The organism is Flavobacterium oncorhynchi (assembly GCF_002217355.1).
Taxonomy (GTDB): domain Bacteria; phylum Bacteroidota; class Bacteroidia; order Flavobacteriales; family Flavobacteriaceae; genus Flavobacterium; species Flavobacterium oncorhynchi.
Window position 1 is genome coordinate 57,672 of record NZ_MUHA01000025.1, and the last position, 57,082, is coordinate 114,753.

At 33.3% G+C, this 57,082-nt stretch carries 67 protein-coding genes (2 of these 67 only partly in view); 9 read left to right on the forward strand and 58 right to left on the reverse strand.

Annotated features, from left to right (window positions below; all coding sequences use genetic code 11):
• From rfbG to B0A75_RS16120, 15 genes are all read right to left on the reverse strand, one after another.
• Positions 1-227, reverse strand: partial view of a CDP-glucose 4,6-dehydratase gene (gene rfbG / locus B0A75_RS16050; RefSeq protein WP_089055397.1) — the beginning only. Its footprint begins 865 nt before the window's first position; the window shows 227 of its 1,092 coding nt (coding positions 1-227); it begins with the start codon at positions 225-227; its stop codon lies off the left edge, out of view.
• A complete protein-coding gene (rfbF, locus tag B0A75_RS16055; RefSeq protein ID WP_089055303.1) occupies positions 221-997 on the reverse strand; it encodes a glucose-1-phosphate cytidylyltransferase in 777 nt (258 codons plus the stop codon). The genes rfbG and rfbF overlap by 7 nt, the downstream gene beginning before the upstream one ends.
• A gap of 29 nt (positions 998-1,026) precedes the next feature.
• Positions 1,027-2,055 (reverse strand): ferredoxin--NADP reductase, encoded by a 1,029-nt coding sequence (locus B0A75_RS16060; protein WP_089055304.1) that lies wholly within the window; start codon positions 2,053-2,055, stop codon positions 1,027-1,029.
• 19 nt (positions 2,056-2,074) lie between these two features.
• Positions 2,075-3,145 carry a Wzz/FepE/Etk N-terminal domain-containing protein gene (locus B0A75_RS16065; RefSeq protein WP_089055305.1) on the reverse strand — a complete coding sequence of 357 codons (1,071 nt, stop codon included), beginning with the start codon at positions 3,143-3,145 and terminating at the stop codon, positions 2,075-2,077.
• A gap of 10 nt (positions 3,146-3,155) precedes the next feature.
• Positions 3,156-5,642 (reverse strand): SLBB domain-containing protein, encoded by a 2,487-nt coding sequence (locus B0A75_RS16070; RefSeq protein ID WP_089055306.1) that lies wholly within the window; start codon positions 5,640-5,642, stop codon positions 3,156-3,158.
• Positions 5,643-5,692: 50 nt separating this feature from the next.
• Positions 5,693-6,742, reverse strand: coding sequence for a dTDP-glucose 4,6-dehydratase (rfbB, locus tag B0A75_RS16075; RefSeq protein ID WP_089055307.1), 1,050 nt, complete (start codon positions 6,740-6,742; stop codon positions 5,693-5,695).
• A 6-nt stretch (positions 6,743-6,748) separates the two neighbouring features.
• Positions 6,749-7,759 (reverse strand): mannose-1-phosphate guanylyltransferase, encoded by a 1,011-nt coding sequence (locus B0A75_RS16080; protein WP_089055308.1) that lies wholly within the window; start codon positions 7,757-7,759, stop codon positions 6,749-6,751.
• 27 nt (positions 7,760-7,786) lie between these two features.
• The gene (locus B0A75_RS16085; RefSeq protein WP_165765133.1) at positions 7,787-9,100 is read right to left on the reverse strand and encodes a nucleotide sugar dehydrogenase; all 1,314 of its coding nucleotides are present in this window, start codon (positions 9,098-9,100) and stop codon (positions 7,787-7,789) included.
• Between the two features lie 272 nt (positions 9,101-9,372).
• Positions 9,373-9,837, reverse strand: a complete 465-nt coding sequence (locus tag B0A75_RS16090; RefSeq protein ID WP_089055309.1) for a UpxY family transcription antiterminator — start codon at positions 9,835-9,837, stop codon at positions 9,373-9,375.
• An 85-nt stretch (positions 9,838-9,922) separates the two neighbouring features.
• Positions 9,923-11,314, reverse strand: a complete 1,392-nt coding sequence (locus B0A75_RS16095) for a UDP-glucose 6-dehydrogenase (RefSeq protein ID WP_089055310.1) — start codon at positions 11,312-11,314, stop codon at positions 9,923-9,925.
• A 22-nt stretch (positions 11,315-11,336) separates the two neighbouring features.
• Positions 11,337-12,320: an SDR family oxidoreductase gene (locus tag B0A75_RS16100; RefSeq protein ID WP_089055311.1), complete on the reverse strand. Its 984-nt coding sequence runs from the start codon at positions 12,318-12,320 to the stop codon at positions 11,337-11,339.
• An 8-nt stretch (positions 12,321-12,328) separates the two neighbouring features.
• Complete coding sequence (locus tag B0A75_RS16105) at positions 12,329-14,779, reverse strand: polysaccharide biosynthesis tyrosine autokinase (protein WP_089055312.1); 2,451 nt, start codon at positions 14,777-14,779, stop codon at positions 12,329-12,331.
• Between the two features lie 15 nt (positions 14,780-14,794).
• Positions 14,795-15,586 carry a polysaccharide biosynthesis/export family protein gene (locus tag B0A75_RS16110; RefSeq protein WP_089055313.1) on the reverse strand — a complete coding sequence of 264 codons (792 nt, stop codon included), beginning with the start codon at positions 15,584-15,586 and terminating at the stop codon, positions 14,795-14,797.
• Positions 15,587-15,654: 68 nt separating this feature from the next.
• Positions 15,655-16,275 (reverse strand): recombination mediator RecR, encoded by a 621-nt coding sequence (gene recR / locus B0A75_RS16115; RefSeq protein ID WP_089055314.1) that lies wholly within the window; start codon positions 16,273-16,275, stop codon positions 15,655-15,657.
• A gap of 159 nt (positions 16,276-16,434) precedes the next feature.
• Positions 16,435-16,800 carry a CoA-binding protein gene (locus B0A75_RS16120; protein WP_089055315.1) on the reverse strand — a complete coding sequence of 122 codons (366 nt, stop codon included), beginning with the start codon at positions 16,798-16,800 and terminating at the stop codon, positions 16,435-16,437.
• 153 nt (positions 16,801-16,953) lie between these two features.
• Here B0A75_RS16120 and B0A75_RS16125 point away from each other — a divergent pair, with 153 nt between their 5' ends.
• The gene (locus B0A75_RS16125; RefSeq protein ID WP_089055316.1) at positions 16,954-17,583 is read left to right on the forward strand and encodes a MarC family NAAT transporter; all 630 of its coding nucleotides are present in this window, start codon (positions 16,954-16,956) and stop codon (positions 17,581-17,583) included.
• A gap of 76 nt (positions 17,584-17,659) precedes the next feature.
• Here B0A75_RS16125 and ctlX read toward each other — a convergent pair whose 3' ends face one another.
• The 37 genes from ctlX to rpsL all read right to left on the reverse strand — a co-directional run bounded on the left by ctlX (position 17,660) and on the right by rpsL (position 41,266).
• Positions 17,660-18,595: a citrulline utilization hydrolase CtlX gene (gene ctlX / locus B0A75_RS16130; protein ID WP_089055317.1), complete on the reverse strand. Its 936-nt coding sequence runs from the start codon at positions 18,593-18,595 to the stop codon at positions 17,660-17,662.
• 69 nt (positions 18,596-18,664) lie between these two features.
• Entirely contained in the window at positions 18,665-19,579 is a 915-nt protein-coding gene (locus tag B0A75_RS16135) for a dimethylarginine dimethylaminohydrolase family protein (protein WP_089055318.1), read from the reverse strand.
• Between the two features lie 64 nt (positions 19,580-19,643).
• Complete coding sequence (locus tag B0A75_RS16140) at positions 19,644-20,921, reverse strand: citrate synthase (RefSeq protein WP_089055319.1); 1,278 nt, start codon at positions 20,919-20,921, stop codon at positions 19,644-19,646.
• A gap of 156 nt (positions 20,922-21,077) precedes the next feature.
• Positions 21,078-22,370 carry a phosphopyruvate hydratase gene (gene eno / locus B0A75_RS16145; RefSeq protein WP_089055320.1) on the reverse strand — a complete coding sequence of 431 codons (1,293 nt, stop codon included), beginning with the start codon at positions 22,368-22,370 and terminating at the stop codon, positions 21,078-21,080.
• A gap of 102 nt (positions 22,371-22,472) precedes the next feature.
• Positions 22,473-23,591 (reverse strand): glutamine-hydrolyzing carbamoyl-phosphate synthase small subunit, encoded by a 1,119-nt coding sequence (carA, locus tag B0A75_RS16150; protein WP_089055321.1) that lies wholly within the window; start codon positions 23,589-23,591, stop codon positions 22,473-22,475.
• 243 nt (positions 23,592-23,834) lie between these two features.
• On the reverse strand, positions 23,835-24,326 hold the full coding sequence (rplQ, locus tag B0A75_RS16155) for a 50S ribosomal protein L17 (protein ID WP_031456031.1): 492 nt from the start codon (positions 24,324-24,326) through the stop codon (positions 23,835-23,837).
• 62 nt (positions 24,327-24,388) lie between these two features.
• Positions 24,389-25,381 carry a DNA-directed RNA polymerase subunit alpha gene (locus tag B0A75_RS16160; RefSeq protein ID WP_008464329.1) on the reverse strand — a complete coding sequence of 331 codons (993 nt, stop codon included), beginning with the start codon at positions 25,379-25,381 and terminating at the stop codon, positions 24,389-24,391.
• 21 nt (positions 25,382-25,402) lie between these two features.
• Positions 25,403-26,008, reverse strand: coding sequence for a 30S ribosomal protein S4 (gene rpsD / locus B0A75_RS16165; RefSeq protein WP_029272055.1), 606 nt, complete (start codon positions 26,006-26,008; stop codon positions 25,403-25,405).
• Positions 26,009-26,098: 90 nt separating this feature from the next.
• Positions 26,099-26,482 carry a 30S ribosomal protein S11 gene (rpsK, locus tag B0A75_RS16170; protein ID WP_053470832.1) on the reverse strand — a complete coding sequence of 128 codons (384 nt, stop codon included), beginning with the start codon at positions 26,480-26,482 and terminating at the stop codon, positions 26,099-26,101.
• Positions 26,483-26,490: 8 nt separating this feature from the next.
• Positions 26,491-26,865: a 30S ribosomal protein S13 gene (gene rpsM / locus B0A75_RS16175; protein WP_089055322.1), complete on the reverse strand. Its 375-nt coding sequence runs from the start codon at positions 26,863-26,865 to the stop codon at positions 26,491-26,493.
• 2 nt (positions 26,866-26,867) lie between these two features.
• Positions 26,868-26,984 carry a type B 50S ribosomal protein L36 gene (gene ykgO, locus B0A75_RS16180; RefSeq protein WP_002987490.1) on the reverse strand — a complete coding sequence of 39 codons (117 nt, stop codon included), beginning with the start codon at positions 26,982-26,984 and terminating at the stop codon, positions 26,868-26,870.
• A 12-nt stretch (positions 26,985-26,996) separates the two neighbouring features.
• On the reverse strand, positions 26,997-27,212 hold the full coding sequence (infA, locus tag B0A75_RS16185; protein ID WP_007136545.1) for a translation initiation factor IF-1: 216 nt from the start codon (positions 27,210-27,212) through the stop codon (positions 26,997-26,999).
• Positions 27,213-27,219: 7 nt separating this feature from the next.
• Positions 27,220-28,566 (reverse strand): preprotein translocase subunit SecY, encoded by a 1,347-nt coding sequence (secY, locus tag B0A75_RS16190; protein WP_089055323.1) that lies wholly within the window; start codon positions 28,564-28,566, stop codon positions 27,220-27,222.
• Between the two features lie 13 nt (positions 28,567-28,579).
• A complete protein-coding gene (gene rplO / locus B0A75_RS16195; RefSeq protein ID WP_026982954.1) occupies positions 28,580-29,032 on the reverse strand; it encodes a 50S ribosomal protein L15 in 453 nt (150 codons plus the stop codon).
• A gap of 11 nt (positions 29,033-29,043) precedes the next feature.
• Positions 29,044-29,226: a 50S ribosomal protein L30 gene (gene rpmD / locus B0A75_RS16200; RefSeq protein ID WP_056068811.1), complete on the reverse strand. Its 183-nt coding sequence runs from the start codon at positions 29,224-29,226 to the stop codon at positions 29,044-29,046.
• 11 nt (positions 29,227-29,237) lie between these two features.
• Entirely contained in the window at positions 29,238-29,762 is a 525-nt protein-coding gene (rpsE, locus tag B0A75_RS16205) for a 30S ribosomal protein S5 (RefSeq protein WP_085950926.1), read from the reverse strand.
• Between the two features lie 3 nt (positions 29,763-29,765).
• Complete coding sequence (gene rplR, locus B0A75_RS16210; protein ID WP_089055324.1) at positions 29,766-30,116, reverse strand: 50S ribosomal protein L18; 351 nt, start codon at positions 30,114-30,116, stop codon at positions 29,766-29,768.
• Positions 30,117-30,127: 11 nt separating this feature from the next.
• Complete coding sequence (rplF, locus tag B0A75_RS16215; RefSeq protein ID WP_089055325.1) at positions 30,128-30,670, reverse strand: 50S ribosomal protein L6; 543 nt, start codon at positions 30,668-30,670, stop codon at positions 30,128-30,130.
• Between the two features lie 18 nt (positions 30,671-30,688).
• Positions 30,689-31,087, reverse strand: a complete 399-nt coding sequence (rpsH, locus tag B0A75_RS16220) for a 30S ribosomal protein S8 (protein ID WP_029272051.1) — start codon at positions 31,085-31,087, stop codon at positions 30,689-30,691.
• 104 nt (positions 31,088-31,191) lie between these two features.
• A complete protein-coding gene (gene rpsN / locus B0A75_RS16225; RefSeq protein WP_031456037.1) occupies positions 31,192-31,461 on the reverse strand; it encodes a 30S ribosomal protein S14 in 270 nt (89 codons plus the stop codon).
• A gap of 3 nt (positions 31,462-31,464) precedes the next feature.
• Positions 31,465-32,016 carry a 50S ribosomal protein L5 gene (gene rplE / locus B0A75_RS16230; RefSeq protein ID WP_017495015.1) on the reverse strand — a complete coding sequence of 184 codons (552 nt, stop codon included), beginning with the start codon at positions 32,014-32,016 and terminating at the stop codon, positions 31,465-31,467.
• Positions 32,017-32,018: 2 nt separating this feature from the next.
• Complete coding sequence (gene rplX, locus B0A75_RS16235) at positions 32,019-32,333, reverse strand: 50S ribosomal protein L24 (protein WP_007803650.1); 315 nt, start codon at positions 32,331-32,333, stop codon at positions 32,019-32,021.
• Between the two features lie 11 nt (positions 32,334-32,344).
• Complete coding sequence (gene rplN / locus B0A75_RS16240) at positions 32,345-32,713, reverse strand: 50S ribosomal protein L14 (RefSeq protein WP_007803649.1); 369 nt, start codon at positions 32,711-32,713, stop codon at positions 32,345-32,347.
• A gap of 2 nt (positions 32,714-32,715) precedes the next feature.
• A complete protein-coding gene (gene rpsQ, locus B0A75_RS16245) occupies positions 32,716-32,976 on the reverse strand; it encodes a 30S ribosomal protein S17 (RefSeq protein WP_089055326.1) in 261 nt (86 codons plus the stop codon).
• A gap of 17 nt (positions 32,977-32,993) precedes the next feature.
• On the reverse strand, positions 32,994-33,185 hold the full coding sequence (gene rpmC / locus B0A75_RS16250) for a 50S ribosomal protein L29 (RefSeq protein ID WP_008464297.1): 192 nt from the start codon (positions 33,183-33,185) through the stop codon (positions 32,994-32,996).
• A 12-nt stretch (positions 33,186-33,197) separates the two neighbouring features.
• Positions 33,198-33,623, reverse strand: coding sequence for a 50S ribosomal protein L16 (rplP, locus tag B0A75_RS16255; protein WP_017495016.1), 426 nt, complete (start codon positions 33,621-33,623; stop codon positions 33,198-33,200).
• A 19-nt stretch (positions 33,624-33,642) separates the two neighbouring features.
• Entirely contained in the window at positions 33,643-34,404 is a 762-nt protein-coding gene (gene rpsC / locus B0A75_RS16260) for a 30S ribosomal protein S3 (RefSeq protein WP_007803635.1), read from the reverse strand.
• A gap of 5 nt (positions 34,405-34,409) precedes the next feature.
• Positions 34,410-34,823, reverse strand: coding sequence for a 50S ribosomal protein L22 (gene rplV, locus B0A75_RS16265; protein ID WP_007803631.1), 414 nt, complete (start codon positions 34,821-34,823; stop codon positions 34,410-34,412).
• Positions 34,824-34,829: 6 nt separating this feature from the next.
• Entirely contained in the window at positions 34,830-35,108 is a 279-nt protein-coding gene (gene rpsS / locus B0A75_RS16270) for a 30S ribosomal protein S19 (protein ID WP_008464288.1), read from the reverse strand.
• Between the two features lie 6 nt (positions 35,109-35,114).
• Positions 35,115-35,939 carry a 50S ribosomal protein L2 gene (gene rplB / locus B0A75_RS16275; protein ID WP_035650459.1) on the reverse strand — a complete coding sequence of 275 codons (825 nt, stop codon included), beginning with the start codon at positions 35,937-35,939 and terminating at the stop codon, positions 35,115-35,117.
• A gap of 9 nt (positions 35,940-35,948) precedes the next feature.
• Complete coding sequence (gene rplW / locus B0A75_RS16280) at positions 35,949-36,239, reverse strand: 50S ribosomal protein L23 (RefSeq protein WP_012022489.1); 291 nt, start codon at positions 36,237-36,239, stop codon at positions 35,949-35,951.
• Between the two features lie 7 nt (positions 36,240-36,246).
• Positions 36,247-36,876 (reverse strand): 50S ribosomal protein L4, encoded by a 630-nt coding sequence (gene rplD, locus B0A75_RS16285; protein WP_089055327.1) that lies wholly within the window; start codon positions 36,874-36,876, stop codon positions 36,247-36,249.
• Entirely contained in the window at positions 36,876-37,493 is a 618-nt protein-coding gene (gene rplC, locus B0A75_RS16290; RefSeq protein WP_057124294.1) for a 50S ribosomal protein L3, read from the reverse strand. Before rplC ends, rplD begins: the two co-directional genes overlap by 1 nt.
• Before the next feature lie 405 nt (positions 37,494-37,898).
• The gene (gene rpsJ, locus B0A75_RS16295; protein WP_007803605.1) at positions 37,899-38,204 is read right to left on the reverse strand and encodes a 30S ribosomal protein S10; all 306 of its coding nucleotides are present in this window, start codon (positions 38,202-38,204) and stop codon (positions 37,899-37,901) included.
• Positions 38,205-38,214: 10 nt separating this feature from the next.
• Entirely contained in the window at positions 38,215-40,371 is a 2,157-nt protein-coding gene (gene fusA, locus B0A75_RS16300) for an elongation factor G (RefSeq protein ID WP_089055328.1), read from the reverse strand.
• A 10-nt stretch (positions 40,372-40,381) separates the two neighbouring features.
• A complete protein-coding gene (rpsG, locus tag B0A75_RS16305) occupies positions 40,382-40,858 on the reverse strand; it encodes a 30S ribosomal protein S7 (protein WP_017495022.1) in 477 nt (158 codons plus the stop codon).
• 24 nt (positions 40,859-40,882) lie between these two features.
• Positions 40,883-41,266: a 30S ribosomal protein S12 gene (gene rpsL, locus B0A75_RS16310; protein WP_007136570.1), complete on the reverse strand. Its 384-nt coding sequence runs from the start codon at positions 41,264-41,266 to the stop codon at positions 40,883-40,885.
• Positions 41,267-41,448: 182 nt separating this feature from the next.
• Between rpsL and B0A75_RS16315 the strand changes: the two genes are divergently transcribed.
• The 5 genes from B0A75_RS16315 (at position 41,449) to B0A75_RS16335 (ending at position 49,697) form a co-directional block, all read left to right on the forward strand.
• Positions 41,449-43,146 carry a ShlB/FhaC/HecB family hemolysin secretion/activation protein gene (locus B0A75_RS16315; protein ID WP_165765134.1) on the forward strand — a complete coding sequence of 566 codons (1,698 nt, stop codon included), beginning with the start codon at positions 41,449-41,451 and terminating at the stop codon, positions 43,144-43,146.
• A gap of 440 nt (positions 43,147-43,586) precedes the next feature.
• Positions 43,587-46,652, forward strand: coding sequence for a SusC/RagA family TonB-linked outer membrane protein (locus tag B0A75_RS16320; protein ID WP_089055329.1), 3,066 nt, complete (start codon positions 43,587-43,589; stop codon positions 46,650-46,652).
• Between the two features lie 17 nt (positions 46,653-46,669).
• Positions 46,670-48,037 carry a SusD/RagB family nutrient-binding outer membrane lipoprotein gene (locus B0A75_RS16325; protein ID WP_089055330.1) on the forward strand — a complete coding sequence of 456 codons (1,368 nt, stop codon included), beginning with the start codon at positions 46,670-46,672 and terminating at the stop codon, positions 48,035-48,037.
• An 84-nt stretch (positions 48,038-48,121) separates the two neighbouring features.
• Positions 48,122-48,856 (forward strand): 23S rRNA (guanosine(2251)-2'-O)-methyltransferase RlmB, encoded by a 735-nt coding sequence (gene rlmB, locus B0A75_RS16330; RefSeq protein WP_089055331.1) that lies wholly within the window; start codon positions 48,122-48,124, stop codon positions 48,854-48,856.
• A 40-nt stretch (positions 48,857-48,896) separates the two neighbouring features.
• Complete coding sequence (locus B0A75_RS16335; RefSeq protein WP_089055332.1) at positions 48,897-49,697, forward strand: DUF2490 domain-containing protein; 801 nt, start codon at positions 48,897-48,899, stop codon at positions 49,695-49,697.
• A gap of 2 nt (positions 49,698-49,699) precedes the next feature.
• Here B0A75_RS16335 and B0A75_RS16340 read toward each other — a convergent pair whose 3' ends face one another.
• Positions 49,700-50,203: a hypothetical protein gene (locus tag B0A75_RS16340; protein ID WP_089055333.1), complete on the reverse strand. Its 504-nt coding sequence runs from the start codon at positions 50,201-50,203 to the stop codon at positions 49,700-49,702.
• 51 nt (positions 50,204-50,254) lie between these two features.
• Positions 50,255-51,031 carry a rhomboid family intramembrane serine protease gene (locus tag B0A75_RS16345; protein WP_089055334.1) on the reverse strand — a complete coding sequence of 259 codons (777 nt, stop codon included), beginning with the start codon at positions 51,029-51,031 and terminating at the stop codon, positions 50,255-50,257.
• A gap of 159 nt (positions 51,032-51,190) precedes the next feature.
• Here B0A75_RS16345 and B0A75_RS16350 point away from each other — a divergent pair, with 159 nt between their 5' ends.
• Complete coding sequence (locus B0A75_RS16350) at positions 51,191-52,468, forward strand: replication-associated recombination protein A (protein WP_089055335.1); 1,278 nt, start codon at positions 51,191-51,193, stop codon at positions 52,466-52,468.
• A 13-nt stretch (positions 52,469-52,481) separates the two neighbouring features.
• Here B0A75_RS16350 and B0A75_RS16355 read toward each other — a convergent pair whose 3' ends face one another.
• Genes B0A75_RS16355 through radC form a run of 3 tightly spaced genes read right to left on the reverse strand, consistent with a single transcriptional unit; the run spans position 52,482 to position 54,610 of the window.
• Positions 52,482-53,228, reverse strand: coding sequence for a hypothetical protein (locus B0A75_RS16355; protein ID WP_089055336.1), 747 nt, complete (start codon positions 53,226-53,228; stop codon positions 52,482-52,484).
• 2 nt (positions 53,229-53,230) lie between these two features.
• On the reverse strand, positions 53,231-53,917 hold the full coding sequence (locus B0A75_RS16360; protein WP_089055337.1) for a YjjG family noncanonical pyrimidine nucleotidase: 687 nt from the start codon (positions 53,915-53,917) through the stop codon (positions 53,231-53,233).
• Positions 53,918-53,920: 3 nt separating this feature from the next.
• On the reverse strand, positions 53,921-54,610 hold the full coding sequence (gene radC, locus B0A75_RS16365; protein WP_089055338.1) for a RadC family protein: 690 nt from the start codon (positions 54,608-54,610) through the stop codon (positions 53,921-53,923).
• Between the two features lie 293 nt (positions 54,611-54,903).
• Between radC and B0A75_RS16370 the strand changes: the two genes are divergently transcribed.
• Positions 54,904-55,398 carry a DUF1287 domain-containing protein gene (locus tag B0A75_RS16370; protein ID WP_317044193.1) on the forward strand — a complete coding sequence of 165 codons (495 nt, stop codon included), beginning with the start codon at positions 54,904-54,906 and terminating at the stop codon, positions 55,396-55,398.
• A 104-nt stretch (positions 55,399-55,502) separates the two neighbouring features.
• Here the strand turns inward: B0A75_RS16370 and B0A75_RS16375 are convergent, their stop codons facing one another.
• Positions 55,503-56,858, reverse strand: coding sequence for a UDP-N-acetylmuramate--L-alanine ligase (locus tag B0A75_RS16375; protein WP_089055339.1), 1,356 nt, complete (start codon positions 56,856-56,858; stop codon positions 55,503-55,505).
• Positions 56,859-57,062: 204 nt separating this feature from the next.
• Between B0A75_RS16375 and B0A75_RS16380 the strand changes: the two genes are divergently transcribed.
• Positions 57,063-57,082, forward strand: the start of a protein-coding gene (locus B0A75_RS16380; protein WP_089055340.1) for an alpha-2-macroglobulin family protein. It continues 6,469 nt past the right edge of the window; only the first 20 of its 6,489 coding nucleotides appear in the window; its start codon is at positions 57,063-57,065; its stop codon lies off the right edge, out of view.

Genomic DNA, 57,082 nt, shown 5'->3' on the forward strand with positions numbered 1-57,082 from the left:
TTCTTATCTCTTAAATCAGCAATTACAGAATCACAGATATTATCTCCATCAATAAGATAGAATAAATCATTTTTGGTTTGAGGCTCTAGAGCATATCCTTTTACTTCAGCTCCTAATAAAGATAAAGTTTTTAACATCCAAGCACCTTTGAAACCAGTATGACCGGTTAAAAAGACTTTTTTTCCACTGTAAGATGCCTTTAATTTTTCAAATAATGAAACTACCATGTTTTCCATTTTGCATTTCCAGAATTCCACAATGCTTCCAATTCCACTCTATCCCTAAGAGCATCCATGCATTTCCAAAATCCGTAATGTTTATAAGCTGCCAATTGTTGATCTTTAGCAATAGCTCCCAAAGGTTCCTTTTCCCATTGAATGTCATCAACATCATTTTCAAGATATTTAAAGATCCCTGGTTCTAAAACAAAAAAGCCACCATTGATCCACATTCCATCACCTGCTGGTTTTTCAACAAAACTATCAACTTCGCCTTCAGTTCCAATTTCTAAATTTCCAAAACGTCCAGGAACTTGAACACTCGTTAAAGTTGCTAATCTACCATGTGATTTATGAAATTTAAGCAATTGTGATAAATCCACATCCGCAACGCCATCACCGTATGTAAGCATAAAAGTTTCATCATTAACATATTTTTGAATACGTTTCAGTCTTCCTGCTGTATTTGTATATAAACCAGTATCAATTAAAGTTACTTTGAAAGATTCTGTTTCCGAATAATGAACATTAATATTATTATTGGCTAATTCGATTGTTACATCCGAATTATGCAAATAATAATTATAGAAATATTCCTTAATAAAAGTCGCCTTATATCCTAAACAGATAACAAATTCATTGTGACCATATTGCTCATACATTTTTAATATATGCCACAATATAGGCTTTCCACCAATCTCTACCATTGGCTTTGGCCTAGCTTCGGTTTCTTCCATAAGACGTGTTCCAAAACCACCTGCAAAAATTACTACTTTCATTATTATATTTTATCTATGATTATTGTTATTTATATCTCAACACAAACATTATTTGTCACGGGGTAACTACAACATAATAAATATTCATTTTCATTTAAATCCGTTCTCGGTTTACTTAAACCAATCATTTTAATTTCTCCTGATCTAAGGGTTGCTTTACAAGTACTGCAATTTCCCGTTTGACATGAATAAGGTAATTCTAAACCAATTTCCAATGCATCTTCTAGTATCGAATTTCCTTTCTTTATGGTAATTTTATTTTCTATCCCTTGAAAATTTAATATAATATCCTGATTAAGTATATCTTTAAAATCTTCAGGGTTTTTAACAATTTCGAAATCTTCAGAAAAAAAATTATCCAAATTCCCCGTTAAAGACAATAATGACTCCTTAATTGTGTTTTTCAATCCAATAGGTCCACAAATATAATGTCTTGTAGGTTGATCTATTTTTTTAATTAAGTTACTCACAAAATCGGAATTAATCCTTCCTTTAAAATTATGCGATTCAGCATCAAAAAAATCTTCTTTTGAGTAAAAATAATAGATCTTAAAACGATCCGAATAAGTTAATCTAAGTTTTTCTAATTCCTTATAAAATATAACAGATGATCTAGATTTATTACCGTAAACCAAATAAATATCAATCGATGGTTTAGCAACCAATAGTTCTTTTATCATTGAAAAAAGAGGTGTAATTCCACTTCCAACTCCCCAAAAAACAATAGATTTTATAGATTCTTCTTCTTCAAAAATGAAATCCCCAAGTGGTTCCTGAACTTCAATTACATCCTCGATTTTTATGAAGTCATTTATATAATTAGAAACAATACCACCAGGTACTCTTTTTATTGTGACATTAAGTGTAGAATCAATTATAGGTGTAGAAGAAAATGAATAAGGTCGAATATATCTCCTGTTATTAATTCTAAATTGAAGTGTTAGATACTGACCCGCTAAATATTTAATCTTTTTTAGTCCAGGTTGTTTGAAACATAGAGTAACTGTATCATCAGTTTCTCTTTTTATTTCTTGAACTTTTAAAGTGTAATTTTTCATTGTGTAATTAAACAAGCAATTATTTTAAATAAGTCAATAACCTTTTAAAAATTAAAAAGAAAACAATAAGAAAGCCTGCTAAAAAACCACCTAAAATTAATCCTTTTGCTTTTCCAAAACGTTCTTTAGGTAAAGGCAAGATTGGTCGGTCAATAACTTGAATTAAAGGTGTTTCTTTACGTAGAGTAACTTTGGCCAATTCTGCCTGCTTTACTAATTCTGTAAGTATAGCTGTATTCGCCTGGACATCAACTTGTCGTCTAGCAGAAGGAGCACGACGAACATTAAGAGCCGGATTTAAATTAAAAGTATTATCATTTGCTACAGCTACTCCGGTAATTGCGCCATTAAGTTCTCCTCGAATAGAATCAACTTGTCGTTCTAAAATTGACATATTAATTCTAGCTTTTTTACTTTTTGTTTCTACATAAAATTCTCCAACCTGCTTAGCCAAAGCCTCACAAAAATACTTTGAAAACAATTCATCTATAGAGGAAACATCTATATTTATAATAGAAATTTTTTTATCTTTTTGTCCGACGACTAAACCTGAATTTGATAAATTTTTATACATTATACCCATGATACTATCCTGTACTCTTGTAAAATTTTTACGATTGGAGTTGGGCAAAAATTCAATTTTTGATAATTTAGGATTATCCTCCCACTTATCTCTCCAATTATTATTCTGGATGTAGATCTCAGCTAAAGAAACTTGTTTGCCATCCAAGTATACTGAAGACAATAATGTCTTTTCAACCATTGATCTTGACTTGAACAACTCAGTTAAGTTAGAGCCAGTAAAAATTCCTCCCCCACTTCCTCCTAAATCTAATCCAAATGAGCTAGCTAATCCAAGTGCACCACCTAAACCTCCTCCAGTGCCTTTTTCATCTTCTAATGCAAAAGTTAATGTAGCAGTGTACACAGGTTTTTTAATAAACGAATAAGTTAATCCTAAAGTAGCACCTATAATTACAGCTAAGACAATAATTTTCCATTGCGACAACAAATAACTATACCATTCTTTTAGTTTAATCAGCAATTCTTTTAACGAAATTTCATCGTTTTCTATAGTTTTATTTTCCATTAAAAATGATTTATTTGAAAGCTGTAATAACTAATAATGCTAAGCTAGAAATCACACTACCAATCCCGACCCATTCTCCTGCAGTCATTTTTTTTGTTTCAGGTTTTTCTGGAACTACAATTTGAGAATCAGGTTCTATCTTAGGATATGATCTAAAAAACAAAAAAGAATTAGTTACCGATGCTTTTCCGTTAGGATAAATAATATACGCTTTTTTCTTCCACCCTTTATTATCTACACCCCCAACAGAATTAATATAATATTTGAATCCTTTTCCTTTTCTATAAGGAATTTCAGAAGTCAACAACACATTACCCGTTACTTTTACTCCTTCATTATAAACTGCAACTTCAATTTCGTCACCTGGAAACAACGTCACATTAGAATAATGACTTTTATCTTTTACTATTTTTTCCCAATTTACAGGAATTGTAGCGTATTTTAACTCATCCCTAAGCTTCTTAGATAATTTTGAACTAAGTGTATCTTTATCCTTTGTATTTAATTCTTTCCCATCTTGCATAACTTGTTTCTTATCCAAATTAAGATTAATACTTTCTAACTGTTCAATTTGCGCCTCTTTAATAGGTCTTTTAATCTTCATTCCATCTAAATTTGCAATAGAGGTTAGACCACCTGCTCTCATTACTACATTATAAACAGTTTCTTTTTTATTGGCTAAAACATACTTTCCTGGATATGTAACTGCACCACTCACTTTTACCATTTCTGGTTTTTCATACACTGCCATTTTACGTATATTAATCACGTCAAAAGGCTTTAAAACAAAATTTTTAACCTGCTCATTATTCTCAGCTGTAATTTCAAGTTCTACTAATTCAATCTTTTTCGGATCGGCATCATCAATTACATCAGATTTTACCATTCTAGCAATTTCTACTCTCTTAGAGGCAGAGCCAGTTAAACCACCAACTTGAACCACTAAATCATTTAATGTTAAATTATCAAAGTAGTCATACTCTCCAGGATTCTTGACCTCTCCATCAATTGTAACCTTATACTCTTCTCTAAAGTCTAAGATAGAATAGACCGTAACAATATCTTCTCTTTTTAATTCAATATCTGCATTTAAATCTCCTGATAAAGCTGCACTTAAATCTACATTTACAATTTCTGTCGTTAAATTTGTTTTGAGACGAATGATTCTGGCTCTTTTGGAATAAGCATCTTCCTTAAGACCTTCTGCTCTTGTAACAAGATCCGAGATTCTCATTCCTTCATTATAAGAATAATAATCAGGTCTAAAAACGGCTCCTTCAATTTTAATACGATTTTCAAATCGGTTTAAGATTTTGGTCACTCTAAAAACATCTCCAGATTGCGGAACATAAAAACTATATTCACTTTCATTGATATCATGAACCTTAAATTCTTTACCCGTTTTTTGCAATACATTTACTGAAGCCGTGTAAGCAAATTCATTAAATCCAGAAGCAAAATTCAATAAATCAGAAAATTTTTCTCCTTTCTTCATCTCAAAAACCCCAGGTCTCTTCACTTCTCCTTCAACAGTTACTCTTTGTGTATAAGCTGGAATTCTAATAACATCATTATCCTTTAAATTTACATTATCCGACTGATCTCCTTTTACTAAAAACTTATAGATGTCTATGTTTCGATATACTTTGTTATTTCGAATTAACTCTATATTTCTATAACTCCCATTTTTTCCTGGTCCTCCGGCCAAGTGCAATGCATTATAAACAGAAGCAAGAGAAGAAATAGAATAATTCCCTGGCTGCTTCCCTCCAACAATGGTGATTTTAATCGTTCTTATATCACTCAAGCTAACACTTACCTGAGATTGTCCAGACTTAACCGTAGTGTAGACTCTTGCAATGGCTGTCTTAATTTTTTGAGTAGCTGCTTCAATTGACATTCCTCCAACCGCAATTTGTCCCACATTTTGAATGTTTACCTTACCTTCAAAATTTACTGAAACGGTATCATCAAATTGTTGAATACCATAAATACTTACTTCTAATTTATCACCAGAACCTAGTATGTAATTTACAGGCGTTGCCATTTTTAAATCGGGTTCAAAATTCAGAGTTGGGTTATCAAATAGTTCGGATCCAAAAATTAATGCATTTAAAGAATCTTTTATTTTTTCATTTTTAATTTTTTCCTGTTTCCTACCAAACTCCGTATCCTTTTCTGCTTTTTTTGATTGAGCCTCTTGATCCTTATTTTTATTTTTATCTGAACTATTCTTTTTTTCGTAAGCTGTAATACGAGTTCTCAACTTATCAAACTCCGCTTGGCTCATCCCTTTCGATATTGCCATCGATTCAACATCGTTAATAGTGGCGTTATTACTTTTTAGCTGCGAAATAATTTTAGCAATCTCATCATCTGATAAATAATCTACCTTAACGGTACTCAAATCTTTAGACTTAATAATGTCCTGAGCATTAACATCAACTGTTAGCAACAAAGCAAAAAATAATGTAAGGACGTATAGTATCTTTTTCATATTTAGAATAAAATTTAACCCTTGATTGGTTTGAAAAAACATTTTAAAGTTTACGAATATTGCTTTTGATAATACTCTTTGTAAGAACCTGAGGTAACATTTTGCAACCATTCTTCATTAGCCAAATACCAATTAATGGTTTTCTCTAATCCTTCTTCAAAAGTTACAGTTGGTTTCCATCCTAATTCTTTATTAATTTTGGAAGCATCAATTGCATAACGTAAATCATGACCAGGCCTATCTTTTACATAAGTAATTAACTCCTGAGAAGTTCCTTCTTTTCTTTCTAACTTTTTATCCATTATTTGGCATAATAATTTTACCAGATCAATGTTCTTCCACTCATTAAAACCTCCAATATTATAAGTTTCATGATTTTTCCCTTTGTGAAAAACCAAATCGATAGCAGTAGCATGATCTTCTACAAATAACCAATCACGAGTATAATTACCATCTCCATACACTGGCAATGACTTATTATTTATGATATTATTTATAAAAAGAGGAATCAATTTTTCGGGAAAATGGTATGATCCATAATTATTTGAACAGTTTGTTAGAACATAAGGCAAACCATATGTTTCACCATACGCTCTAACAAAGTGATCTGAGCTAGCTTTTGACGCAGAATAAGGAGAATTTGGATCATAAGAAGTTGTCTCAGTGAATAACCCTTCAGCCCCTAATGAACCATATACTTCATCAGTACTTATATGATAAAAACGTTTTCCTTCAAAATTATCTTTCCATTGTTTTTTTGCTGCGTTGAGTAAATTCATTGTACCAATCACATTTGTCTTAACAAATGCCAACGGATCTTCTATTGATCGATCAACATGAGATTCTGCAGCTAAATGTAAAACACCATCAAAATTATGTAATGAAAAAAGCTCATTTATAAAACTCTCGTCTACAATATCTCCTTTCACAAAAGTGTAGTTTTGCTGACCTTCAATATCTTTTATATTCTCTAAATTTCCTGCATACGTCAGAGCGTCCAGATTAAAAATTTGATATTCTGGATATTTAGTTACAAAACGTCTTACCACATGAGAACCAATAAAACCGGCACCGCCAGTTATTAGAATTTTTTTTGTCATTTAATTTTAGTTTAATAAATCTGAATTTTGTCTTTCTAATTCATTGTAAACATCCTTAACATCCTGCGAATTTTCCTTTTGTAAAATTAAATTTGCTGTATCTGTATGTACAAAAATTGTATTTTTTAAACCTAAAAAAGTGGTATAAATATTACATCCAATAGTCATATTTCCATTAGAATCGATTGGATGTCCTTTTAACACAAGATATTCATAAACAGATTCAAATGACCCCAAATCTGACCATGAAAAAGAAGCTGGAACTACTTTAATTTTTTTACTTCGTTCCATTACTGCATAATCAATACTTATAGATGGAATTTGCATTGATAGATCTAAATCTAAAAAACCTTCTTTGTTGGAATCCCAAGCAGCTTTAGATCTTTCATACACCTCAGGCTGAAATTGCTTCAATTCATCCAAAAGAACTCCTGCTTTAAAGCAGAACATACCGCTATTCCATAAGAAATTACCTCGTGCAATAAATTCTTTCGCAGTTCTTTCATTTGGTTTTTCACGAAAAGAAATTACTTTATCTCCTTTTGATTCTATGTAACCGTATCCTGTTTCTGGTTTTGTTGGAATGATCCCAAACGTAACAATAAAACCCTCTTGCGCTTTTAAAATTGCTTCATTAATCGCTTTATTATAATTCTCATTTTGATCGATAATGTGATCTGAAGGGGTTACAATTAAAATATCTTCTGCTTTTGATGCGAATGCAGCAAAAGCAATGGCTGCAGCAGTATTTCGAGGAGTTGCTTCCACAATATTTGTATACATTGTATTAGTTTTATCCATTACTTTACCGCTCAAATGATGATTATCAACATTTCCAACGACCATAACTTTATCTGCTAAATGACTATTACGATTGACAGTCATTTCAAACAAAGATTTATTTTCAAATATTTCCAAATATTGCTTAGGCTGACTTTTTCGAGAAAGAGGCCATAATCTACTTCCCACTCCTCCAGTCAAAATCACATGTATAATCGAATTATTATTTGCTTCCATTTTTCTCTAAATAAAAAAGAATCTTTACTATAACCTATTATCAGCTAAAGTACCTAAGATCCCTTTTACATCATATATTAAACTATTATCCTTTTGCAATTCTGAGAAATTTAATTCTAAAAATGCAGCATGTGCGACACCTAAAACAATAGCATCAAATTTCTCTGTCGGCAAAGAATCTATAGTTTCTAATTTATATTCTTTCTCGACCTCTTCAACATTTGCTAAAGGATCGTAAATTGTAACTACTATTCCGTATTCTTTTAATGCTTTTACAACATCGACGATCTTAGTATTTCTTACATCTGGACAATTTTCTTTAAATGTAATTCCAAGCATTAAGAGACTTGCTCCGTTAACAGAAATACCTTTTTTTATCATTAACTTCACAATTTGTGAAGCAACATATTCTCCCATACTGTCATTTAAACGTCGTCCTGCCAAAATTATTTCAGGATGATATCCAAATTCTTGTGCTCTTTGCGCTAAATAATAAGGATCAACACCAATACAATGCCCTCCAACAAGTCCAGGCTTAAATGGTAAAAAATTCCATTTTGTTGCTGCTGCAGCTAATACATCTTGTGTATCAATATTCATTAAATTGAATATTTTGGCTAATTCATTAACAAATGCAATATTTATATCTCTTTGGGAATTTTCGATAACCTTAGCAGCTTCTGCAACTTTTATTGTTGGAGCTAAGTGAGTACCTGCCGTAATTACAGATTTATATAACGCATCAACTTTTAAACCAATTTCAGGAGTTGAGCCAGAAGTAACTTTTAAAATTTTTTCAACAGTATGTTCTTTATCGCCTGGATTAATTCTTTCTGGTGAATATCCTGCGAAAAAATCTACATTAAATTTCAATCCAGAAATTTTTTCTAAAACCGGAACACATTGTTCTTCTGTAACACCTGGATAAACTGTCGATTCGTAGATTACAATATCTCCTTTTTTTAACACTTTACCAACCGACTCGCTTGACTTATATAATGGTGTTAAATCTGGACGATTGTTTTTATCGACTGGCGTAGGAACAGTTACGATGAAGTAATTACAATTTGAAATATCCTCGAGTGCGTCTGTACAGAATAGACCAATTTCATCAGTAGGCGCATCTAACAATACTTTTTTTAAAATATCAACGTCAACTTCTAAAGTTGAATCAATTCCAGAGTTTAAACTTTTGACCCTTGATTTGTTTATATCAAACCCAACAACCGAGTATTTTGTAGCAAATAGTCTCGCCAGTGGCAAGCCAACATAACCTAAACCGATAACAGCTATTTTTATGTTTTCTTCCAATTCTACTCCTTTTTTATAAGTTTCATTCATCACAAATCACGGCTTCGCCACTCTGAACCACATAGTTTTGGCACAGATACTCTAATTTCATTTTCGGCAAATATAAGATAATAAGTCAATTTATTCAATACGGTTTCCCGTAATACTAATAAATCTGACAAATAAAAAACCATACCACTTTTCAAACAGCTACAAATCAACCTGTAAGAAATTCTATTTCAAAAAAAGCAGAAGATAAAACTTCATTTTTGAAGTTTCAACTCCCGCTTTTCAGTATTTGATTATTTAACTTACAACCTATTCTACTTGTACTTAATCTTCAATACACAACCTAAAGATTCAAGAACCAAAATATAATGGGTATTCGATACTTCTTGTACTATTGCACTTTGATTGCTAAAAGCCCCAGATTCCAACTTTATACGGTCTCCAACTTGAATTGAACTCACAGAAACTTCAGCAATGTTAGAAACTTTAAGACTATCTTTAATACTTTTAATTTCCTCATCCCTAACAATAGCAGGCTTACCCAGCCAAAACAAATACCTGACTACTCCTGCAATTTGAAAAACAGAATTACGATCACCTTCCTGTAATTGCACAAAAACGTACGAATTAAAAAGCGGTACTTCAATTTTCTTCTTTCTGTCTGACCATTGTTTTACTTGAGTAATTATAGGGCAATAGCACTCAATTCCAATTTGAGTGAGCTTTTCTGCTACCTTTTTTTCCCACTTAGGTTTTGTATATACTACGTACCAATTCATAATTTTTCTTTAAACTGAAACAAAATATTCAAAACCAACATTTATATTCATTATCTTCTATTCTTACCGCGGTTCCAATACTCAATTAAGAACCAATTCCTCTATAAATAAATCCAATTGCTTCTAATTCTTTTGCGTTTAATATATTTCTTCCATCAAAAACAAAAGCCGGTTTATGCATAGAGTCATAAATTCTCTTCCAATCGTAAGCTGTAAATTCATCCCATTCGGTTAAAACCGCAATGGCATGTGCTCCATTACAAGCGTCGTAAGCATCGTCAAATACAGTTAAAGCAGTATTGTTTTCTTCTGCAGTTCTTGTTTCAAGATAATTTAAATCACTCAACATTTTACTTTCTGAAACTTTAGGGTCAAAAACTGAAATTTTGGCTTGCTCATTAATTAAGTCATCTGCCACATAAATAGCCGCAGATTCTCTAGTATCATTGGTGTCTTTCTTAAATGCCCAGCCTAAAAATGCAATTTTCTTATCTGCAACTGTATTGTATAGTGTTTGAACAATTTTATTTGAAAATCTTCTTTTTTGATGATCATTCATAATAATAACCTGTTCCCAGTAATCTGCCACTTCATTTAGACCATATGACTTTGCGATATACACTAGGTTCAAAATATCTTTTTGAAAACAAGAACCTCCAAAACCAACTGATGCTTTAAGAAATTTTGATCCAATTCGGCTGTCCATGCCAATTGCTCTTGCAACTTCATTAACATCTGCGCCTGTTTTTTCACATAACTCTGACATTGCATTTATTGACGAAATACGTTGTGCCAAAAATGCATTTGCTGTTAACTTAGATAATTCTGATGACCAAACATTAGTTGTCAAAATTTTATCTTTACTTACCCAATTTGCGTAAACATCAACAAGAGCAGTAATAGCTGCTTGTCCTTCTGCAGTCGTATCTCCTCCGATTAAAATTCGATCTGGATTCAATAAATCTGTAACAGCTGTTCCCTCCGCTAAAAACTCAGGATTTGACAATATTTGAAACTGAACCCCATTTCCTGTATTATCTAAAATACTTTTTATTGCTTCAGCTGTTCGAACTGGTAAAGTCGACTTTTCTACAACTATTTTATTTTGTTTAGCCACTTTTGCAATTTGTCTGGCGCATAATTCAATATATTTTAAATCTGCCGCCATTCCTTTACCTTTACCATAGGTTTTAGTTGGCGTATTTACAGATATAAAAATAACCTGAGCTTCATCAATTGCTTTTTCAACTTCTGTTGAGAAGAAAAGATTTCTTCCTCTGGCTTCAGCAACAATTGCCGAAAGTCCAGGTTCATAAATTGGAATGTTATCTGTATTTGGATCATTCCAATCTTTAATTCTTTGTTCGTTCAAATCAACAACTGTAACTTGAATATGTGGACATTTTTGAGCAATTACAGCCATTGTAGGTCCTCCTACGTATCCGGCACCAATGCAGCAAATTTTCGTAACTTCCATTTACTATTTTATTTTCTATATTTTATTTTAAATTATTCCAATACCAGCTTACAGCTTCTTTTAATCCTTGCTGCAAAGAGAATTTCGGATTATATCCTAATATGGTTTTTGCTTTTTCTATACTGGCTAATGAATGAGGTATATCACCCGCTCTATTTACTCCATATATAATTTCAACATCAGCAATCTTGGCATCAAATTCAGACAAATATTCTTTTAAATATTTAACTAAATCATTCAGCGTATTACGATCTCCAAAAGCAGTATTATAAACCGTATTTAAAGCCTTTTCATCCTGAATCGTCATCGCCAATTCATTCATCTGAATTACATTATCAATATAAGTAAAATCTCGTGAATAATTACCATCACCATTAATTACTGGACTTTCATAATTCATTAACTGGGTCACAAATTTAGGTATAACAGCCGCATAAGCACCATTTGGATCTTGTTTTCTTCCAAAAACATTAAAATAACGCAATCCTATAGTTTCTAAACCATATGTTTTACTAAAAATTTCTGCATATAACTCGTTTACATATTTAGTAATTGCATATGGAGATAATGGTTTCCCAATAACATCTTCAACTTTTGGAAGACCTTCAGAGTCTCCATATGTAGAAGAGCTTGCCGCATAAATAAAACGTTTTACTTTTGCATCTCGAGAAGCAACTAACATATTTAAGAAACCTGAAACATTTACATCATTTGTTGTAATTGGATCATTTATTGACCTTGGCACAGATCCCAGTGCTGCTTGATGTAAAACATAATCAACCGCAGTAACCGCTAAGTTACAATCTTCAATATTTCTAATATCTCCTTCGATTAATCTGAAGTTTGGATTCTCTAAAAAATCTTTTAGATTATGACGATGCCCTGTTGAAAAATTATCCAAACAAACCACCTTGTGTCCCAATCCTAAAAAATACTCAGCCAAATTTGAGCCAATAAAACCCGCTCCACCAGTTATTAAAATTGTATTCTGACTTGAAGTTTTCATACGTATAATTATTTTTTCTTAATTTTATTAGAGATTGCACTCAAAACTCCATTCTGCTTATCTTCATCATGATATCCATTGGCATAAGCGCCATAGCCGTAACCATATCCATATGTTGAACCATATTTAGCCTTATTTTCATAGCTGTTCAAAATAATACTGGCGTTACTTATCTCACCTCTTTCGATTCTATTATTCAGCAACGTAATCATATCTTTTTTAGTATAATTCTGCCTAACAATATACAAGGTAACATCTGCATATTGAACTAATTCTAGAGCATCTGATACTAAACCAACAGGAGGCGTGTCTAGAATAATGTAATCATACTTTTTCTTTAATTCCTCAATCAATTCCCTCATTGAATCACTTAAAATCAACTCAGAAGGATTTGGAGGAACAGGCCCTGAAAGAATTACATCTAAATTTGCGATTTGCGTTTTATTTACAATTTCATCTAGTGTATTTTGCTTTATTAAATAGCTTACTACACCCAACTGATTATTGCCTAAATTAAATTCATCAGCCAATTTTGGCTTTCTTAAATCCAAACCAACAATAACTGTTTTCTTTTCGCTTAATGCAAATACTGTGGCAATATTTATCGAGCAAAATGTTTTTCCTTCACCGCTTATCGACGAAGTAACCATGAGTGTTTTCGAACCACTTACTTGTTGTCTTTTATACAAAAACTGTAATGAGGAACGAATTCCTCTGAAAGCTTCTGATAGAGCAGATTTTGGTTTATCAAAAACCGCTAGATTTACAGCATCTTTATTAACTCCTATAATCCCGATTATCGGAATAGTTGTCAATTTAGTAATATCTTCAATGTTTTGAATAGAATTATTCACAAAAAAAATCCCTAACAAAAATAATAAAGGAATCAATATACCTAAAAACAATGCTAATATATAATTTACAGAAGTTTTTGGACCAATTAATCCTTCGCCAATATCTTTTGCTGGGTCAATAAAATGAATATCTGATAAATTTGATGCTTTTACAATTTCCGCCTCATTTCTTTTTTGAAGAAATTCAGTATAAATATTATCATTTAAATCGTATTTCCTTTTAATTTTTAAAAGCTCCTGTTGCTCTTCAGGAAGTCGTTTCACAGTACTTTCAGCCTGACTTATTTTACTATTTACTAACGACAAATCATTTAACAATAAAGCATTTGCAGATGATACATTTTCAAGTAAAACACTTTTTACGGCCTGCATTTGATTATCAAAATCTTTAAAAATCTTATCACTTTTTACCGCATACGCCATTTCTGAACGTTGTGTCGAAAGCATAATAAGTTTTGATATATTAGTAACAATATTCAGGTCTTCAATTCCTGCAACAGATGGAGCTGGAAGCTTGGAATAATCTGTACTATTGTTCAAATATGTTTTTAAAGAATTATAATAGGAGATTTTTCTGGTGATTTGATCTTTTTCAACATCAAAATCCATCATTTTATTTGAGACTTTTACCCCGCCATCTTCAATATTATAGATATTTTTATCTTTTCTGAAAGATTTTAGTTCATTACCCGTTTCTTTCAATTGAAGCTCCATTGCAACAAGTGTACTATCAATAAAAGCTATTGTATTGTTCGCAAATTGATTTTTACCATCGAGCTGCATTTTAATCAGCATTTTCACTGTCGAGTTTAAATACTCAACCATTCTTGCTTTATTTGTACCCTGCATCCCTAAGGTCAATATAGAGCCGCCGCCTTTATCACTATCAATACTTATTCTTTTATAATTTGATACTGTACCATCAAAGTCATTAAACTTTACAAAATATTCTTTCTCTTTGTAAAAACCTGGGTTATCATTAATTTGTAATTTCCAATTTAAAAAAGGCAAAGCTACCTGTTCTCCAACTTTATATTTTTTCACAAATGTAACTGGCTCTACAGAGGCAGTTTCGTACGAATTACTAAAATATTTAATTAATGAACCTGAATTATTTTCAAAAGGAATTTCAATTTGATATTCAGTTTCGCTTAAAAATTTAATTCCTATTAAAGTATTAGCAAGCTGCCCTTTCGTTTTATCAATATCCACATAAAAAGGAACAGCTCCGTAAGAATCTATTAAATTGTATTTTCCTTGTTGTAAATAGTCGATATAAAATTGCAGCTTATCAACAACCCTCTCATTATGTGATCTTGACAGCAGGACTGTAGAAATTCCATTTACCTGATCTGAAATACCACCCCAATTAAATACTAAACTTGTATTTGAAGTAAAAAAGGGATTTCTTTCTTCTTTAATTGAGATCATTGTCTCCAATCCGTATATTTTTTCTTTTCGAATATTAACCTGATATGCAATTGTGAAAGCGATTATTAAACTAGCTAGAAACCATTTCCAATAACTTGCAATTTTTAATAAAAAACCTTTAAAATCAAAACTTGCATGATTCTCGAAAAAGGAAAAATCTTTTATATCTAACATCTACTGAATTAAGTTTTAATTTTTTATAATTAAATATACCGTAGTTGCCAATGAAAGCAAGGTAATAATAGTTCCAATAGACTGTATTCCTGTTTGACCAGTTCCCCAAGTTTTTTGTTTAAGCGGCTTGACATATACGTAATCGTTTGGCTGTAAATAATAGTAAGGCGACTTCATTACATTTTTATCTGTCAAATCAATATCATTCATCTCAACACCTGTTGGAGTCTGACGAATGACGGTTACTGATTTTCTATTTCCAACGGTTGTAATATCTCCTGAATTAGCAATAGCTTCCATAATATTTACATGATCCTGAAACAACGTTTTTGTTCCCGTGCTGCCCACTTCTCCATTTATAGTATACCTAAAACCAGCCAATTTTACGGTTACAAAAATATTGGCTTCACTTTTAAAATACTCTTCAAGCAGTTGTTTTTCAATTTTAATACGAACTTCTTCTAGAGTATAACCCATTACATTAATTTCTCCCAATACAGGCACTCGAATATTTCCATGATCATCAACGGTAAAGCCATCAAAATATAATGATGACTCGGATTTTACAACATCCACATTATTTTCGGTTGTATTAAAAATCGACACCAGTTTAGGGTCTATTGCTTTTATGTTAATTTTTAAAATATCACTTACTTGCAGTCGGTAAGGTTTTGATTGTACAACTGAAATATTACTTTGCTCAATTGATGTATTTTTATCTTGCAGATAAGTAAGATCTTTCACCGGGATACAAGATGTAAATAACACGCTCAATGATAACAATAAATAAAAGAACATTCTTGTCATTATTATTTTTTTATCCGCAAATATAGTTTTTTCTCTAATTTTTTAATAAAAAATTAACAATCATTATCTTAATTATTTTTAAAGGTTTTTTCGAACGGAACTCGATGTAAAATACTTCTGCCTAGTGTAATCTCATCGGCATATTCCAATTCATCCCCAACAGATATTCCTCTTGCAATTGTAGACAAAACGATTTCTGAATCCGCAATTTGTTTATAAATATAAAAATTCGTCGTATCTCCTTCCATTGTTGAACTTAATGCAAAAATAATCTCGATCACTTTCCCTGATTTTACTTTTTCAACTAAACTAGAAATATTTAACTGACTAGGTCCAACTCCTTCGATTGGAGAAATTTTACCTCCTAATACGTGATAAATCCCTTTATATTGTCCCGTATTTTCAATTGCCATTACATCCCGAATATCTTCGACTACACAAATTGTTTGGTGGTTTCTAAGTTGATTTGCACAAATTTCACAAACCTTTGTATCTGAAATATTATGACAACTCTCACAAAATTTAATATCCTCACGCATATTTATCAATGCTTGAGACAAAAAGCCTGTTTGCTCTTTAGGCTGTTTTAATAAATGAAGTACCAATCGTAATGCCGTTCGCTTACCTATTCCGGGCAATTGCGACATTTCATTGACTGCTTTTTCTATTAATTTTGATGAAAATTCCATGATGACAAAAGTAATGGTTTAGTAATTTTTGGAAAAACTAAATCCGATATTTATGTTTATCTATTAACTGTTCTAATTTTCTTTACGCCTCAGACAAACAACGCCCCTAAGATGTTCAGAATTAAAACTTTAAACAACTCTATTAAGCACTATAAGAAACTAGTATTGATTTGTAGCTAATAATACTAACGTACAAGCAACTTCTGCTTTTATATTATTTAATTCTAACAATTGATACAATTCAGGATTTTCGGTTCCCGGATTAAAAACTACTCTTTTTGGTTGCGCTTCAATAATATAATTGTAATAATCGCGCTGACGAGCTGGATTCAAATAAAGTGTAACTGTATCTATATTCTTAACAGGTATCGCTTTAGTATAAATTTTCACCCCCGCAACTTCACCTGTATTTTGACCAATTGCTAAAACGGTATGTCCTTTTTGAACGAGCATATTTATCGCTTTAAAAGCGTAACGTTCTGGTTTTGTAGTTGCTCCCAGAACTAGTGTTTTTTTGTTTTTCATTGATTTTTAAATATGTCACAAAAGTAATTAAAAAGAACGAGGTTCGCTTTATGATATTGATTTAGAATTACTACTTTTAAAAACAATATCATAAAGTTAATATGTTTCAAAATACTAAATTTTGATTATTTTTACTTCACTAACCCACACTATATGGATTTATTCATTTATTTATTTGCCGCCCTTTTTTCTGTATTAAACCCAATTGGTACTGTCCCTATTTTTGTTGGACTAACACAGCATGATTCTCAAGAGGAGCGTTCTCGAATTTCGTTATGGACTGCTATAAATGTTTTTATCATTTTAATCGTTTCCTTTTTTATTGGCCAATATGTCTTAAGCTTTTTTGGAATTAGTATTGATGCACTTCGGATTGCTGGAGGTATTGTGATTGTAAACTCGGGATTTTCATTACTTTCCGGAAAAATTAATAAAAAACGAGGAATCAACAAAAAAGTTGAAACCGACGCCCAACAAAGAAACGATGTCGCTCTTACTCCATTAGCAATCCCAATGCTTGCCGGCCCAGGTTCTATCTCATTATTGATTGCATTTTATCAAGAGCATCATGAAATGACCGAAATTATTATTTCATGTCTAGCGATTCTAGCAATTGCCGTTGCCATTTTTTTAATTTTAAAAAGCGCACATTATTTAGCTCGAATCCTTGGTGCATCTGGAATTGTAGCAATATCCAGAATTGTAGGCTTTATAGTTATCTCAATTGGAATTCAATATATTGTAAGCTCCATAATAAACATTGTAAAAGGAAATCTGATGTAATTCTAAATAAAAAAAAATCCAAATTCCAATAACACTAGCAATTGGAATTTGGATTTTAAATTTTGGAATTTATCTGTTATTTTCTTGACAGAAAAACTTCAGCCATCATACATCTCGCACTTCCACCGCCGCAGGCTTCAATAGTATCTAAACTAGAACTTAAAATCTCGGCATGCTTCTCTAATTGCTCAATTTGTCTAGGAGTTAAACTCTGATGTGCCGAAGCACTCATTACGATATATTTCTTATCGTTTGTACCTCTAACTTCCAACATATTGCCTGCAAAATTATTCACTTGAGCTTCTGTAATTAAAACGATTTCCTTTTTATCAGCTTTTAGATTTTCAAGAACCATTTTACGCTCTTTTTTATCATCAATTGAATCTGCGCAAATTACAGCAAAGGTTTCTCCCAAACACATCATCACATTGGTGTGATAAATCAACTTGCGTTCACCATCAACAGTTTGAAAAGCTTCAAAAATTACTGGAGCATAATCAAAATCTTCACAAAATTCTATAAACAATTCTTCATCAGCACGAGGAGATAAAGCACAATATGCTTTAGCATTGGCACGATCTAAAAGTAAACTTCCAGTTCCCTCTAAAAAATAACCATCATCTTCTGCAGAAGTATAATCCATTATATTAGAAATTTCAAACCCCTTTTCTTCAAGGATATCTAAAATATCTTCGCGACGTTCCTGACGGCGATTTTCAGCAAACATAGGATAAAGTGCGACATCGCCATTTTCATGAAACGAAACCCAGTTGTTTGGAAAAATACTATCTGGAGTATCAGTTTCTAAAGTATCCTCTATAACCGTAACATCGACTCCTACTGCTCTTAGTTTATCTACAAAAATATCAAACTCTTGTTGTGCTTTTGCGTTTACTGTACTTGGCAAAAGTCCATCTAATATTTTTTGATAATAATTATTTACAGCGGTCTGCTCATTCATTCTGAACGCAACCGGCCGAATCATCACAATTGCATTTGTTGTTTGTTTCATTTTTTATATTTTGTTTCAGGTTTTATGTCAGGTTAAGAAAAACTTGAAACCTGAAATTTAAAACGATATTTAATCTCTAATTAATGGCAAAGTTGAACATCTTAACAATCCTTCTTGTTTTGCAATTTCAGCATAAGGTATTTCTTCAACAATAAATCCGTTTGCTCGAAGCCAATTGTTTAGTCGTGTGAAGTTTTTCTCGGAAACCACTACATTTTCATCAATTGAAAATACATTCGAAAACATATTATACATTTCATTTCTTTCGATATGAAATAAATTTTCTTTCCCAAAAAGGTTCACCAAATAAGTATAATCAGCTTCCTCACGAAAACCTCTTTTGTAGATAATTCCTTTATCTTTTCCAACAGGTTGAAAACAACAATCTAAATGTAGTGCATTGTCACGCGCTTCTAATTTTGATTTGACTAAATCAAATTCCTTAACAATTTTATTGGGAAACAACTCTTTAATAAAATTAACACCTTGCATATTGGTTCTTGCAGTAATGTAATCCTTATAATCACTTCCTTTATAAGTTCCAATAAAAATATGATCATTCCATAACATAACGTCACCACCTTCGATATGAACTTCTTCAGGCGGACGAACTACTTTTAATGGATCGATTTGATCAATTATGTATTGAATCGCATCTAATTCGCGCTCTCTATCAGGTAAAATATTTGATTTAACAAAAGTATCATCAATTACAAAACCAATATCTCTTGCAAAAATCTGATTGTAATTTTCAATCATTTCTGGGCGATAAACTTTTACATCATACTTTTGAAAAACAGCATTAAAAGCATCCATTTCAGCAACCATATCTTTTTCAACCGGATATGTCCCTGCTTTAATATGTTCCAATGATTTAGGATCATAGGCTTCATCTAAAGTTGGAGTTGGCCCATTATGAACCGCAGAACCCAAAACTACAGCCCGCAGTCTTGAAGTTTCGTTCTTTATATTTAATTGCAACATAATTCTATTATATTTTAAACAAAGATAAAAAAAGCTTTACAGTTAAGTAAAGCTTTAGTTTTTTTTATTTATTAGACTTGAAGTCTCTTAAAGGGTGTCCAGTATAAATTTGTCTAGGCCTTCCAATTGGTTCTTTGTTTTCACGCATTTCTTTCCATTGTGCGATCCATCCTGGTAATCTTCCAATTGCAAACATTACTGTAAACATATCTGTAGGAATTCCTAATGCTCTGTAAATAATTCCAGAATAGAAATCTACGTTTGGATATAAGTTTCTTGATTTGAAGTATTCATCTTCAAGAGCTGCTGCCTCTAATTTTTTAGCAATTTCAAGAATTGGATCTTCAACACCTAAAGTTTCTAAAACTTCTTTAGCTGCTTTTTTAATGATTCTTGCTCTTGGATCAAAGTTTTTATAAACTCTATGACCAAATCCCATTAAACGGAAAGGATCATTTTTGTCTTTTGCTTTTGCTAAGAATTTATCTGTGTCACCACCATCTTTATTAATTTCTTCTAACATTTCAAGCACTGCTTGGTTTGCACCACCATGAAGCGGCCCCCATAATGCAGAAACTCCTGCAGATATAGAAGCAAATAATCCAGCATGAGAAGAACCTACCATTCTTACAGTTGAAGTAGAACAGTTTTGCTCATGATCTGCGTGAAGAATAAACAATTTATCTAATGCATCAACTACAACAGGATTTGCTGAATAAGGTCCTGTAGGTAATTTAAACATTAATTGCATAAAGTTTTCTACATAACCCTGTGTATTATCATAATAATTCAATGGGTACCCCATTGATTTTCTATAAGTCCAAGTAGCAATTACAAGGAATTTACCCATTGTTTTGCAAATCGCCTCGTACATTTCTTTCTCATTCTCAACGTTTACTGCTTTTGGATTAAATGCTGTTAAAGCACTTGTCAAAGCAGATAAAACTCCCATTGGATGAGCTGTTTTTGGAAAACCATCAATGATATTTTTCATTTCTTCGTTTACCAAAGTATGTTTTTTGATACCATTTTCAAACTGTTCCAATTGTTGAGCAGTTGGTAATTCGCCAAAAATCAAAAGATAAGAAACCTCTAAAAAATTAGCTTTTTCAGCTAAGTCTTCGATTGAATATCCTCTGTAACGTAAAATCCCTAATTCTCCATCCAAGAAAGTGATTTCACTTGTACAAGATCCTGAGTTTTTATAACCTGGGTCAATTGTAATAACACCAGTTAAATCACGTAATTTGTTAATATCGATAGCAGATTCATTTTCGCTTCCAGTAATTACAGGAAGTTCAATTTTCTTACCATCTACTTCTAATGTAGCTATTTTTGACATAATATAATCGGAAATAATTCTTTAAAATAATAATTTATCAAATCTAAGGAATTTAAGACTAATTAAAAAAAGAATCCTGCTATGAATTTGTTAAAACTCCAAAAAAAAACCATTCGAACAAACGAATGGTTTAATCTTAACATATAACTCTTACAATTATTTTATCTTGAAAGCGTTTAAGCCAGGGAAATAAGCAGTACTTCCTAATTCCTCCTCAATTCTTAATAATTGGTTGTATTTTGCCATACGATCTGAACGAGAAGCAGAACCAGTCTTAATTTGACCACAGTTTAATGCAACAGCTAAATCAGCAATTGTATTATCTTCAGTTTCTCCAGAACGGTGAGACATTACTGAAGTGTATCCAGCATTTTTAGCCATATTTACAGCAGCAATAGTTTCTGTCAAAGTTCCAATTTGGTTTACTTTAACTAAAATTGAATTTGCAATTCCTTTTTCGATACCTGTAGACAAACGAGCAACGTTTGTAACAAATAAATCATCACCTACTAATTGTACTTTATCTCCAATTTTCTCAGTTAAATATTTCCATCCATTCCAGTCATCTTCATACATACCATCTTCAATAGAAATAATTGGATATTTAGCAGCAAGTTCAGCTAAATAATCAGCTTGCTCCTCAGAAGTTCTGATTTTTCCAGTTTCACCTTCAAATTTAGTATAATCGTATTTTCCGTTTACATAAAATTCAGAAGCAGCACAGTCAAGAGCGATCATAATTTCGTCTCCAAAAGTATAACCCGCTTTTTCAACTGCTAATTTAATAGTATCTAAAGCATCTTCAGTACCGCCAGCTAAGTTTGGAGCAAAACCTCCTTCATCACCAACAGCTGTACTTAAACCTCTGTCGTGTAATACTTTTTTCAAGCTGTGGAAAATTTCAGTCCCCATTTGCATAGAATGTGTAAAAGAAGTTGCTTTTACAGGGAAAATCATAAACTCTTGAAATGCGATAGGCGCATCAGAGTGAGAACCACCGTTGATGATATTCATCATCGGAACAGGTAATGTATTAGCAGAAACCCCACCTACATATCTGTACAATGGCAATCCAAGTTCATTAGCAGCAGCTTTTGCAGCAGCAAGAGAAACTCCTAAAATTGCATTAGCTCCTAATTTTGATTTATTTGGAGTTCCATCTAAATCAATCATCAATTGGTCAATTGTGTTTTGTTCAAAAACAGAAGTTCCAACTAATTCTTCAGCAATAACAGTATTTACATTATTCACTGCATTCAAAACTCCTTTTCCAAGATAAGCTTTACCTCCATCACGTAATTCAACAGCTTCGTGCTCTCCAGTTGATGCTCCAGATGGAACAGCAGCTCTACCTAAAACTCCATTTTCAGTTACTACATCAACTTCAATAGTAGGATTTCCTCTAGAATCAAGAATTTGTCTTGCGTGAACTTTAATTATAATACTCATTATTTTTATTTTTTTATTAATAAATTATATTTTTTTTTCGAAATTATAAAAATATTTAATACTTAAAACGTATTTAAAATAATAAACACCTTTATTTATTAACTACATCGTTTTAGACGAAGCTGATTCTATATTCTCAACAAACTGATCGAACAAATAAGAAGAATCATGTGGTCCAGGACTAGCTTCTGGATGATATTGTACTGAAAAACAATTTTTATTTTTCATTCTCATTCCAGCAACAGTACCATCATTTAAATGTACATGTGTAATCTCCAATTCTGGGTGATTTTCTAATTGCTCTTTCTTAACTGCAAATCCATGATTCTGAGAAGTAATCTCTCCTTTACCGGTTAAAATATTTTTAACTGGGTGATTAATTCCTCGGTGCCCGTTAAACATCTTATAAGTTTCAATGCCATTAGCAAGACCAATTACTTGATGTCCTAAACAAATTCCAAATAAAGGTTTATCGTGTGCAAGAATTTGTTTTGCAACTTCGATTGCTCCAAAAAGCGGATCTGGATCTCCAGGTCCGTTTGACAAGAAATATCCATCAGGATTAAATGATGCTAAATCCTCATAAGTAGAATTATAAGGGAAAACTTTTATATAACAGTCTCTCTTAGCAAGATTTCTCAAAATATTCTTTTTAATACCAAGATCTAAAGCCGAAACTTTATACTTAGCATTCTCCTCTCCAAAATAATAAGGCTCAGTTGTTGACACTTTAGAAGCCAACTCCAATCCTTCCATATTTGGAACATTAGCTAATTCTTTCTTCAAGTCTTCTACAGAAGTCCCATCAGTGCAAATAACAGCATTCATAGCACCATTATCACGAATATAACTAACAAGAGCTCTAGTATCTACATCAGAAATACATATCAGATTTTGTTTCGCGAAATAATCTTCTAAACTCTCAGAAGCTCTTTCTCGTGAAAAGTTAAAGCTAAAGTTTTTACAAACTAAACCAGCTATTTTAATACTTTCAGACTCTATCTCTAAATCATTTACACCATAATTACCAATATGTGCATTAGTAGCCACCATAATCTGACCAAAATAGGAAGGATCTGTAAAGATTTCTTGATATCCAGTCATTCCAGTATTAAAACATACTTCACCGAAAGTTTTACCGCTTATACCGATAGATTTTCCATGAAAAATAGTTCCGTCACTAAGTAATAAAATGGCGCTTTGTCGTGTTGTGTATTTCATTCTTTAATTTGTATTGTTTTTAATCGTATTATGAAACCTTTAAAGTTTCACCTGTAATTAGATATTTTGCAAATTTACTTCTTTAAAAGAGTGCTGCCAAGATTTTTTAAAAATTTCATTAATAAAAATAAAACCAAGACATTTAAAAAAGTTAAATTTTAATTTCCTCTAAAAAAATCAAAAAAAAAGGATAAACTAAAAATTAGTTTATCCTTGATTTCTATAGAATCATTACTTTCATAATTATTCAGAAGCTTCAGTAGTCGTTTCTGATTCAGCAGCAGGAGCTTCTGGAGTAGTCTCCTCAGCTTTTTTAGCTTTACCACCACGACGGCTTTTTGCTTTTTTAACTTCTTTTTTACCACCATTGTAAAGTTCATTGAAATCTACAAGTTCGATCATTGCCATATCAGCATTATCTCCCAAACGATTCCCAACTTTAATGATACGAGTGTATCCACCTGGACGGTCACCAACTTTAGCAGCTACGTCTCTGAACAAATCAGTTACAGCATATTTACTACGTAAGTAAGCAAAAACAATACGACGATTGTGAGTCGTATCTTCTTTTGATTTAGTGATTAAAGGCTCAACAAATTGTTTAAGCGCTTTAGCCTTAGCAACAGTAGTGTTAATACGTTTGTGCTCAATAAGAGAACAAGCCATATTAGCCAACATAGCTTTTCTATGTCCAGTCTGTCTGCTTAAGTGGTTGAATTTTTTTCCGTGTCTCATGACGTGTTTTTTTTATCTTCATCTTGCTACAATCCACTATGGAGAGCAAAATATGAAGTAAATTATTCTTTATCTAATTTGTATTTAGCTAAGTCCATTCCGAAAGTTAAATTTTTAACTGCAACAAGTTCGTCAAGTTCAGTTAAAGATTTTTTACCAAAATTACGGAATTTCATTAGGTCATTTTTATTGAACGATACTAAATCACCAAGTGTATCAACTTCAGCCGCTTTCAAGCAATTTAATGCTCTCACAGATAAATCCATATCAACAAGCTTAGTTTTAAGCAATTGTCTCATATGCAATGACTCTTCATCATACGATTCTGTTTGTGCAATTTCGTCAGCCTCAAGTGTAATTCTTTCGTCAGAAAACAACATGAAATGGTGAATTAAAACTTTTGCAGCTTCAGTAAGAGCATCTTTAGGATTAATAGATCCATCAGTTTTAATTTCAAAAACCAATTTTTCGTAATCTGTTTTTTGCTCTACACGGAAGTTTTCAATTGCATACTTTACATTTTTTACCGGAGTAAAAATAGAGTCAGTAAAAATTGTTCCAATTGCAGCATTCTGTTTTTTGTTCTCCTCAGCAGGAACGTATCCTCTACCTTTTTCGATTGTTAAATCGAAGTTCAATTTGATTTTAGAATCTAAATTACAGATAACAAGGTCTGGATTCAAAACTTGGAAACCTGAAATAAATTTTTGAAAATCACCTGCTGTCAATTGATCTTTACCAGAAACAGAAATAGTAACTGATTCATTATCGATATCTTCGATCTGACGTTTGAAACGTACTTGTTTTAGATTAAGGATAATTTCGGTAACATCTTCAACAACACCTGAAATAGTAGAAAACTCATGATCTACACCTTCGATACGAACAGATGTAATTGCATAACCTTCTAATGCTGAAAGCAAAACTCTTCTAAGTGCATTACCAACTGTCAATCCATAACCAGGTTCCAAAGGTCTAAATTCGAATTTACCTTCAAAATCGGTTGAATCGATCATGATAACTTTATCGGGCTTTTGAAAATTAAATATTGCCATAAATTTCGACTAAGTCAATTATTATTTGTTGTACAACTCTACGATTAATTGTTCTTTAATGTTTTCTGGAATTTGAAGTCTTGCAGGTACAGAAACAAAAGTTCCTTCTTTAAGATCATTGTTCCAAGTAATCCATTCATAAACATGACTTGAATTTGATAAAGAACGTTCGATAGCTTCTAAAGATTTAGATTTTTCACGAACTGCAACTTTATCACCAGGCTTAAGGTGGTAAGAAGGAATATTAACAACCTCACCATTAACAGTAATGTGTCTGTGAGATACGATTTGACGAGCACCTCTTCTAGATGGAGCAATTCCCATTCTAAAAACAACATTATCTAATCTTGCTTCACATAATTGTAATAAAACTTCACCAGTTACTCCTTTAGTTGCTGATGCTTTTTCGAATAAATTTCTGAATTGTTTTTCTAAAATTCCGTAAGAATATTTAGCTTTTTGCTTTTCCATTAACTGAACAGCGTACTCAGATTTTTTTCCTCTTTTTTTTGCCATCCCGTGTTGTCCAGGTGGGTAATTTCTTTTTTCGAAAGATTTATCATCTCCGAAGATTGCTTCGCCAAACTTACGAGCGATTCTTGTGCTAGGACCAGTATATCTTGCCATTTTAAATTGTTTAAGATTGAGATTATGAATTCAGGTCTTATCCTTCGATAATCTATATTCAATCTAGGTTATACTATAATTTTTTGAGTATTAAACTCTACGTCTTTTAGGAGGACGACATCCGTTGTGAGGCATTGGAGTAACATCGATAATCTCAGTAACTTCAATTCCACCGTTATGAATAGAACGGATAGCAGACTCACGTCCGTTTCCTGGTCCTTTTACATAAACTTTTACTTTTTTAAGTCCAGCTTCAAGAGCTACTTTACTACAATCTTCTGCTGCCATTTGAGCTGCGTACGGAGTATTCTTTTTAGAACCTCTGAAACCCATTTTTCCAGCTGAAGACCAAGCAATAACTTCACCTTTCTTATTTGTCAAAGAAATAATAATATTGTTAAAAGTAGAAGAAACATGAGCTTCACCCGTTGATTCAACGATAACTTTACGTTTTTTTGCAGTTGCTTTAGCCATATTACTTATTATTTAGTTGCTTTTTTCTTGTTAGCAACAGTTTTTCTTTTTCCTTTTCTAGTTCTAGAGTTGTTTTTAGTTCTTTGACCTCTTAATGGAAGACCAGATCTATGACGAATACCTCTATAACAACCAATATCCATTAAACGTTTGATGTTCAAAGAAACTTCAGAACGTAATTCTCCTTCAATTTTGAATGCTCCAACAGCTTCACGAATTGCTCCGATCTCGTCATCATTCCAATCTTGAACTTTTTTATCTTGGCTAACTTGAGCTTTTTCTAAAATCTCAATAGCTCTACTTTTTCCTAATCCGAAAATATAGGTAAGTGCAATAACACCTCTTTTGTTTTTTGGGATATCTACCCCTGCTATTCTTGCCATAATTATCCTTGTCTTTGTTTAAATCTAGGATTCTTTTTGTTTATTACGTACAATCTCCCTTTTCTACGCACGATAATGCACTCGGCACTTCTCTTTTTTACTGATGCTCTAACTTTCATAGTGAATATCCTTTAATATCGATAAGTAATTCTTGCTTTTGACAAATCGTAAGGACTCATTTCTAGTTTCACTTTATCACCAGGTAATAACTTGATATAATGCATACGCATTTTTCCAGAAATATGAGCAATTACAATATGTCCATTTTCTAACTCCACACGGAACATCGCATTTGATAATGCTTCAATGATTGATCCGTCTTGTTCTATTGCTGATTGTTTTGCCATAAATATATTAAGCTACTGCTTTTCTATTTTTACCAGTCTTCATTAAACCATCATAATGCTTGTTTAACAAGTATGAATTGATTTGTTGAATAGTATCTATTGCAACTCCAACCATAATTATTAATGAGGTACCTCCAAAAAACATTGCCCAAGATTGTTGTACATCCATAATACTTACAACAATAGCTGGGAACACAGCAATCAAAGCAAGGAATAAAGATCCTGGGAAAGTTATTAAAGACATCACTTTATCTAGAAACTCAGAAGTTTCAGCTCCTGGACGAACGCCCGGAATAAAACCACCGCTTCTCTTTAAATCATCAGCCATCTTGTTAGTAGGTACGGTAATCGCAGTATAAAAGAATGTAAATACAATAATTAAAGTTGCAAAAACAAAATTATACCAAAAACCAAACATATTACTAAATGCACCAACAATTGATTGTGATGTATCTGATTTAGACAATCCAGCTACAGCTGCAGGGATAAACATAATTGCCTGAGCAAAAATGATTGGCATAACTCCAGAAGCATTAAGCTTTAAAGGAATCCATTGTCTATTACCTCCTGCTAAATCTTGCTCATAATCACCAGTTGTTGTACGACGAGCGTATTGAACTGGGATTCTACGTACTGCCATTGTAAGCAATACACAAGAAATGATTACCAATAGCCACACAATAATTTCAATAACTAACAACATTGGACCTCCATTGTTATTGGTAACTCTCGTTGTAAACTCTTGTATAAAAGCTTGTGGTAAACGAGCTAGAATACCAACCATAATTAATAATGAAATTCCATTTCCAATACCTTTATCTGTAATTTTCTCACCAAGCCACATAGCAAAAATAGTACCAGTTACTAAGATGATAACAGACGAGAACAAAAATTCAGGAGAATTAAAGCCTAGTAGAAATGCACTACTAGGCAGTGTTCTGTATAAATTATAGATATAAGTTGGACCTTGAACCAGTGTAATAGCTATAGTCAACCAACGAGTGATTTGATTAATCTTTTTTCTACCACTTTCTCCATCGTTCTGAAGTTTTTGCAAATATGGAATCGCAATTCCCATTAACTGAACAACAATAGATGCAGAAATATAAGGCATAATACCTAAAGCAAAAACTGAAGCTTTAGAGAAAGCACCTCCTGTAAACATGTCTAGGATAGACCCTAAACCATTTTTAGTTTGTCCCGCTAAACCTGTTAATTGAGTTGCATCAATTCCAGGAAGCGTAACGTGTGCACCAAAACGATATACTAAAAGCAACCCTAATGTAATTAAGATTCTGTTTTTCAGTTCTTCGATTTTCCAAACATTACTTATTGATTCAATAAATTTCTTCATCTTAATAGATAAGTTATATAGTTACAGCTTCTCCACCAGCAGCTTCAATAGCAGCTTTTGCAGTAGCAGTAAATTTGTGGGCAGTTACTTTTAATTTTGCTTTCAATTCTCCTCTACCTAAAATCTTAACGATCTCATTTTTGGTAGCTAGACGATTTGCTACGAAATCTGTCATAGAAACAGAATCAGTAATCACACCATTGTCTACTAACAATTGAAGCGTATCTAAATTAACACCTTCGTATTCTTTACGATTGATGTTTGTGAAACCAAACTTAGGCACACGTCTTTGAAGTGGCATTTGCCCTCCTTCAAAACCAATCTTTTTAGAATAACCAGAACGAGATTTTGCTCCTTTGTGACCTCTTGCAGCAGTGCCACCTTTTCCAGAACCTTCTCCTCTACCTAATCTTTTATTTTGATTGTGTGTAGATCCTTCAGCAGGTTGTAAGTTACTTAAATTCATAACAGTATTTGTTATTTAGCTTCTTCTACAGAAACTAAGTGTTTAACTTTGTTTATCATACCAAGGATAGCAGGATTTGACTCATGCTCCACAACTTGTCCCATTTTACGTAGACCTAAAGCTTCTAAACCTCTCTTTTGAGAAAGAGGACAGTTGATCTTGCTTCTTACTTGTTTTACTAATAATTTAGCCATAATTTCCTTGATTAACCTTTAAAAACTTTTTCTAAAGAAACTCCTCTTTGTTTTGCAACAGTATGAGCGCTTCTCATTTGTAATAAAGCATCAAAAGTTGCTTTAACTACGTTATGCGGATTTGATGATCCTTGAGATTTTGATAATACGTCGTGAATACCTACTGATTCAAGAACTGAACGAACAGCTCCACCAGCAATAACTCCTGTACCATGAGAAGCAGGAATTAAGAATACACGTGCACCACCAAATTTTCCTTTTTGTTCGTGAGGAACAGATTGTCCATTCAAAGGAATTTTTACTAAATTTTTCTTAGCATCTTCTACTGCTTTCGCAATTGCTTCAGAAACGTCTTTAGATTTTCCTAATCCATGACCAACTACTCCATTTTCATCACCTACAACTACAATAGCAGAAAAACCGAAAGCTCTACCACCTTTTGTAACTTTAGTAACACGATTAACACTTACCAGACGATCTTTAAGTTCAAGACCACTTGGTTTTACCAATTCTACATTTTTGTATTTAGACATAATATATTAGAATTTAAGTCCAGCCGCTCTTGCGCCTTCTGCTAATGATTTAATACGACCGTGATATAAGTATCCACCTCTATCAAAAGTGATGGTTTCAATCCCAGCTTTTAACGCTTTCTCTGCAACTAATTTTCCAACAGCAGCAGCGATTTCAACGTTAGTACCTTTTCCTATTTCTTTTTCTCTTGAAGATGCAGCTAATATAGTAACTCCATTTACATCATCAATAAGTTGAGCGTAAATTTCTTTATTACTTCTAAATACAGATAGTCTTGGGTTAGTAGCAGTACCACTAATCGATTTTCTAATTCTGAATCTAATTCTCTGTCTTCTATCAGATTTTGTTAATGACATAATCTTATTTTTTAAGCTGATTTACCTGCTTTTCTTCTTAATACTTCACCCACAAATTTAACACCTTTTCCTTTGTATGGCTCAGGCTTACGGAAACCTCTGATTTTCGCAGCAACTTGACCTAAAAGTTGTTTATCAAATGATGTTAATTTTACGATTGGGTTCTTACCTTTTTCAGATATCGTCTCTAAAGCTACTTCTGGAGCAATTTCTAAAACAATATTGTGAGAATATCCAAGAGCTAAATCTAATTTTTGACCTTGGTTTGAAGCTCTATAACCAACTCCAACTAATTCTAGTTCTTTAGTAAAACCTTCAGATACACCAACAATCATGTTATTGATCAATGATCTGTATAATCCGTGTTTTGCTCTTTGGTCTTTATGATCAGATGATCTTTCAACTGAAACTTGATCACCTTCAACTTTAACAGTTACGTCCGAAAACTCCTGAGTTAGTTGACCTTTTTTTCCTTTTACTGTAATAATACCTTCTTTAACTTCAACAGTTACACCAGCAGGGATTACAATTGGGCTTTTACCTATTCTTGACATCTTATCTAGTGTTTAAAATTAGTATACGTAACAAATTACCTCACCACCTACATTTAACTGCTTAGCTTGTTTTCCAGTCATCAAACCTTTTGATGTAGAAACAATAGCAATTCCTAATCCATTAAGGATTCTAGGTAATTTGGCAGCACCAGCATACTTACGTAAACCTGGTTTACTAATTCTTTGGATATCTTTAATTACAGGCTCTTTAGTATCTTTATCGTACTTTAAAGCAATTTTGATAGAACCTTGAACAGTGTTCGTTTCAAATTTGTAACTCAAGATATAACCTTGATCAAATAAGATCTTAGTTATTTCTTTTTTAAGATTAGAAGCTGGAATTTCAACAACTTTGTGGTTTGCAGCCACAGCGTTACGAACTCTAGTCAAATAATCTGCAATAGGATCTGTATACATATGTATTTGATTGCGATTATGGTTTTCGGGAGACACCCGTCTCCCGAACCTTTAATCAATTAAAATTATTTTTTGGTTTGCAAAAGTAATAACTTATTGCGAGATTACCAAGATGCTTTTTTTACTCCAGGAATTAACCCATTATTAGCCATCTCACGGAAAGTTACACGTGAAATACCGAATTGACGGATATAACCTCTTGGTCTACCTGTTAATTTACAACGATTGTGCAAACGAACTGGTGAAGCATTTTTAGGTAATTTTTGTAAGCCTTCATAATCTCCAGCTTCTAATAAAGCTTTTCTTTTTTCAGCGTACTTAGCTACCGTTTTCTCTCTTTTAACCTCGCGGGCTTTCATTGATTCTTTAGCCATGTCTTAATTCTTTTTAAAAGGTAATCCTAATTCAGCCAATAATGACTTTGCTTCCTTGTCTGTTTTTGCAGTAGTAACAAATGTAATATCCATTCCTGAAATTTTGTTTACTTTGTCAATATCAATTTCTGGGAAAATGATTTGCTCTAAAACTCCAAGATTGTAGTTACCTCTTCCGTCGAAACCTGTAGCTTTGATACCACTAAAATCTCTAACACGTGGTAAAGCAGAAGTAATAAGTCTATCTAAAAACTCATACATTCTTTCACCGCGCAAAGTAACTTTTGCTCCAATAGGCATCCCTTTTCTCAATTTGAATGACGCAACGTCTTTCTTTGAAATTGTAGATACTGCTTTTTGTCCAGTGATCTTTGTCAACTCATCAACCGCATAGTCAATAAGTTTTTTATCAGATACAGCTGCACCAACTCCACGGCTCAAAACGATTTTTTCAAGTTTAGGAACTTGCATTACGTTTGTATATCCGAACTCTTCTTTAAGAGCAGAGATTACTCTACTCTTATATTCTTCTTTTAGTCTAGGTGTATATGCCATTACTATAGTACTTGATTAGATTTTTTTGAAAATCTTACTTTCTTATCTCCTTCTACTCTAATACCTACTCTAGTTGTTTCCTTAGTTTTAGGATCAATTAGAGAAATGTTAGAAATTTGAATAGAAGCTTCTTTCTTAACGATACCACCTTGAGGGTTTTTAGCACTTGGTTTTGTATGTTTCGAAACCATGTTTACACCTTCAACTATCGCTTTATTTTTCTCACGGTAAACACGTAAAACTTTACCTTCAGCACCTTTATGGTCTCCAGCAATAACTCTTACGATATCTCCTGATTTTATTTTTAGCTTTATCATCTTAAAACGAATTAAAGCACTTCTGGTGCTAATGATACAATTTTCATGAATTGTTTTTCACGAAGTTCTCTTGCTACCGGACCAAAAACACGAGTTCCTCTCATTTCCCCTGCAGCGTTCAAAAGAACACATGCATTGTCATCGAAACGAATATAAGAACCATCAGCTCTTCTCACTTCTTTTTTGGTACGTACAACAACTGCAGTTGAAACAGCTCCTTTTTTCACGTTTCCGTTTGGAGTTGCATCTTTAATAGATACTACAATCTTGTCACCAACAGAGGCATACCTTCTTTTGGTACCTCCTAAAACACGGATAGTTAAAACTTCTTTTGCTCCCGTGTTATCTGCTACTTTTAGTCTTGATTCCTGTTGTACCATAATTATTTAGCTCTTTCTAAGATTTCAACTAATCTCCAACATTTTGTTTTACTTAAAGGACGCGTTTCGCTAATTCTTACAGTATCTCCAATGTTACAGTCGTTTGTTTCGTCGTGTGCAACATATTTCTTAGTTTTCAACACGAACTTACCGTATAATGGGTGTTTTACTCTTCTTACTTCCGAAATAACGATAGATTTATCCATCTTATTTGAAGTAACAACACCTATTCTTTCTTTTCTTAAATTTCTTTTTTCTTCCATCTTTCAGCAGAATACAATTATTGTAACTCTCTTTTAGTTAACTCTGTAGCCAATCTTGCAACTGTTCTTCTAACGCTTCTAATTTGAAGTGGGTTAGCAATTGGAGAAATAGCATGAGCCATTTTTAGGTCAGCATATACTTTCTTAGTTTGACTAAGCTTTTCTTGCAACTCCGCTGCAGAAAGATCTTTTATTTCTGATTGTTTCATAATAAATATAAATTATGCTTCGAAATCTCTAGCAACGACGAATTTAGTTTTTACTGGAAGTTTCTGAGCTGCAAGACGTAAAGCCTCTTTTGCAACTGATAACGGAACTCCTCCAACTTCAAACATAATTCTTCCTGGTTTAACAACAGCAGCCCAATACTCAACTGCTCCTTTACCTTTACCCATACGTACTTCAAGAGGTTTCTTAGTGATAGGTTTGTCTGGAAATATTTTAATCCATAATTGTCCCTCTCTCTTCATGTAACGAGTTGCAGCGATACGCGCAGCTTCGATTTGACGAGAAGTCAAGAACATTCCATCTTCATGTACAGATTTAATACCAAACATTCCATTAGAAAGTTCATGCCCTCTTTGAGAGTTACCTTTCATTTTACCTTTTTGTACCTTACGGTATTTTGTTCTTTTAGGCTGTAACATTTTTCTTTAGTTTAAAAATTTACTTTCTTTTACGAGCGTCTGGTTTACCACCTTTGTTAAAAGGTTTTCTATCTCCTCTTGGAGAATCTCCACCTTTACCACCACCAGTTCCAGATTGTTTTTTATCCATTCCTGCAAGTGGAGAAAGATCTCTCTTTCCGTAAACCTCACCTTTCATGATCCACACTTTGATACCCATTCTACCGTAAGTAGTGTGAGCTTCAGCCAAAGCATAGTCAATATCAGCTCTGAAAGTTGATAGAGGAATTCTACCTTCTTTGAAACCTTCTGAACGCGCCATCTCAGCACCATTCAAACGACCAGAAATCAAAACTTTGATACCTTCAGCGTTCATACGCATAGAAGCAGCAATAGCCATTTTGATTGCACGTCTGTAAGAAATACGGCTTTCGATTTGACGAGCGATGCTTGTCGCCACAAGATAAGCATCTAACTCAGGTCTTTTGATTTCAAAGATGTTGATTTGAACCTCTTTGTCAGTAACTTTCTTAAGTTCTTCTTTTAACTTGTCTACCTCTTGTCCACCTTTTCCGATAATGATACCAGGTCTAGCAGTAGTGATAGTAACGGTTACAAGTTTCAAAGTTCTCTCGATGATTACTTTTGATACACTAGCTTTTGATAAACGAGCATGGATATACTTTCTGATTTTGTGATCTTCGGCTAATTTATCACCGTAATCATTTCCACCATACCAGTTTGAGTCCCATCCTCTGATGATACCAAGTCTATTTCCAATTGGATTTGTCTTTTGTCCCATGCTGCTTAAGAATTGCTTTGTGTGTTATTGATAGCTCCAAGCACGATTGTAACGTGGTTAGAACGTTTTCTGATTCTGTGTGCACGACCTTGTGGAGCTGGACGAAGTCTTTTTAACATCATTCCACCATCTACTCTGATCTCTTTAACAAATAATCCAGCTTCTTCTAAATTACCTTCACTATTTTTTTGCTCCCAGTTGTTGATTGCAGATAACAATAGTTTTTCTAATTTTCTTGAAGCTTCTTTAGAACTGAATCTTAAAATGTTAAGTGCTCTTTCTACCTTCTGACCTCTTACCAAGTCCGCTACTAAGCGCATTTTTCTAGGTGAAGTAGGGCAGTTATTCAATTTTGCGAAAGCAATAGACTTATTAGCCTCTTTTCTCGCATCTGCTGTTTCTCTTTTACGAACTCCCATTGCTTCTTATTTTTTACCTTTATTTTTTGCTCCAGCATGACCTCTAAAAGATCTAGTTGGTGAAAACTCTCCTAATTTGTGACCTACCATGTTTTCTGTTACGTAAACTGGTACAAATTGACGACCGTTATGAACTGCGATAGTTTGCCCAACGAAATCTGGAGTAATCATTGAAGCTCTAGACCAAGTCTTAACAACTGCATTTTTACCACTTTCTACGTTTTCTTGAACTTTCTTGTCTAATTTATAATGAACGAAAGGTCCTTTTTTTAATGAACGTGCCATATCTTATTATTTCTTTCTACGTTCTACGATATACTTGTTACTCGGGTTTTTCTTAGAACGAGTTCTGTAACCTTTAGCTGGCAATCCGTTTCTTGAACGTGGGTGCCCTCCAGAAGAACGTCCTTCACCACCTCCCATAGGGTGATCAACTGGGTTCATCGCTACTGGTCTAGTTCTAGGTCTTCTTCCTAACCATCTTGTTCTACCTGCTTTTCCAGATACAACTAATTGGTGATCAGAATTAGAAACAGCTCCAATTGTAGCCGAACAAGTTAACAAGATTAATCTTGTCTCACCAGATGGCATTTTAATTGTTGCATATTTCCCGTCTCTTGCCATTAACTGAGCAAAAGTTCCAGCTGAACGAGCAATAACAGCTCCTTGTCCTGGACGTAACTCAATACAAGATATAACAGTTCCAAGAGGAATTCTGCTTAAAGGTAATGTATTACCAATTTCAGGTTGAGATTCTGGACCAGAAACTAATTTCTGACCAACTTTCAATCCGTTTTGAGCAATTACATAAGTTTTCTCTCCATCAGCATAAGCTAATAAAGCGATAAATGCAGTACGATTTGGATCGTATTCAATTGATTTCACTGTAGCCGGAATTCCGTCTTTAGTTCTTTTGAAATCAATAATACGATATCTCTGCTTGTGACCACCACCCGTATAACGCATGGTCATCTTTCCTTGACTATTTCTACCTCCAGAGTTTTTTATCGGCGCTATCAAAGAGCGTTCCGGCTTATCAGTTGTAATGGCGTCATAACCATTCACAACTCTAAATCGCTGACCTGGGGTAATAGGTTTTAATTTTCTTACTGACATTTTTCTATCTTAGATATTGTTGTAAAAATCAATTGTTTCTCCTTCTTGTACTTGAACAATTGCTTTTTTAATTGCATTTGTCTTTCCACTGATTAAACCACTTTTAGTGTATTTAGTAGATCTATCTGGTCTCACATTCATTGTGTTAACAGAAACGATAGTTACTCCATAAGCAGCTTCAACAGCTTTCTTAATTTGAACTTTGTTTGCTTTTTTGTCAACAACGAATCCGAAGCGGTTTAGAACTTCACTTTCTTTGGTTACTTTTTCAGTTACTATAGGTCTAATTATGATACTCATACTCCTATTATTTACTTAAATTTTCTTCAATTAACTCCAAAGAACCTTCTAAAAGCACCAAATTATTAGTGTTTAATATTGCGTAAGTGCTTAATTCTGAGCTAGTTACGACATTAGAAGCCTTTAAATTGCGTGACGACAAATATACATTTTTATTTGACTCTCCCAACACAAATAGAGATTTTTTATTTTCTAACCCTAAAGCTTTCAAAACGTTAATGAAATTTTTAGTGTTTGGCGCTTCAAAATTAAAGTCTTCAAGAACGATAATATTCGACTCTTTTGCTTTGATTGAGAAAGCTGATTTTCTTGCCAATCTTTTTAAGCCTTTATTCAATTTAAATGAATAACTTCTTGGTCTTGGTCCGAAAATTGTTCCACCACCTTTAAACAATGGATTCTTAATACTTCCCGCACGAGCAGTACCAGTTCCTTTTTGTTTTTTAATCTTACGCGTACTACCAGTTACTTCAGCTCTTTCTTTAGCCTTATGAGTACCTTGTCTTTGATTAGCAAGATATTGCTTAACATCAAGATATACAGCGTGATTGTTTGGTTCAATTGCGAATACTGAATCAGAAAGTTGAACTTTTCTACCAGTATCTTTTCCGTTGAAATCTAATACTTTTACTTCCATTACTTCTGAATGATTACATAAGAGTTTTTGTGACCAGGAATACATCCTTTAACAACAAGTAGATTCTTTTCAGCAACTACTTTTAAAACTCTAAGGTTTTGAACTTTTACATTATCTCCTCCCATTCTTCCAGCCATACGCATTCCTTTGAATACTCTAGATGGATAAGAAGAAGCTCCCACAGAACCTGGCGCTCTTAAACGGTTGTGCTGACCATGAGTAGCTTGCCCAACACCACCAAAACCGTGACGCTTAACAACACCTTGGAAACCTTTACCTTTAGATACACCTTGTACATCTACAAATTCTCCTTCTTCAAAAATAGAAACATCAATAAGATCTCCTAATTTTTGTTCAGTTGCAAAATCTTGGAATTCAACGACTTTTTTCTTAGCAACAGTTCCAGCTTTTTTAAAGTGCCCTAAAGCAGCTTTAGTAGAATGTTTCTCGTTTTTGTCATCGAAACCTAGTTGCAACGCTTCGTACCCGTCAACACCTTTGGTTCTGACTTGGGTAACAACACATGGACCAGCTTCGATTACTGTACAAGGAATGTTTTTCCCGTTTTCGTCGAAAATACTAGTCATGCCGATTTTCTTACCAATTAACCCAGACATAAATATTAATTATTAATTACTAAAATTCCCTTCAATTTGAAAATAACAGAAATTTCCAAACAGGGAGTGCAAAAGTAGACATTAAAATTGAATATACCAAACAGTTAGAAAAATTAAATCGCTCATAATCAAAATCCAAGAGCTCAACTCCCCAATAAGAGACCATAATTTCTTTCAAAGAATAAACCTCAAAACACGAAAAACAAAATAAAGTTATCAACAAAAACAACTTCCACAATCAAAAGAAAAACTTTGGCAAGTGCCTAAACAAAAGACCTTTCAACAAAAAAACATAATACTTATTTAAACTTTAGACAACAAAAACTCAACATCAAAACCAAAATAAGATCAACAAAAAAAGCGAGACATTTCTGTCTCGCTTTTTATATATAAAATATAATAAAATTATACTTTTATTTCTACTTCAACACCACTTGGCAATTCAAGTTTCATTAAAGCATCAATAGTTTTAGATGAAGATGAATAAATATCAATCAATCTCTTGTATGACATTACTTCAAATTGCTCTCTCGCTTTTTTGTTAACGTGCGGAGAACGCAATACAGTGAAAAGTTTTTTGTGAGTTGGTAACGGAATTGGACCTGTTACAACTGCCCCAGTAGTTTTTACTGTTTTTACGATCTTTTCAGCAGATTTATCTACCAACATGTGATCGTAAGATTTTAGTTTTATTCTGATTTTTTGACTCATTTTCTTAAAATTAAGCGTTACCTTTTGCTTTTTTGATTACCTCTTCTGAAATATTAGAAGGTGTTTCTGCATAGTGAGAAAACTCCATTGTTGAAGTAGCTCTACCAGAAGATAAAGTTCTTAACGTAGTTACGTATCCGAACATTTCTGACAAAGGCACATCAGCCTTAATAGTTTTAGCACCATTTCTATCACCCATATCATTAACCTGCCCTCTACGACGGTTCAAATCACCTACGATATCACCCATATTTTCTTCCGGAGTAATAACCTCGATTTTCATGATTGGCTCAAGAATAACAGCTCCAGCAGCACGTCCTGATTCCTTATAACCCATTCTTGCAGCTAATTCAAACGATAATGCATCAGAATCCACAGGGTGGAAAGACCCATCAGTTAAAGTAACTTTCAAACTATCCACAGCATAACCTGCTAATGGACCCGTTTTCATAGCTTCTCTAAATCCTTTTTCAACAGCAGGGATATATTCTTTAGGAACGTTACCACCTTTTACAGCATTGATAAATTGTAATCCAACTGGAACTTTACCATCAACTTCATCAGCAGGCTCGATTGTAAATACGATATCACCAAATTTACCACGACCTCCAGATTGTTTCTTGTAAGTCTCTCTATGTGTTGCAGATCTTGTAAACGCTTCTTTGTATTCAACTTGAGGCTCACCTTGGTTAACTTCAACTTTAAATTCACGTTTCATACGATCTACCAAGATATCTAAGTGAAGCTCACCCATACCTGAGATAATAGTTTGACCAGAAGCCTCATCAGTTCTAACTGTAAATGTAGGATCTTCCTCAGCTAACTTAGCTAATGCCATACCCATTTTATCAACGTCAGCTTTTGTTTTTGGCTCAATAGCAATACCAATTACAGGATCAGGGAATTTCATAGATTCCAAGATAATTGGATTCTTTTCATCACAAAGAGTATCTCCTGTTTTAATATCTTTAAATCCAACAGCAGCACCAATATCTCCAGCCTCAATAAATTCGATTGGATTTTGCTTATTAGCGTGCATTTGATAAATACGAGAAATTCTTTCTTTGTTACCAGAACGAGTATTTAAAACGTAAGAACCTGCATCTAAACGCCCAGAGTAAGCACGGAAGAAAGCTAAACGCCCAACGAATGGGTCAGTAGCAATTTTAAATGCTAAAGCAGCAAATGGCTCCTTAACATCTGGCTTACGCAAGATTTTAGTTTGATCTTCTTCTAATAAATCAGCATCATCAGGGTGAATTCCCTCAATACCTTCTTTATCTAATGGAGACGGCAAATATTTACAAACCGCATCCAACATAAATTGAACACCTTTGTTTTTGAAAGATGAACCAGCAAGCATTGGAATAATTGCCATATCAATAGTAGCAGCTCTTAATGCATTGTTGATTTCTTCCTCTGTAATAGAGTTTTCATCTTCCATATATTTATCCAAAAGATTCTCATCATAAGTAGCAATCTCTTCGATAAGAATTGAACGATAATGCTTCACATCATCAATCATGTCTGCAGGAATATCAACGATATCAAAAGTAGCTCCTTGAGTTTCATCATGCCATACAATAGCTTGATTTTTAACTAAATCAACGATACCTTTAAAATCAGCCTCATCACCAATAGGCAAAGTAATTGCAACCGCATTCGATTTCAACATATCTTTTACCTGTCCACAAACTGCTAAAAAGTTAGCACCTTGACGGTCCATTTTATTCACGAATCCCATACGAGGAACTCTATATTGATCAGCAAGTCTCCAGTTTGTTTCTGATTGTGGCTCAACACCATCAACTGCACTAAACAAGAAAACTAAACCATCTAATACACGTAAAGAACGGTTTACCTCTACAGTAAAGTCAACGTGTCCAGGAGTATCAATAATATTAAAGTGGTATGGTAATGATTCTGGAAGAACTTTACCTTGCTCAGTTGGAAAATTCCAAGTACAAGTTGTAGCTGCAGAAGTAATTGTAATACCTCTTTCTTGCTCTTGTGCCATCCAGTCCATTGTCGCTGCACCATCGTGCACCTCACCTAGTTTGTGTGACTTTCCAGTATAAAAAAGAATACGCTCTGTTGTTGTTGTTTTACCAGCATCAATGTGAGCAGCAATCCCAATATTTCTTGTATATTTTAAATCTCTAGCCATTTCTTACGAATTAAAATCTAAAGTGAGAGAATGCTTTGTTAGCCTCTGCCATTTTGTGAGTATCCATTCTTTTCTTAACCGCAGCACCTTCTTCTTTAGCAGCAGCTAAACATTCTGACGCTAAACGTTGTGCCATAGATTTTTCATTTCTTCTTCTAGAATAAAGTATTAACCACTTCATTGCCATAGAAATTTTTCTATCTGGACGAATCTGCATTGGAATTTGAAATGTAGCTCCACCAACTCTACGACTACGTACTTCTACGTGAGGCATAACGTTTGTTAAAGCATCTTTCCAAATCTCTAATGAAGTTTTCTCATCATTTTGCTTTTTAGATTCAATGATATCAATTGCATCATAAAATACTTTAAAAGCTGTAGATTTCTTACCATCCCACATTAAGTTGTTCACAAAACGCGTTACTAATTGGTCGTTAAACCTCGGATCTGGTAAAAGTGGTCTTTTCTTTGCCGCTCTTTTTCTCATGTCTTTTTCTTAAAAGTTTTTAAATTACTTTTTTGCTTCTTTTGGGCGTTTAGCACCGTACTTAGATCTTCTTTGCGTTCTTCCTGCAACTCCTGACGTGTCAAGCGCTCCACGAACGATATGATATCTAACACCTGGTAAATCTTTTACCCTTCCGCCTCTAACTAATACTATCGAGTGCTCTTGTAGATTGTGTCCTTCTCCAGGAATGTAAGCATTCACCTCATTACCATTTGTCAAACGTACACGCGCAACTTTACGCATTGCAGAGTTTGGTTTTTTTGGTGTAGTAGTGTAAACACGCGTACAAACCCCTCTTCTTTGAGGACAAGAATCTAAAGCAACCGATTTACTCTTCTTAGTTATCTGAGTTCTTCCTGTTCTTACTAATTGTTGAATTGTTGGCATAATTAATACTAAAAATTATTTATGTATATTAAATTCCCGCTTTTTACGGGGTTGCAAATGTATAAAATATTTTTCACTATACAAACGTTAATTCATTAATTTTCAACAACATTATTTATCACTATGTTTTTACGAACAAACAATAGATATTTGTAACGCATTTAACCAACACAAAACAACACTTGAAACAATTTATATTTATATTTTTCTTCAACCTAAGTTTTTCTTGTTATGCACAAAACTTTCACTTAACTATTAACGGATCAAATCCTGCCGAAACCCAAACGATAGATTCAACAAATTATTCAAAAATCCACAAAAACACAAATTCACTTCTTAACGAAATAAGAATCACATCACAAAAGCTATCAAAAAAGGGATACATAGACAACCAAGCATTAACTACCAACAAAACAAACGACAGCACTTACACCACTTTAATAATCCTAAAAAAACAAATTACCAGCATACACTTAAATATAAAATCGATTAATTTCATTTCTAATTTAAAAACAAAAAAAAACGACAGCATAATCATTCCATATAATGAAATAGAAAACTATTTAAACAAAATAACAGTTGATGCAGAAAAACAGGGTTACGCACTAAGCAAACTTAAACTTGAAAACATCCGAAGAAAAAACCAAACAATATACTCTGACCTAAAATTCGAATCAGAAAAAAAACGCGTCATAAACTCGATCATTATAAAACACCAAAACACAACCAAAACAGATTACTTTCCAAAAGGACACCTAAAACAGTTAAACAAAAAATACACGCACAAAACCTTCAATCAAGAGACATTAAAAGAACTTTATACCGACATTAACAACTTTGAGTTCCTTAATCAAACAAAATATCCTGAAATTTTATTTACAAGCGACTCTACCAAAATTTACTCCTATATAGAAAAAAGAAAAGCAAACACTTTTGACGGCTATATAGGTTTCTCTAATGAAGAAAACAAAAAAATAAGACTCAACGGATACCTTGACATTACACTATTAAACACATTACACTCAGGCGAACAATTTTCGCTGTACTGGAAAAGCGACGGCAATCAGCAACAATCCTTTAACACCAAAATCGAAATACCATACATCTTCCAAAGTTCTCTTGGAATAAAAGCACAATTAAACATATTTAAACAAGACAGCACTTTTCAGAATACCAAAACGTCGATTGATCTTGGCTATTATCTAAAATACAATTCCAAAATCTATCTAGGTTACCAATCTACGGAATCAAGCGATATTCAAAACACAAACAGTTCAATAATTAGTGACTACAAAAATTCTTTCACAACACTAACCTTCGATTACATAAACAACAACAGTAACGATCTTTTACACAAAAAAGCAAACATCCACTCCACAATTGGCTTTGGAAAAAGAAACACTTCCAACTCACCAACACCAACAAAAACAACCCCGCAACTACTCCTCGATCTAAATCTATCTTACAACTTTGAACTCAACAAGAAAAACTACTTCTATACCAACCTTCAAAGTCAGCATCTAAAGAGCAAAAACTACATAACAAACGAGCTATTCCGATTTGGCGGACTAAAATCAATTCGCGGATTTGCCGAAAACAGCCTTCAAGGCAACAACATCAATTTACTACTAACAGAATACAGATATCTAACAAGCCAAAACTTATATATACACAGCATACTTGACTGCGGCTTATATCAAGACCAAACCACTCCAACAAATCCAAAAAAATTCAACACACTATTCTCTGCTGGTCTCGGACTAGGACTACTAACGAAAAATGGACTTCTAAAAATCACAATAGCAAACGGAAGCACAAACAAAACCGAAATCAAACTATACAACAGCATGCTAAACATAAACTACAACGTAAAATTTTAAGAGTCACCACTACATCAAAAACCAACAAAAAATTTAACCATTATTTTACATTACAAAAAAGAAACAACCAATATTAAACACCGAACGCCACTTCTTTTTTATTGCATTACAAATAACTTAACACATAACCTTCTAGCGATTATCACAATTTTAACAAAAAGCAACACGGCTAACAAACTCTTTTTTAAGATAAAAGTTATAAAAAAAACAATTAAAAAGCCCTCTTGAATAAATTTAACATTTCGCGCATTGTCAATATTTTTAATTATTCTCAATTTTAACACAAAAAAATACGGATTTGTAATTTTAGACTGGTTTTTACGAATAAAACAACAATATACCCACTCAAAATTATAATTTAACTAAAAAAAAAGCTTCTTATATTAGGTAGATTAACAAATTATTAAGATTTTTGTCGAACTAATTCAAAATATTTAAAAATGAAACTAAAGTTCAATGGATTCTTAGTGCTTTTATTAGTACTAGTTGCGCAACTTTCTTTTGCGCAAGAAAGAGCTGTTTCTGGAACAGTTTCTGACAATGCAGGAATGCCTTTACCAGGTGTGAGTGTATTAGTTAAAGGAACCAAAACAGGAACACAAACAGACTTTGATGGTAAATTCTCTATCAAAGTATCATCAAGCCAAGTTTTGGTATTTAGCTACATCGGGATGAAATCTCAGGAAGTAGCAGCAACCTCAACTTCTATTAATGTAAAATTAAAAGATGATTCAGTAGAACTTGAAGGTGTAGTTGTAACTGCATTAGGGATTAAAAGATCTGAAAAAACACTTGGATACGCAGTATCAAAAGTAAGTGCAGATGAAATCACAAGATCAGGTGAACAAAACGTTCTTCAAGCTTTAGCTGGAAAAGCAGCTGGGGTTCAAGTTATTGGAACCGGTGGTACTCCTGGAGCATCAAGTAAAATCATCATTAGAGGTGTAAACACAATTACAGGTACTTCTGACCCTCTAATCGTTGTTGATGGTGTGCCAATTGACAATACTACAAGTCAAACTGCTGCTGGAGATAATCCTTTTAATGCAAACTTATCAGGTATCAACAACTCTAACAGAGCATTAGACATCAACCCAGATGACGTAGAAAGCGTATCTGTACTTAAAGGACCTGCTGCTGCTGCGTTATACGGAGAAAGAGCTGGTAATGGTGTAATCCTTTATACAACTAAAAAAGGTAGAGCAGGAAGAGGTTTAGGAATCGATTTTTCTACTTCGTTAGCAATTGACAAAGTAAGTCAATTACCAGCTAGACAAGGAAAGTATGTACAAGGAACTAGCGCTACTGCTACTTCAATCCCAACTAATACACCGCAAAGCTGGGGACCTGCTGCCTCAACTTTAGGCGTACCAATGTATGACAATGTTGGAAACTTCTTCCAAGAAGGATTAACGTACACAAACAACATCTCTTTTTACGGAGGAGACAACAAAGCTACATACAGAGCTTCTTACGGAAATACTACACAAACTGGTATGATTCCTGAAACAGGATTAAAAAGAAATACATTAAGACTTGTTGGAGATTTAAAGCTTAGCGATAAATGGAAAACTGGAGGTAGTTTACAATACACACGTACAACAAATACTCTAGCTCAAAATGGTAGTAACGTTTCTGGAGTTATGTTAAGTTTATTACGTTCAGTAGGAAACTATGATTTAAGAGACTACATAGATACTGAAGGAAATAACAAAAACTATTTCGCAAATTATGATAATCCATATTTTACAGTAAACGAAAACCCAGCGACAAGTGATGTTAACCGTGTTTTTGGAAATATGTTCTTAACTTACACACCTGCTGAATGGTTATCTTTAACTGCAAAAGGTGGTGTTGATGCTTACTCTGATTACCGTAAACAAATTTTTGCAATCTCATCTAATGGTGATAACCTTGCAGGTATTGGAGAAGTAGCATTTAACAACATCAACAACAAACAATTTTACGCTGACTTCATCGCTAGTGGTTTACTTCCATTACAAACTGAATGGTTAAAAATCAACTATACTGCTGGTCTTAACTTACGTTCAGGTCAAAATACTGATGTATTCTCAAGAGGTAAAGAACTTGCTGTAAGAGGACTTTACAACTTATCAAACGCTACTCAATTATACGCTTCAAACTATGAAGAAAAGATAATGTCAAGAGCGGTTTTCGGACAATTAGAATTTGATATTAAAAACCAACTTTTCATAACAGGATCTGTTAGACAAGAATGGTCATCTACTTACGGAACAAACGCTAACAGCGCTATTTTCCCTGCTGCATCTGCATCATGGGTTATAACAAGCTCTTTTGATTTACCAGAAGCAATTAATTTTGCAAAACTTACGTATGGTTACGGTGAGGTGGGTATTGCTCCAGGCCCTTACAGAACACGTTCTCTTTACAGCCAGCCATTTATGACTGACGGTTTTACAGATGGTCTAAGTTTCCCTTACAATGGAATTAACGGTATGACAGTTTCTGGAGGTTTAGGAAACCAAGATTTAAAACCTGAAAGAGTATTAGGTCATGAGGTAGGTTTAAGTACTAAATTCTTAAACAACCGTTTATCATTTGACGTAAATGCATACTACAAAACATCTAAAGATCTATTAATCACTTTACCTTTACCAGCATCAAGCGGATTCCAATCAGTTTACCAAAATGCTGCTGAGTTAGTTAACAAAGGATTAGAGGTTGAATTAGGATACGATATTTTCAGCAAAAGCAATCCATTCCAATGGAACATCAATGCAAACTGGGCTAAAAACCAAAATGAAGTAACTGACATTTCTGGAAGCTTAAGCGAAATTCAAATTGAAGCAGCTTTTGGATCAATTGGATACTACGCTGTTAAAGGTCAACCATTAGGAAGCTTCTACGGAACTAGATGGGCACGTGATGCAAACGGAAACAAACTTATCGGAAGCGATGGTTTAGCAATTATTGACGGAGAAACTGGTAACTTAGGAAACTCTGCTCCAAAATGGACAGGAGGTTTAAGAAACACTTTCACATACAAAAGAGTAACTTTATCAGGTTTACTAGACTTCAGACACGGTGGTGTTGTTTACAACGGTACATTGGCTAGAATGCATAACTTTGGTGTTTCTGAGGCATCTGGAGACAGAGAGCATACTTACATAATTGATGGTGTTAAAGCTGACGGTTCTAAAAATGACAAAGCGATTTCAGCTAAGGACTACTACCAAAAATACCTAGGTGATGGTGGTGGAGCTGCTGAAGAAGCTGTTACAGACGTTAACTGGATCAGATTACGTGACGTAACTTTAAGCTATGACTTTGATGTAAAAAGATTCACAGCAATCAACTCAGCTCAAATTTCATTTACTGGAAGAAACTTATGGTTAAACACTAACTATAAAGGTGTAGATCCTGAAACAAGTTTAACTGGTGCTGGTTCAAGAATCAACGGATTAGATTACTTTAATAATCCTGGAAGCAAGTCATTTATCATGACTCTTAAAGTTGGCTTTTAAATTTAAAACAAATAAAAATGAAAAAATATATAAAAAGTATAATTCTTACAGCTGTTGGTGCTAGTTTACTAACCGGCTGTCAGACAGAATTAGACACCTTTAATGAAAATCCAAACAACCCTACAACGACTACACCAACTTTATTGTTGGCAGCTATGGAAGTTTCGACATTTTCAACACATACAAGTGGTCTAATCAGAACTTCGAATATTTTTGACCAACACTTGGCTGGTACTAGCGTTGGACAATTAGGAGATATTCAACGTTATATTCTAACAGAACAAGACGTAAATAACGAATGGAACACAGTTTATGGAACTACTTTAATTAGTGGTCACATTTTAACTCGTGATTTTGCTGACAAATTCCCTTATTACAATGGTATTGGTCAAATATTAACAGCATTGAACCTAGGATACGCAACAGACGTTTGGGGAGATGTTCCTTACGACGAAGCTTTTAGAGCAGAAGAAGGAAACAGAGCTCCAAAATACAATACACAGCAAGAAATCTATCAACGATTACAAACAATTCTTGATGAAGCTATTGTAAACCTACAAAAACCTGCTGCAAGCAATGAATCTGTACCTGCAGCTGACGATTTTATTTTTGGAGGAAACACAGCAAAATGGATCAAAGTTGCTAGAGTATTGAAAGCAAGATATGCATTAAGATTAACGCAAGTTGATACAGGTGCTGCTCAAAAAGCATTAGACTATATTACTGCTGCTGGCATGACTGCAAATGCTGATGATGCTAATGCAATTTTCCTTACAACTACAAACGCTTGGAATCAATGGTACGCTTTCAACAACAGCCGTAAAAACTACCTTAAAACTGGAAAGTACTTTGTTGATGGTTTAGCAGCTGATCCAAGATTACCTTTTGCAATTGCAAAAGATCAAAATGGAAACTACACTGGTAACGCTGCAAATGATTTAGACACAACTTCGTCTTCATACATTGGTTTAGCTTATGCAGATAAAGACTCATCTGTAGGAATGGTAACTTACGCTGAAGCTAAATTTATCGAAGCTGAAGCTAAATTCAGATTAGGACAAAATGCTCAACCAGCTTTAGAAGCTGCTATTGCTGCATCAGTTCTAAAAGTTACAAAAACTGCAGCAACTCCAGCTTTCTTAGCTACTGTAAATACAGCAACTTTAGCAAACATTATTCAACAAAAGTACAACGCACTTTTCTTGACTATGGAGCCATATAATGATTACAGAAGAACAGGATTACCTGCATTGGTTCCAAACCAATCTTCAAATACTAAAGCTATTCCTGTAAGATTCCCAACTCCTTCGGACGAAAGAAATTACAACCCAAATGCAACTGTTGTTAGTAATGTAACAACTAAATTATGGTGGGATAAAGACTAATTTATTTCAACAAGCATATACACTAAACCACTCTGTTCATTCAGAGTGGTTTTTTTATATAAACAATATACCTATATTTGTCCTATGGAAAAAGAACATCAAATATTTGGCATTAGAGCCATTATAGAAGCAATACAAGCAGGTCAGGAAGTAGACAAAGTATTTATTCAAAAAGATATTTCTGGCGAACTAATGAAAGATTTAATGAAGGTAATGAAACGTGCCAACATTAATTTCTCATATGTCCCTGTTGAAAAACTAAACCGACTAACTCCAAATAATCACCAAGGTGCCGTAGCAACTATTTCACCTATTGGATTTATAGACATCGAACACCTTGTAGAATCAACAGTTGCTTCGGGTTCTAAACCATTATTTTTAATACTGGATCAAATCTCAGATGCCAGAAATTTTGGCGCTATTATTAGAACAGCTGAATGTACAGGTGTGAACGGAATTATAGTACAAAAAGCTGGTTCTGCTCCCGTAAATGGCGATACAGTTAAAACATCAGCTGGTGCTGTTTTTAATGTTCCTATCTGCAAAGTAGAACATATTAAAGATGCAATATTCTATCTTCAGGGATCAGGAATCAAAACTGTGGCTGCAACTGAAAAAACAGATCAAAACATTTATGATTTGTCATTAAATGAACCTGTAGCGATCATCATGGGATCTGAAGACAGAGGAATCAATCCATCTGTACTTAAAATTGTTGACGAAAAAGCAAAATTACCAATGTTTGGATCAATAGGATCACTAAATGTATCTGTTGCCTGCGGTGCTTTTTTATATGAAGCCGTTCGCCAAAGAAGCTAAAAAAATTTTGAAATAGGGTGGCAACTTAATACAACATTGAATGTCTTTAAAACCTGTTTATAAAATAATATTTAACAAACTCAGCTTAATTGTTGCAGTACTCCTAACTGCAACAATTAACTATGGACAAACCACAAAATACAATCAATTTTGGGGCGAAGTTCAATTTAACAGAACACTCAGTGAAAAATGGTCTACGGAACTAAACCTTGGCACAAGTTATAGCAGCACAGAATCTTCTCCCAATATATTTGACCAAAACACACAAAGATCTCTTCGAGGATGGGCACATTATTATCTTTCGCCACGCTGGAAACTATCTTCATTTGTTGCATTTTACAACAACAAAGATGTACCAGAAATAGGTCAATTTCAATCACCTGAATGGAGATTTGCTTTACAGGGTATTTATTACTTTCATAAAACCGGATATACACTTAGTACACGTTTAAGAACTGAGCTTCGTCATATGAAAAATCAAGATGATACTTTTGAAAATGTGTTACGATATAGACAGCAAATTAAATATATCAAACCAATAAACAGCAAAATTTTACGTGAAGGTGTCATCTATGCAATTGCATCAGATGAGATTTTTTTAAAATCTGGCACAAAGGTAACGGGACAAAGTTTTTTTGACAGAAACAGATTAAATATAGGAGCAGGATACCTATTTACAGAAGACACACAAATTGAACTAACCTATGCTAATGAATACCTGCCAAGAAACGACAATAATCAAATTGTAAATGCAGTATCATTAACCTTAACGTTCAACAACCTCCTAAAAAATATAAATAAAAAGATTTTACATAAGCCTGAGGCTCCACACGAAGACTAATCTCACTTCTCCTCTTTTTTCAAAAAGCATGCAAGTTGTTTCATGATTGCATCTTTATGAAGTTTAAAATTATAATCTCGAACAAATTCAGTTCCCTTCATATTGATTGCTGCTACAACAGCTTCAAATTTAGAAAATGCCTCCAAATCTTTATTGTCTATTAGATATAAAACCTGCATAATCGAATCATTTTCTAAATACTGCGTATCGAAATGAGTCAGCTTATACTCTTTATGATCCGCCAACTGAATAACTAAATCATCCTTAATTTTTTTTCCTTCTTTTTTTAACGGAAAAGGAGTTGGCTGAAGCGCCACAAAATAACTCTCTTTATCAGTAACAATATTAATTTTTAGAGATTTAGATTTCGTCGTATAAAAAACTGCCGGATCAAAATAATACACCATAGATCCATCTGCCAGCACCTTATTTTTAACATCACACTGTGCATAAAAATTAGAACTGCAAAACAGCACAACCAACATAGCAAATAATACTTTTCTCATAATCTCAAATTAATAAATGCACTAAACAAAAATAACTAATTTTCACGAAAATTAATTATCGTTTTCCTGATTATCTACTGATTCCGTTTTAGTTATAACATAAAACACATTAGTATCAGAATGAAAATAAGATTGAATCTCATCCATCTCGTCTTCATTCTTTTCAATATTTACAAAATTTCCATTCTCATCAAAATGTTTCATAAATGGATCTTCAAGAGGATTAAAATCAGGCTTCTGCCATTCATAAACAATAGGCTTCGAATATTCAGGTGTTTTATAAAATAAACTGAGCGCAAATCCCGTTAAAAGACCTGCCAAATGACCTTCCCAAGAAACCTTGGCATCAACATCAGGAAAAACATACCAAATCATTCCTCCATAAAGTAAAATTACCGACAATGAAAGCGCAACCAATCGATAATATTTTGTTTGAATTCCTTTAAAGAAAATAAAACTTACCAAAACATAAATTAAACCGCTTGCACCGATATGAAAATTTTCACGACCTATAATCCATGTAATTAATCCCGAAAACAAAATACCGTAACCAATAACAGGAATGGTTTGTTTGGGATAAAAATATTGTAATGCAGCCAACAAAACCAAAAGAGGAATGGAATTATTGTACAAATGTTCTAAATTTTCATGAATAAATGGACTAAAGAAAATGCCCTGTAATCCATAAAAATCTCGTGGATAAATTCCATTCTTATAAAAATCGAAATCAAATCTAATCTGAACCCAATAAACAATCCACAAAAAGAGGACAAAAATTACCGGAAGGCCAATAACAGCATTAGAAAACTTAAAGTGGTTATCATTCATCTATGTCAAATTATAGTCTAATAATTTACATCAAAAAACTATCCAGTTACAATTTACTGATAATTTGTCAGTCAGCAAAAAGTTATTAAAACTTACTTCCTAACTAAGTTCCGAACCTCTAAATAATAAAAATACATTTGAAAATAGTAATTTTACAAAATGGAAGCACCGTTAGCCGAGCGTATTCGCCCACAGAAACTAGAAGATTACATTAGTCAGAGCCACTTAGTAGGTCCTAATGGTTCATTAACACAACAAATTTCTAAAGGAATAATTCCCTCTTTAATTTTATGGGGACCGCCGGGAACTGGTAAAACTACCTTAGCACAAATTATAGCTCAAGAATCAAAACGCCCGTTTTACATCTTAAGTGCTATTAATTCTGGCGTAAAGGATATTCGTGATGTAATTGAGAAAGCAAAGCAAAGCGGCGGCTTATTTACAGCGAAAAACCCCATCTTGTTTATCGATGAGATTCATAGATTTAGCAAATCTCAGCAAGACTCTCTTTTAGCTGCTGTTGAAAGAGGCTGGATTACTTTGGTTGGCGCGACCACCGAAAATCCAAGTTTTGAAGTTGTTCCCGCATTACTGTCACGTTGTCAAGTTTACATTCTCAATGCTTTTACAAAATCAGATTTAGAAGCACTATTACACCGCGCACTAAAAAGTGACAAATACTTAGCGTCAAAAAACATCGTATTAAAAGAAACAGAAGCATTACTGCGTCTTTCTGGTGGTGACGGTCGAAAATTGTTAAACATTTTCGAACTTGTAATCAATGCTGCGGCTACCGAAGAAGTTGTTATTACAAATGACCGCGTGTTTGAGTTAGTCCAACAAAATACAGTTCTGTATGACAAAAGCGGAGAACAACATTATGATATTGTTTCTGCCTTTATAAAATCAATTCGAGGAAGCGATCCTAATGGAGCTGTTTACTGGCTGGCAAGAATGATTGAAGGTGGTGAAGATGTAAAATTTATTGCGCGAAGAATGCTGATTCTATCAAGTGAAGACATTGGAAATGCAAATCCAACGGCGTTTATTATGGCAAACAACACCTTTCAGGCAGTAACTACAATTGGATATCCGGAAAGCCGAATAATTCTTAGTCAATGCGCAATTTATCTCGCTACTTCTCCAAAGAGTAATGCCTCTTATATGGCAATAGGAAATGCACAGCAATTGGTAAAACAAACAGGAGATTTACCTGTTCCTATTCATCTGCGAAATGCTCCAACCAAACTTATGAAAGAGTTAGGCTATGGTGACGATTATAAATATTCACACGATTATGCAAATAACTTCGCTGAACAAGAATTCTTGCCTGATGCCATAAAACAAACGGTTCTTTATAATCCAGGAAACAATTCAAGAGAGAATAGCAACCGTGAATTTTTAAAGAACCGTTGGAAAGATAAATATGGTTATTAAACCATCAATTTATTTAAAATTTTACTGAAACTTTTTCAGAAACTAGTTTATCGTTTTGATAATACTCAAAATACCATTGATTATCTTTTGCATTTAAACTTCCTTGAACACCATTTTTAATTGCAATAAACGAATCTGGACGTGAGGTTTTTAAAAGTTTCATGACAACTTTTGGAGTTTTGTCTATTAACTGATATCCGTTCTCCATTGGCTGTGCGTACAATAAATTAGGGTCAGAAACATCTGCAGCTGGTGTTGCAGCAATTTGCACAGCAGGAACTAAAGGTGTTGCTGCTATAACTGTTTGTGCTTTGTTAGAGACAGGCGCCGCTGATTTACCGCTATATTTATAGTGCAAAGCATTGACAGATTTAAAAGCATCTTCTAAACTTTCCTTATATGCCAATTCATAGTCTTTTTCTTTGCTTCTTCCTGTTTCAGATGTGTAAATTACTTTTCCGTAACAATCTTTAAACTCAATAAAAAGTTTAGTTACTAAAAATGCATTATCTCTTTTTACATCAATATACAAAAGATCACATCTATCACTAAAACCAGCAGGAATTTCTTCGTTTACATAAAAAGCCTGAAAGCCCGCTTTAACTAAATTAGTTTTAGTCATTGTAGCTAATCTATACTGATTATCTGTTTTAATAAAATCATATTTAAGCGGTATAATAACTGCTTTATAATCGTTAATCGATTGCGAAAATCCAAGGACTGAACAAAGAAGCAAAGTCAACAAAACTTTTAATTTCATAATTATAAATATTTTTTAAGTTCTAATAAATGATTAATTTGTTTATAATTTTTAGGTGTCTCAATATTTTTTACATTAAAAAATATTGCATCTAAACCAGCATTTAATGCGCCATTAACATCAGCATCAAAATCATCACCAATCATAATACTATTAGCTTTTGATGTTTGCGCTAAATTGACAGCATAATCAAAGATAATACTATTTGGTTTTTTAACACCTGCTGATTCTGAATTTGTAATGGTAGCAAAGTAACCGCCTAAGGCTGCATTACTAATCTTTCTATCCTGTACGTTTGCAAAACCATTTGTTATGATATGAAGCTTATACTTTGGTTTTAGATATTCTAGAACCTCAATAGTTCCATCAAAAAGATGATTATTATCTGGCAAAAATGCTATATAATCATTAGCAATCTGATTAATGTTATCGTCAGAAATTGTATAATCTAGCGCTTCAAAAGAAAGCTTTAATCTATTGTAACGCAATTCTTGATGCGTAATTTTATCTTCTTGATATAATTTCCAACAAGCCTGATTAATTGGAGCATATTTTTCAATAAAATCTTCAGTTTTAACTTCAGAATACTTTTCGCTAAAAATTCGGTCAAAAGCCAATTCTGAGTTTTTATCAAAATCCCAAAGCGTATGGTCTAAGTCAAAAAAAATGTCTGTAATAGTGGTATTCATAAATTAAAATATTCCTTCATCTACAAAACTATAATATTTTGTTTCAGTAATGATTATATGATCTAAAACTTTAACATCTAAGCTTTCTCCTGCTAATTTTACTTTCTTCGTAATTTGCTTGTCGGCATCACTTGGAATTAGCGAACCCGAAGGATGATTGTGACACAAAATCAAGCCAGTAGCTCTATTTTCTAACGCCAGTCTAAAAACTAATCGAGTATCGACAATTGTTCCAGAAATTCCCCCTTTGCTTAATTGTGACTTAGAAATCACTTTATTTGAATTATTCAGAAAAAGCACCCAAAACTCCTCATGAGGTAATTCTCCAATGATAGGCCGCATGATTTCGAAAGCAATTTTACTAGATGTGATCTTTTTTAACTCAACAGTTTCCTCTACCCTGCGTCTGCGTCCTAACTCTAAAGCTGCAATAATGGTAATCGCTTTTGCCTCTCCAATACCACGAAAGTTTATTAATTGAGAAATATCCAACTTACCTAATGAATTAAGATTGTCAACACTCGCTAAAATACGTTTGCTTAAAGCAACCGCTGATTCATTACGACTTCCAGAACCAATTAAAATGGCCAACAACTCAGCATCACTCAAAGCATCTTTTCCTTTGAGCATTAATTTTTCACGCGGCTTATCATCATCTGACCAATCTTTAATAGGAAAATGATTTGATTTCATAAAAAGGATTATTTATCAATTAACTGAAAAACTAAATCAGCTTATTTTTCAGGAGGACGAATATATTAAAAAATAAGAAAAATCATTCATAAATAATCACTCTATTTATTTATTGCTTATTTTTAAATCGCTTTAAATTAAATCAACTTTTCAAAATGAAATCATTATATACCATCATAATCTTACTTGTGTTTTTATCATGCAACCAAAAGCAGACAGCCTCCTTAAAAGCTGAAAATTTACAAGAAGCAGCAAAAACTTTTGAGCAAAGATTATAAAGTGCTGCATTATCTATCATTGATTCGTCAATAGATTATGATCCCGCCTACTTTGCGATTCAATATCCAAATGGAGATGTCCCTGCAGACAAAGGAGTTTGCACTGATGTGGTAATACGTTCGTATAGAAAATTAGGAATTGATCTTCAGAAAGAAATACACGAAGATATGATTGAAAATTTTAAAGCATATCCTAATTTAAAAAGATGGGGAATGACCAAAACTGATACTAATATTGATCATAGAAGAGTGCCCAATCTCGAAGTGTTTTTTGAAAGAAAAGGAACAAAACTACCTGTAACTCAAAATCCTTCAGATTATAAAACAGGAGAAATCGTAACATGGATGATCAATAACAAATTGCCTCATATTGGAATCATAACCAATAAGAAATCAAAAGACGGGGAACGAAATTTAATCGTTCACAACGTTGGCGGCGGACAAGTTCTAGAAGACTGTTTATTTGAATACAAAATTGTGGGACATTATAAATTTCAATTAGAAAATTAGATAATATGTCCATTTGATAACTAAAAATTAAATTCAAAAAAAATGCCGATTGTAAAACAATCGGCAAAATATCTCATTATCAAATTGACTAATTGACATATTATCTAATTAATCAATCCTTTTACTTCATCAAAATTCAAACCTCCGTAATTTCCAGAACTCATCAGTAAAAGTGCAGAATTATCAAGATTTAAGTTAAATAAATACTCTTTAAATTCAGCTGGATTAGTATAAATAATTAAATCTTTTCTGTTGAATGCTGTAGCAATCTGCTCGTAAGTTACTTCTTCTAATTGTTTAATTTTCACCGCATCTGGAGAATAAAAAACAACAGCAACATCAGCATACTCAAGTGCTCCTTCATATTCTTTTAGGAACTCCGCATTAAGACTGCTGTAAGTGTGCAATTCTAAACAAGCAACCAAAGTTCTATTTGGATATTGTTCTTTTACTGCTTTTGTAGTCGCAGCAACTTTACTTGGTGAATGCGCAAAATCTTTATAAGCCACTTTTCCTTTTCCTTCAGCAATTTTCTCTAAACGTTTAGAAGCCCCTTTAAAACTTGCAATTGCTTCGTAGAAATCAGCTTCGTCAACGCCCATATTTTGGCAGATCCATTTTGCTCCTGCCAAATTATTTAAATTGTGCGCTCCAAAAACTTCAATTGGCATATCGCCTTCAGGTGTTTTTAAAAGCGTTACGCCATCAGCAACAGAATATTCTGGAGTATGGTAAGCCATTTTACGAATTGGATTTGTCGCAGCTTCTGAAACTCTTTTTACTTCAGGGTCATTTTCGTTATATACTAAAATCCCGCCATTTGTAATCTTCGAAATAAAAATCTCAAACTGTTCTACATAGTTTTCATATGTTGGAAAAACATTAATATGATCCCAAGCAATTCCAGAAATTAAAGCAATATTTGGCTGATATAAATGAAACTTCGGACGACGATCTATTGGAGAAGACAAATACTCATCTCCTTCTAAAACCATAAAATCATTCTCTTCAGTTAAATGAACCATAGTATCAAAACCTTCTAACTGTGCTCCTACCATATAATCTACCTCAATATTATGATAATGCATTACATGCAAAATCATCGAAGTAATTGTCGTTTTTCCATGTGAACCACCAATAACAACACGAGTTTTATTTTTAGACTGCTCATATAAAAATTCAGGATACGAATAGATTTTAAGTCCTAATTCCTGCGCTTTCAACAATTCAGGGTTGTCCGCTTTTGCATGCATTCCTAAAATGATGGCATCAATATCAGAAGTTATTTTCTCAGGAAACCAGCCCATTTCTGCAGGAAGAATTCCTTTCTTTTCTAATCTTGATTTTGAAGGTTCAAAAATAGCATCGTCACTTCCAGTAACCTGATATCCTTTATTATGTAATGCCAATGCAAGATTATGCATAGCGCTCCCGCCAATAGCGATGAAATGTGTTTTCATTTAAAATGTTTAATCGTTAAACTGTTTCATTGGTTAATCGAAATAGCAAGTAACTAATAAAACTCAATTATTATTCTTCAAAAATAAGGAAATATAAAATGTCTCATTTGCTTTTAGAGATAAATTAGTAATTTGTACGAAATTTATTTTTAAAGCTTCCCAACCTTTTTCCAAAAACAATACTCTATAGATAAAAACTACTTTATGAAAAATATATTATTTGT

What these genes read in the sequence shown, in the direction of transcription:
- ykgO (WP_002987490.1), bottom strand. Translation starts at nt 26,984, where the DNA reads ATGAAAGTTAGAGCATCAGTAAAAAAGAGAAGTGCCGAGTGCATTATC.
- rplD (WP_089055327.1), bottom strand. Translation starts at nt 36,876, where the DNA reads ATGGAAGTAAAAGTATTAGATTTCAACGGAAAAGATACTGGTAGAAAA.
- rplO (WP_026982954.1), bottom strand. Translation starts at nt 29,032, where the DNA reads ATGAATTTAAGTAACTTACAACCTGCTGAAGGATCTACACACAATCAA.
- B0A75_RS16340 (WP_089055333.1), bottom strand. Translation starts at nt 50,203, where the DNA reads ATGAGAAAAGTATTATTTGCTATGTTGGTTGTGCTGTTTTGCAGTTCT.
- B0A75_RS16095 (WP_089055310.1), bottom strand. Translation starts at nt 11,314, where the DNA reads ATGGAAGTTACGAAAATTTGCTGCATTGGTGCCGGATACGTAGGAGGA.
- B0A75_RS16335 (WP_089055332.1), top strand. Translation starts at nt 48,897, where the DNA reads ATGTCTTTAAAACCTGTTTATAAAATAATATTTAACAAACTCAGCTTA.
- B0A75_RS16375 (WP_089055339.1), bottom strand. Translation starts at nt 56,858, where the DNA reads ATGAAAACACATTTCATCGCTATTGGCGGGAGCGCTATGCATAATCTT.
- rpsN (WP_031456037.1), bottom strand. Translation starts at nt 31,461, where the DNA reads ATGGCTAAAGAATCAATGAAAGCCCGCGAGGTTAAAAGAGAGAAAACG.
- rpsS (WP_008464288.1), bottom strand. Translation starts at nt 35,108, where the DNA reads ATGGCACGTTCATTAAAAAAAGGACCTTTCGTTCATTATAAATTAGAC.
- B0A75_RS16090 (WP_089055309.1), bottom strand. Translation starts at nt 9,837, where the DNA reads ATGAATTGGTACGTAGTATATACAAAACCTAAGTGGGAAAAAAAGGTA.
- rplQ (WP_031456031.1), bottom strand. Translation starts at nt 24,326, where the DNA reads ATGAGACACGGAAAAAAATTCAACCACTTAAGCAGACAGACTGGACAT.
- B0A75_RS16325 (WP_089055330.1), top strand. Translation starts at nt 46,670, where the DNA reads ATGAAAAAATATATAAAAAGTATAATTCTTACAGCTGTTGGTGCTAGT.
- rplC (WP_057124294.1), bottom strand. Translation starts at nt 37,493, where the DNA reads ATGTCTGGGTTAATTGGTAAGAAAATCGGCATGACTAGTATTTTCGAC.
- secY (WP_089055323.1), bottom strand. Translation starts at nt 28,566, where the DNA reads ATGAAGAAATTTATTGAATCAATAAGTAATGTTTGGAAAATCGAAGAA.
- B0A75_RS16100 (WP_089055311.1), bottom strand. Translation starts at nt 12,320, where the DNA reads ATGAAAACTTCAAGTCAGAATACAATTTTAATAACTGGTGGAGCGGGT.
- B0A75_RS16135 (WP_089055318.1), bottom strand. Translation starts at nt 19,579, where the DNA reads ATGTTGCAATTAAATATAAAGAACGAAACTTCAAGACTGCGGGCTGTA.
- rpsG (WP_017495022.1), bottom strand. Translation starts at nt 40,858, where the DNA reads ATGAGAAAAAGAGCGGCAAAGAAAAGACCACTTTTACCAGATCCGAGG.
- B0A75_RS16085 (WP_165765133.1), bottom strand. Translation starts at nt 9,100, where the DNA reads ATGAATGAAACTTATAAAAAAGGAGTAGAATTGGAAGAAAACATAAAA.
- rpsK (WP_053470832.1), bottom strand. Translation starts at nt 26,482, where the DNA reads ATGGCTAAAGCAACTGCAAAAAAACGTAAAGTTATCGTTGAATCAACG.
- rplE (WP_017495015.1), bottom strand. Translation starts at nt 32,016, where the DNA reads ATGGCATATACACCTAGACTAAAAGAAGAATATAAGAGTAGAGTAATC.
- B0A75_RS16345 (WP_089055334.1), bottom strand. Translation starts at nt 51,031, where the DNA reads ATGAATGATAACCACTTTAAGTTTTCTAATGCTGTTATTGGCCTTCCG.
- eno (WP_089055320.1), bottom strand. Translation starts at nt 22,370, where the DNA reads ATGAGTATTATAATTAAAGTTCACGCAAGACAAATTCTTGATTCTAGA.
- B0A75_RS16355 (WP_089055336.1), bottom strand. Translation starts at nt 53,228, where the DNA reads ATGAAATTAAAAGTTTTGTTGACTTTGCTTCTTTGTTCAGTCCTTGGA.
- B0A75_RS16160 (WP_008464329.1), bottom strand. Translation starts at nt 25,381, where the DNA reads ATGGCAATATTTAATTTTCAAAAGCCCGATAAAGTTATCATGATCGAT.
- B0A75_RS16080 (WP_089055308.1), bottom strand. Translation starts at nt 7,759, where the DNA reads ATGGAAGCAAATAATAATTCGATTATACATGTGATTTTGACTGGAGGA.
- rpsC (WP_007803635.1), bottom strand. Translation starts at nt 34,404, where the DNA reads ATGGGACAAAAGACAAATCCAATTGGAAATAGACTTGGTATCATCAGA.
- B0A75_RS16065 (WP_089055305.1), bottom strand. Translation starts at nt 3,145, where the DNA reads ATGGAAAATAAAACTATAGAAAACGATGAAATTTCGTTAAAAGAATTG.
- rpsD (WP_029272055.1), bottom strand. Translation starts at nt 26,008, where the DNA reads ATGGCAAGATATACTGGTCCTAGCACAAGAATCGCTCGTAAGTTTGGC.
- rpsJ (WP_007803605.1), bottom strand. Translation starts at nt 38,204, where the DNA reads ATGAGTCAAAAAATCAGAATAAAACTAAAATCTTACGATCACATGTTG.
- B0A75_RS16140 (WP_089055319.1), bottom strand. Translation starts at nt 20,921, where the DNA reads ATGTCAAAAATAGCTACATTAGAAGTAGATGGTAAGAAAATTGAACTT.
- B0A75_RS16060 (WP_089055304.1), bottom strand. Translation starts at nt 2,055, where the DNA reads ATGAAAAATTACACTTTAAAAGTTCAAGAAATAAAAAGAGAAACTGAT.
- rplR (WP_089055324.1), bottom strand. Translation starts at nt 30,116, where the DNA reads ATGTCATTAACAAAATCTGATAGAAGACAGAGAATTAGATTCAGAATT.
- B0A75_RS16125 (WP_089055316.1), top strand. Translation starts at nt 16,954, where the DNA reads ATGGATTTATTCATTTATTTATTTGCCGCCCTTTTTTCTGTATTAAAC.
- rpsQ (WP_089055326.1), bottom strand. Translation starts at nt 32,976, where the DNA reads ATGGAAGAAAAAAGAAATTTAAGAAAAGAAAGAATAGGTGTTGTTACT.
- recR (WP_089055314.1), bottom strand. Translation starts at nt 16,275, where the DNA reads ATGGAATTTTCATCAAAATTAATAGAAAAAGCAGTCAATGAAATGTCG.
- rplX (WP_007803650.1), bottom strand. Translation starts at nt 32,333, where the DNA reads ATGATAAAGCTAAAAATAAAATCAGGAGATATCGTAAGAGTTATTGCT.
- rpsH (WP_029272051.1), bottom strand. Translation starts at nt 31,087, where the DNA reads ATGTATACAGATCCTATTGCAGATTATTTGACTAGAGTTCGTAACGCT.
- rplP (WP_017495016.1), bottom strand. Translation starts at nt 33,623, where the DNA reads ATGTTACAGCCTAAAAGAACAAAATACCGTAAGGTACAAAAAGGTAAA.
- rpmC (WP_008464297.1), bottom strand. Translation starts at nt 33,185, where the DNA reads ATGAAACAATCAGAAATAAAAGATCTTTCTGCAGCGGAGTTGCAAGAA.
- rlmB (WP_089055331.1), top strand. Translation starts at nt 48,122, where the DNA reads ATGGAAAAAGAACATCAAATATTTGGCATTAGAGCCATTATAGAAGCA.
- rfbF (WP_089055303.1), bottom strand. Translation starts at nt 997, where the DNA reads ATGAAAGTAGTAATTTTTGCAGGTGGTTTTGGAACACGTCTTATGGAA.
- B0A75_RS16350 (WP_089055335.1), top strand. Translation starts at nt 51,191, where the DNA reads ATGGAAGCACCGTTAGCCGAGCGTATTCGCCCACAGAAACTAGAAGAT.
- B0A75_RS16120 (WP_089055315.1), bottom strand. Translation starts at nt 16,800, where the DNA reads ATGAAAAACAAAAAAACACTAGTTCTGGGAGCAACTACAAAACCAGAA.
- B0A75_RS16320 (WP_089055329.1), top strand. Translation starts at nt 43,587, where the DNA reads ATGAAACTAAAGTTCAATGGATTCTTAGTGCTTTTATTAGTACTAGTT.
- rpmD (WP_056068811.1), bottom strand. Translation starts at nt 29,226, where the DNA reads ATGGCTAAATTATTAGTAAAACAAGTAAGAAGCAAGATCAACTGTCCT.
- carA (WP_089055321.1), bottom strand. Translation starts at nt 23,591, where the DNA reads ATGAAATACACAACACGACAAAGCGCCATTTTATTACTTAGTGACGGA.
- rpsL (WP_007136570.1), bottom strand. Translation starts at nt 41,266, where the DNA reads ATGCCAACAATTCAACAATTAGTAAGAACAGGAAGAACTCAGATAACT.
- ctlX (WP_089055317.1), bottom strand. Translation starts at nt 18,595, where the DNA reads ATGAAACAAACAACAAATGCAATTGTGATGATTCGGCCGGTTGCGTTC.
- rfbB (WP_089055307.1), bottom strand. Translation starts at nt 6,742, where the DNA reads ATGACAAAAAAAATTCTAATAACTGGCGGTGCCGGTTTTATTGGTTCT.
- fusA (WP_089055328.1), bottom strand. Translation starts at nt 40,371, where the DNA reads ATGGCTAGAGATTTAAAATATACAAGAAATATTGGGATTGCTGCTCAC.
- B0A75_RS16070 (WP_089055306.1), bottom strand. Translation starts at nt 5,642, where the DNA reads ATGAAAAAGATACTATACGTCCTTACATTATTTTTTGCTTTGTTGCTA.
- rplN (WP_007803649.1), bottom strand. Translation starts at nt 32,713, where the DNA reads ATGGTACAACAGGAATCAAGACTAAAAGTAGCAGATAACACGGGAGCA.
- infA (WP_007136545.1), bottom strand. Translation starts at nt 27,212, where the DNA reads ATGGCAAAACAATCAGCAATAGAACAAGACGGATCAATCATTGAAGCA.
- rplW (WP_012022489.1), bottom strand. Translation starts at nt 36,239, where the DNA reads ATGAGTATCATAATTAGACCTATAGTAACTGAAAAAGTAACCAAAGAA.
- B0A75_RS16105 (WP_089055312.1), bottom strand. Translation starts at nt 14,779, where the DNA reads ATGTTAGATATAAAAGATTTTTCCTTTTTCGAGAATCATGCAAGTTTT.
- B0A75_RS16360 (WP_089055337.1), bottom strand. Translation starts at nt 53,917, where the DNA reads ATGAATACCACTATTACAGACATTTTTTTTGACTTAGACCATACGCTT.
- rpsM (WP_089055322.1), bottom strand. Translation starts at nt 26,865, where the DNA reads ATGGCAAGAATAGCAGGGGTAGATATCCCAAAAAACAAAAGAGGTGTT.
- rplF (WP_089055325.1), bottom strand. Translation starts at nt 30,670, where the DNA reads ATGTCAAGAATAGGTAAAAGCCCAATTGTAATCCCTGCTGGTGTAACT.
- B0A75_RS16110 (WP_089055313.1), bottom strand. Translation starts at nt 15,586, where the DNA reads ATGACAAGAATGTTCTTTTATTTATTGTTATCATTGAGCGTGTTATTT.
- rplV (WP_007803631.1), bottom strand. Translation starts at nt 34,823, where the DNA reads ATGGGAGTTCGTAAAAGAGAAACAGCAGATGCGAGAAAAGAGGCTAAT.
- rplB (WP_035650459.1), bottom strand. Translation starts at nt 35,939, where the DNA reads ATGTCAGTAAGAAAATTAAAACCTATTACCCCAGGTCAGCGATTTAGA.
- radC (WP_089055338.1), bottom strand. Translation starts at nt 54,610, where the DNA reads ATGAAATCAAATCATTTTCCTATTAAAGATTGGTCAGATGATGATAAG.